This window comes from Acidovorax sp. DW039, from assembly GCF_037101375.1.
Classification (GTDB): Bacteria; Pseudomonadota; Gammaproteobacteria; order Burkholderiales; family Burkholderiaceae_C; genus Acidovorax.
In genome coordinates this window covers 3,403,342-3,461,012 of sequence record NZ_AP029019.1, presented here as the reverse complement: position 1 = coordinate 3,461,012, position 57,671 = coordinate 3,403,342, and the positions used below count along the sequence as shown (strand labels likewise).

The 57,671-nt window shown below is 59.7% G+C and carries 50 protein-coding genes, 2 tRNA genes and 1 riboswitch (1 of these 53 running past the window's edge); of the genes, 37 read left to right on the top strand and 15 right to left on the bottom strand.

Annotated features, from left to right (window positions below; translation table 11 throughout):
• Positions 1-337, bottom strand: the 5' portion of a protein-coding gene (locus AACH87_RS15505) for an EAL domain-containing protein (RefSeq protein WP_338795380.1). Its footprint begins 1,814 nt before the window's first position; 337 of the gene's 2,151 nt are visible here — the first part of the coding sequence; it begins with the start codon at positions 335-337; its stop codon lies beyond the left edge, outside the window.
• Positions 338-551: 214 nt separating this feature from the next.
• On the opposite strand from AACH87_RS15505, the gene aroC reads away from it, so the two are divergent.
• From aroC to AACH87_RS15490, 3 genes are read left to right on the top strand one after another with little or no spacing between them, the layout of a single operon-like run.
• Complete coding sequence (gene aroC / locus AACH87_RS15500) at positions 552-1,649, top strand: chorismate synthase (protein WP_338795379.1); 1,098 nt, start codon at positions 552-554, stop codon at positions 1,647-1,649.
• Positions 1,650-1,672: 23 nt separating this feature from the next.
• Positions 1,673-2,875 (top strand): MFS transporter, encoded by a 1,203-nt coding sequence (locus tag AACH87_RS15495; RefSeq protein ID WP_338795378.1) that lies wholly within the window; start codon positions 1,673-1,675, stop codon positions 2,873-2,875.
• 6 nt (positions 2,876-2,881) lie between these two features.
• Entirely contained in the window at positions 2,882-4,669 is a 1,788-nt protein-coding gene (locus AACH87_RS15490; RefSeq protein ID WP_338798982.1) for a bifunctional metallophosphatase/5'-nucleotidase, read from the top strand.
• 161 nt (positions 4,670-4,830) lie between these two features.
• Here AACH87_RS15490 and nrdR read toward each other — a convergent pair whose 3' ends face one another.
• From nrdR to AACH87_RS15470, 4 genes are all read right to left on the bottom strand, one after another.
• The gene (nrdR, locus tag AACH87_RS15485) at positions 4,831-5,280 is read right to left on the bottom strand and encodes a transcriptional regulator NrdR (protein ID WP_338795377.1); all 450 of its coding nucleotides are present in this window, start codon (positions 5,278-5,280) and stop codon (positions 4,831-4,833) included.
• Positions 5,281-5,294: 14 nt separating this feature from the next.
• Positions 5,295-6,539 carry a serine hydroxymethyltransferase gene (gene glyA, locus AACH87_RS15480; protein WP_338795376.1) on the bottom strand — a complete coding sequence of 415 codons (1,245 nt, stop codon included), beginning with the start codon at positions 6,537-6,539 and terminating at the stop codon, positions 5,295-5,297.
• Between the two features lie 37 nt (positions 6,540-6,576).
• Positions 6,577-6,726, bottom strand: a riboswitch (ZMP/ZTP riboswitch).
• Positions 6,727-6,815: 89 nt separating this feature from the next.
• Positions 6,816-7,673, bottom strand: coding sequence for a lytic transglycosylase domain-containing protein (locus AACH87_RS15475; RefSeq protein ID WP_338795374.1), 858 nt, complete (start codon positions 7,671-7,673; stop codon positions 6,816-6,818).
• A 258-nt stretch (positions 7,674-7,931) separates the two neighbouring features.
• Positions 7,932-8,156: a hypothetical protein gene (locus tag AACH87_RS15470; protein ID WP_338795373.1), complete on the bottom strand. Its 225-nt coding sequence runs from the start codon at positions 8,154-8,156 to the stop codon at positions 7,932-7,934.
• Positions 8,157-8,718: 562 nt separating this feature from the next.
• Between AACH87_RS15470 and AACH87_RS15465 the strand changes: the two genes are divergently transcribed.
• Both AACH87_RS15465 and AACH87_RS15460 read left to right on the top strand, forming a co-directional pair.
• A complete protein-coding gene (locus AACH87_RS15465) occupies positions 8,719-11,427 on the top strand; it encodes a DUF349 domain-containing protein (RefSeq protein WP_338795372.1) in 2,709 nt (902 codons plus the stop codon).
• A 4-nt stretch (positions 11,428-11,431) separates the two neighbouring features.
• Positions 11,432-11,875, top strand: coding sequence for a GNAT family acetyltransferase (locus tag AACH87_RS15460; protein ID WP_338795371.1), 444 nt, complete (start codon positions 11,432-11,434; stop codon positions 11,873-11,875).
• A 220-nt stretch (positions 11,876-12,095) separates the two neighbouring features.
• On the opposite strand, the gene AACH87_RS15455 is transcribed toward AACH87_RS15460, so the two are convergent.
• Positions 12,096-12,180: transfer RNA gene (locus tag AACH87_RS15455), tRNA-Leu, on the bottom strand.
• A 152-nt stretch (positions 12,181-12,332) separates the two neighbouring features.
• Positions 12,333-12,417: transfer RNA gene (locus AACH87_RS15450), tRNA-Leu, on the bottom strand.
• Positions 12,418-12,436: 19 nt separating this feature from the next.
• On the opposite strand from AACH87_RS15450, the gene rnr reads away from it, so the two are divergent.
• Positions 12,437-14,788, top strand: coding sequence for a ribonuclease R (gene rnr, locus AACH87_RS15445; RefSeq protein WP_338795370.1), 2,352 nt, complete (start codon positions 12,437-12,439; stop codon positions 14,786-14,788).
• Positions 14,789-14,793: 5 nt separating this feature from the next.
• Here rnr and AACH87_RS15440 read toward each other — a convergent pair whose 3' ends face one another.
• The 3 genes from AACH87_RS15440 to AACH87_RS15430 all read right to left on the bottom strand — a co-directional run bounded on the left by AACH87_RS15440 (position 14,794) and on the right by AACH87_RS15430 (position 19,158).
• Positions 14,794-16,338 carry an NAD(P)H-hydrate dehydratase gene (locus AACH87_RS15440; protein WP_338795369.1) on the bottom strand — a complete coding sequence of 515 codons (1,545 nt, stop codon included), beginning with the start codon at positions 16,336-16,338 and terminating at the stop codon, positions 14,794-14,796.
• 195 nt (positions 16,339-16,533) lie between these two features.
• On the bottom strand, positions 16,534-17,760 hold the full coding sequence (locus AACH87_RS15435) for an FAD-dependent oxidoreductase (RefSeq protein WP_338795368.1): 1,227 nt from the start codon (positions 17,758-17,760) through the stop codon (positions 16,534-16,536).
• Between the two features lie 57 nt (positions 17,761-17,817).
• Positions 17,818-19,158, bottom strand: coding sequence for an amidase (locus tag AACH87_RS15430; protein WP_338795367.1), 1,341 nt, complete (start codon positions 19,156-19,158; stop codon positions 17,818-17,820).
• Between the two features lie 182 nt (positions 19,159-19,340).
• Between AACH87_RS15430 and rpsB the strand changes: the two genes are divergently transcribed.
• From rpsB to AACH87_RS15325, 21 genes are all read left to right on the top strand, one after another.
• Positions 19,341-20,093: a 30S ribosomal protein S2 gene (gene rpsB / locus AACH87_RS15425; protein WP_338795366.1), complete on the top strand. Its 753-nt coding sequence runs from the start codon at positions 19,341-19,343 to the stop codon at positions 20,091-20,093.
• A gap of 109 nt (positions 20,094-20,202) precedes the next feature.
• A complete protein-coding gene (tsf, locus tag AACH87_RS15420) occupies positions 20,203-21,129 on the top strand; it encodes a translation elongation factor Ts (RefSeq protein ID WP_338795365.1) in 927 nt (308 codons plus the stop codon).
• A 56-nt stretch (positions 21,130-21,185) separates the two neighbouring features.
• The gene (pyrH, locus tag AACH87_RS15415) at positions 21,186-21,908 is read left to right on the top strand and encodes a UMP kinase (protein WP_338795364.1); all 723 of its coding nucleotides are present in this window, start codon (positions 21,186-21,188) and stop codon (positions 21,906-21,908) included.
• Positions 21,909-21,947: 39 nt separating this feature from the next.
• The gene (frr, locus tag AACH87_RS15410; protein WP_338795363.1) at positions 21,948-22,508 is read left to right on the top strand and encodes a ribosome recycling factor; all 561 of its coding nucleotides are present in this window, start codon (positions 21,948-21,950) and stop codon (positions 22,506-22,508) included.
• Positions 22,509-22,540: 32 nt separating this feature from the next.
• A complete protein-coding gene (gene uppS, locus AACH87_RS15405) occupies positions 22,541-23,272 on the top strand; it encodes a polyprenyl diphosphate synthase (protein ID WP_338795362.1) in 732 nt (243 codons plus the stop codon).
• A gap of 10 nt (positions 23,273-23,282) precedes the next feature.
• Positions 23,283-24,137 (top strand): phosphatidate cytidylyltransferase, encoded by an 855-nt coding sequence (locus AACH87_RS15400; RefSeq protein WP_338795361.1) that lies wholly within the window; start codon positions 23,283-23,285, stop codon positions 24,135-24,137.
• Complete coding sequence (ispC, locus tag AACH87_RS15395; protein ID WP_338795359.1) at positions 24,134-25,312, top strand: 1-deoxy-D-xylulose-5-phosphate reductoisomerase; 1,179 nt, start codon at positions 24,134-24,136, stop codon at positions 25,310-25,312. Before AACH87_RS15400 ends, ispC begins: the two co-directional genes overlap by 4 nt.
• A 24-nt stretch (positions 25,313-25,336) precedes the next feature.
• On the top strand, positions 25,337-26,719 hold the full coding sequence (gene rseP / locus AACH87_RS15390) for an RIP metalloprotease RseP (RefSeq protein ID WP_338795358.1): 1,383 nt from the start codon (positions 25,337-25,339) through the stop codon (positions 26,717-26,719).
• Between the two features lie 23 nt (positions 26,720-26,742).
• Positions 26,743-29,040, top strand: a complete 2,298-nt coding sequence (gene bamA / locus AACH87_RS15385; protein WP_338795357.1) for an outer membrane protein assembly factor BamA — start codon at positions 26,743-26,745, stop codon at positions 29,038-29,040.
• Positions 29,040-29,552 (top strand): OmpH family outer membrane protein, encoded by a 513-nt coding sequence (locus AACH87_RS15380; protein WP_338795356.1) that lies wholly within the window; start codon positions 29,040-29,042, stop codon positions 29,550-29,552. Before bamA ends, AACH87_RS15380 begins: the two co-directional genes overlap by 1 nt.
• Positions 29,553-29,576: 24 nt before the next feature.
• Positions 29,577-30,557, top strand: a complete 981-nt coding sequence (lpxD, locus tag AACH87_RS15375) for a UDP-3-O-(3-hydroxymyristoyl)glucosamine N-acyltransferase (protein ID WP_338795355.1) — start codon at positions 29,577-29,579, stop codon at positions 30,555-30,557.
• Between the two features lie 16 nt (positions 30,558-30,573).
• Positions 30,574-31,014 (top strand): 3-hydroxyacyl-ACP dehydratase FabZ, encoded by a 441-nt coding sequence (fabZ, locus tag AACH87_RS15370; RefSeq protein WP_338795354.1) that lies wholly within the window; start codon positions 30,574-30,576, stop codon positions 31,012-31,014.
• A 22-nt stretch (positions 31,015-31,036) separates the two neighbouring features.
• Positions 31,037-31,825 (top strand): acyl-ACP--UDP-N-acetylglucosamine O-acyltransferase, encoded by a 789-nt coding sequence (gene lpxA / locus AACH87_RS15365; RefSeq protein ID WP_338795353.1) that lies wholly within the window; start codon positions 31,037-31,039, stop codon positions 31,823-31,825.
• A gap of 10 nt (positions 31,826-31,835) precedes the next feature.
• Positions 31,836-32,993, top strand: coding sequence for a lipid-A-disaccharide synthase (gene lpxB, locus AACH87_RS15360; RefSeq protein ID WP_338795351.1), 1,158 nt, complete (start codon positions 31,836-31,838; stop codon positions 32,991-32,993).
• Positions 32,965-33,603 (top strand): ribonuclease HII, encoded by a 639-nt coding sequence (rnhB, locus tag AACH87_RS15355; protein WP_338795350.1) that lies wholly within the window; start codon positions 32,965-32,967, stop codon positions 33,601-33,603. The genes lpxB and rnhB overlap by 29 nt, the downstream gene beginning before the upstream one ends.
• Positions 33,600-34,373, top strand: coding sequence for an RNA methyltransferase (locus AACH87_RS15350; protein ID WP_338795349.1), 774 nt, complete (start codon positions 33,600-33,602; stop codon positions 34,371-34,373). Before rnhB ends, AACH87_RS15350 begins: the two co-directional genes overlap by 4 nt.
• A 250-nt stretch (positions 34,374-34,623) precedes the next feature.
• Positions 34,624-35,796, top strand: a complete 1,173-nt coding sequence (carA, locus tag AACH87_RS15345) for a glutamine-hydrolyzing carbamoyl-phosphate synthase small subunit (protein ID WP_338795348.1) — start codon at positions 34,624-34,626, stop codon at positions 35,794-35,796.
• Between the two features lie 27 nt (positions 35,797-35,823).
• Positions 35,824-36,237, top strand: a complete 414-nt coding sequence (locus AACH87_RS15340; RefSeq protein ID WP_338795347.1) for a hypothetical protein — start codon at positions 35,824-35,826, stop codon at positions 36,235-36,237.
• Between the two features lie 10 nt (positions 36,238-36,247).
• Positions 36,248-39,505, top strand: a complete 3,258-nt coding sequence (gene carB, locus AACH87_RS15335; RefSeq protein WP_338795346.1) for a carbamoyl-phosphate synthase large subunit — start codon at positions 36,248-36,250, stop codon at positions 39,503-39,505.
• A gap of 193 nt (positions 39,506-39,698) precedes the next feature.
• The gene (gene greA, locus AACH87_RS15330) at positions 39,699-40,175 is read left to right on the top strand and encodes a transcription elongation factor GreA (RefSeq protein ID WP_338795345.1); all 477 of its coding nucleotides are present in this window, start codon (positions 39,699-39,701) and stop codon (positions 40,173-40,175) included.
• 9 nt (positions 40,176-40,184) lie between these two features.
• Positions 40,185-40,646, top strand: coding sequence for a DUF4149 domain-containing protein (locus tag AACH87_RS15325; RefSeq protein WP_338795344.1), 462 nt, complete (start codon positions 40,185-40,187; stop codon positions 40,644-40,646).
• A 75-nt stretch (positions 40,647-40,721) separates the two neighbouring features.
• On the opposite strand, the gene AACH87_RS15320 is transcribed toward AACH87_RS15325, so the two are convergent.
• A complete protein-coding gene (locus AACH87_RS15320; RefSeq protein ID WP_338795342.1) occupies positions 40,722-41,471 on the bottom strand; it encodes a glycosyltransferase in 750 nt (249 codons plus the stop codon).
• 3 nt (positions 41,472-41,474) lie between these two features.
• Positions 41,475-41,948, bottom strand: a complete 474-nt coding sequence (locus AACH87_RS15315) for a YhbY family RNA-binding protein (protein WP_338795341.1) — start codon at positions 41,946-41,948, stop codon at positions 41,475-41,477.
• Positions 41,949-41,982: 34 nt separating this feature from the next.
• On the opposite strand from AACH87_RS15315, the gene AACH87_RS15310 reads away from it, so the two are divergent.
• The 9 genes from AACH87_RS15310 (at position 41,983) to AACH87_RS15270 (ending at position 52,763) form a co-directional block, all read left to right on the top strand.
• Positions 41,983-42,645: an RlmE family RNA methyltransferase gene (locus AACH87_RS15310; protein ID WP_338795340.1), complete on the top strand. Its 663-nt coding sequence runs from the start codon at positions 41,983-41,985 to the stop codon at positions 42,643-42,645.
• Between the two features lie 208 nt (positions 42,646-42,853).
• Positions 42,854-44,773 (top strand): ATP-dependent zinc metalloprotease FtsH, encoded by a 1,920-nt coding sequence (ftsH, locus tag AACH87_RS15305; protein ID WP_338795339.1) that lies wholly within the window; start codon positions 42,854-42,856, stop codon positions 44,771-44,773.
• A 96-nt stretch (positions 44,774-44,869) separates the two neighbouring features.
• Positions 44,870-45,715, top strand: coding sequence for a dihydropteroate synthase (gene folP / locus AACH87_RS15300; RefSeq protein WP_338795338.1), 846 nt, complete (start codon positions 44,870-44,872; stop codon positions 45,713-45,715).
• Between the two features lie 49 nt (positions 45,716-45,764).
• Entirely contained in the window at positions 45,765-47,099 is a 1,335-nt protein-coding gene (glmM, locus tag AACH87_RS15295; protein ID WP_338795337.1) for a phosphoglucosamine mutase, read from the top strand.
• A 189-nt stretch (positions 47,100-47,288) separates the two neighbouring features.
• Positions 47,289-48,119, top strand: a complete 831-nt coding sequence (locus AACH87_RS15290) for a GNAT family N-acyltransferase (RefSeq protein ID WP_338795336.1) — start codon at positions 47,289-47,291, stop codon at positions 48,117-48,119.
• A 68-nt stretch (positions 48,120-48,187) separates the two neighbouring features.
• Entirely contained in the window at positions 48,188-49,000 is an 813-nt protein-coding gene (locus AACH87_RS15285; RefSeq protein WP_338798981.1) for a UDP-2,3-diacylglucosamine diphosphatase, read from the top strand.
• Positions 48,997-50,082 (top strand): glycosyltransferase family 1 protein, encoded by a 1,086-nt coding sequence (locus AACH87_RS15280; RefSeq protein WP_338795335.1) that lies wholly within the window; start codon positions 48,997-48,999, stop codon positions 50,080-50,082. Before AACH87_RS15285 ends, AACH87_RS15280 begins: the two co-directional genes overlap by 4 nt.
• Before the next feature lie 159 nt (positions 50,083-50,241).
• Complete coding sequence (gene ppk1, locus AACH87_RS15275) at positions 50,242-52,281, top strand: polyphosphate kinase 1 (protein ID WP_338798980.1); 2,040 nt, start codon at positions 50,242-50,244, stop codon at positions 52,279-52,281.
• A 20-nt stretch (positions 52,282-52,301) separates the two neighbouring features.
• Complete coding sequence (locus AACH87_RS15270; RefSeq protein WP_338795334.1) at positions 52,302-52,763, top strand: histidine phosphatase family protein; 462 nt, start codon at positions 52,302-52,304, stop codon at positions 52,761-52,763.
• Between the two features lie 89 nt (positions 52,764-52,852).
• Here the strand turns inward: AACH87_RS15270 and AACH87_RS15265 are convergent, their stop codons facing one another.
• The 3 genes from AACH87_RS15265 to AACH87_RS15255 form a co-directional block, all read right to left on the bottom strand.
• Positions 52,853-53,398, bottom strand: coding sequence for a hypothetical protein (locus AACH87_RS15265; RefSeq protein ID WP_338795333.1), 546 nt, complete (start codon positions 53,396-53,398; stop codon positions 52,853-52,855).
• Positions 53,395-54,873 carry a Ppx/GppA phosphatase family protein gene (locus AACH87_RS15260; RefSeq protein WP_338795332.1) on the bottom strand — a complete coding sequence of 493 codons (1,479 nt, stop codon included), beginning with the start codon at positions 54,871-54,873 and terminating at the stop codon, positions 53,395-53,397. The genes AACH87_RS15265 and AACH87_RS15260 overlap by 4 nt, the downstream gene beginning before the upstream one ends.
• An 82-nt stretch (positions 54,874-54,955) precedes the next feature.
• A complete protein-coding gene (locus AACH87_RS15255; protein WP_338795330.1) occupies positions 54,956-56,161 on the bottom strand; it encodes an ABC transporter substrate-binding protein in 1,206 nt (401 codons plus the stop codon).
• A gap of 457 nt (positions 56,162-56,618) precedes the next feature.
• Between AACH87_RS15255 and pstS the strand changes: the two genes are divergently transcribed.
• Positions 56,619-57,659, top strand: a complete 1,041-nt coding sequence (gene pstS / locus AACH87_RS15250) for a phosphate ABC transporter substrate-binding protein PstS (RefSeq protein ID WP_338795329.1) — start codon at positions 56,619-56,621, stop codon at positions 57,657-57,659.
• Positions 57,660-57,671 lie beyond the last annotated feature (12 nt).

Sequence of the window (57,671 nt, the reverse complement as noted above, 5' to 3'; positions counted from 1 at the left end):
GCATCTTGGTCAGCGTGATATCGGTCAAGACCGTGATGGAGCCGCCGGGCCCGCCAGATGCCTCGTCAGCCACATTGACCACCATGGACACCCAGCGCGGCTGCCCGTCCCTGCTGTAGATGAGTGCGTCCCCGTGGTAGTGCCCGTGAACCCGTAAGCCGTAGCGTATGGCTTCTGGCAGGTCTTGCTGGGTATGCGGGCCGGGCAGCATGGTGCTCAGGTAGCGCCCACAGGCCTGCTCCATGGTGAAACCAAAAAGCCGGGTGAAGCCCTTGTTGACGTACACCACCTCGCGATGGCGGTTGGTGAGAACAATGGCGTTGTCGCTACAGTCCAAGGCTTTGCGTAGCGGCCCGTCAGCTATGGGGGCAAGCCCATGTTCTGCCGGCAAATGGCCATGCTTGGCTGGTTCCCCTGAGGGTAGAAATTTGGCTTGCATGGGCGTATCACGAGTGCTATCCCATGCTAGTCCCTGGCGCACGCTCTGCCAAGCGGTGAATGCGTGGTGAATGCGCCATTTCGGCAAGTTCGGCTCTGGGATAATCCCCGGCATGAGCGGCAATACCCTAGGCACCCTTTTCGCTGTCACCAACTTTGGTGAATCCCATGGCCCAGCCGTTGGCTGCGTGATTGATGGCTGCCCTCCGGGCATGCCGCTGACCGAGGCAGATATCCAGACCGACCTGGACCGCCGTCGGCCCGGCACCAGCCGACATGTGACCCAGCGCAATGAGCCGGATGCCGTTGAAATTCTCTCGGGCGTGTACGAAGGCAAAACCACCGGTACGCCGATTGCCTTGCTGATTCGCAACACCGACCAGCGCAGCAAGGACTACGGCAACATTGCCCAGAGCTTTCGCCCAGGACACGCTGACTACACCTACTGGCACAAGTACGGCATTCGTGACCCCCGTGGTGGCGGTCGGTCATCGGCGCGCCTGACAGCGCCCACGGTGGCCGCCGGTGCCGTGGCCAAGAAATGGCTGAACCTGAAGTACGGTGCCCAGTTCCGTGCCTGCATGACGCAGTTGGGCGAGCTGGAGATTCCGTTCGAGAGCTGGGACCATGTGCCCCACAACCCTTTCTTCGCCCCGGTGGCCGACGTGTCTCGCTACGAGGAATACATGGATGCATTGCGCAAGGCGGGTGATTCGTGTGGTGCCCGTATTCGCGTGCAGGCCACGGGCATTCCAGTCGGGCTGGGCGAGCCCTTGTACGACAAGCTGGATGCGGACATCGCATTCGTGATGATGGGGCTCAACGCCGTCAAGGGCGTTGAGATCGGTGCCGGTTTTGCCAGCGTGGCCCAGCGGGGCACTACCCACGGGGACTCCATGGCGCCCAACGGCTTCATGTCCAACAACGCGGGTGGTGTGCTGGGCGGTATCAGCACCGGGCAGGATCTGGAGGTGAGCATTGCCATCAAGCCCACCAGTTCCATCATCAGCCCACGGGACTCCATCGATATCCATGGCAACCCTACCGAAGTCATTACCAAAGGCCGTCACGACCCCTGCGTGGGTATCCGTGCCGCGCCGATTGCCGAGGCGTTGCTGGCCCTGGTGGTGATGGACCACGCCCTGCGTCACCGCGCCCAGTGCGGCGATGTGGTGCACGAGGTGCCTCCTATCAAGGCGTCTTTTCTGTGACCCCGGCTGCATGACCTTTTGACATGCAGCGTTTGCGCAGCCTGGGGGCTCGGCAGCCTCTGGTGCCTTTTGCCGCTTTGTCGGCCAGTTACTTTGCGCATATCGGGTTCTTCAATCCCTACCTGCCGCTGTGGCTCAAAAGCCTGGGGCTGCCTCTGGTCACCATCGGGGTACTCACCTCGCTGCAGTCGCTGACGCGGCTGTTTGCCCCCTACGGATGGGGCATGTTGAGTGACCACACCGGAGAGCGCATCCCATTGTTGCGCTGGTGCGCGACACTCGCGTTGGTGATCTCTGCAGGTTTGTGGGTGGATGCTGGGGTAGGGTGGCTGGCTGCGGTGCTGCTGCTCATGTTCACCCACACCAGCGCCATGATGCCGATGAGCGAGGCCGCCATGGCGCATCTGGTGAGTCAGCAGGGCAGCTTCGATGCCCGGCGCTATGGCCGCGTGCGGCTGTGGGGCTCGCTGGGCTTCTTGGTCACCGTGTTTGTAGCCGGTGCATGGTTTGAGCGATATGGCATGGCTGACTTTCCGGGATGGACGCTGGCGACTTTGCTGGCGCTGGTCGTCAGCACCTGGTTGTTGCCGCGTTTGGCTGAGGATGCATCAGCCGCAGCTGACGCAGGCAGTACACGACCCGCCATAGCCCCCGTGTTGCGTCTGCCGCAGGTGCGGTGGTTTTTTGCATCCGCCTGCTTCCATGTGCTGGCCCATATTGCGGTGTACGTGTTCTTTTCGCTGTATCTGGATGCCCTGGGGTACCGCAAATCCACCATCGGTGTGTTGTGGGCGGTGTCCGTGGTGGTGGAGATTGCGTGGTTCTTCACCCAGGGCCGGTGGCTACCGCGCTGGCCGTTGACCCGCTGGCTCCTGGTGTGTGCTGCGGCCATGGCCTTGCGCATGGGCATCACGGCAGCGGCAGGCCCGTGGTTGCTGGCGCTGGTGATTGCGCAGGTCCTGCACGCGCTGACTTTTGCTGCGCACCATACCGTGTGCATTGCACTGATCTCGCAGTTTTTCCCTGGCCGTCTGCGCGGGCGTGGACAGGCCCTGTACACCGTGCTGGCCTACGGGTTGCCTGGTGTGGTGGGCGCGCTGGCGGGTGGGGCGCTGGGCGCTGCCGCAGGCTTGGCCGCCGTGTATTGGGCGGCTATGGCTGCCAGCCTGCTAGCGCTTGGGTGTGCTTGGCGGGTAGAGCGCAGCGCCTTGAACGAACGGAGTTGAATGATGATGAAAAAATCAGCCCGCATGGGTATTGGATTGGCTTCCTCTTTGGCTTTAGCAGTGCTTGCCATAGCCGGATGCGCACACCGCCCCGATGTATCCCCCACGGCCGCCGAGTCTGGCTTGGTCGACATTGGCTTGATCGCATTCAATGACTTCCACGGCAATCTGGAGCCGCCGCGCATTGCCGTCCCGATCCGTGGAGCGGGTGGTGTGGAGCGTGTGCCCGCCGGCGGTGCCGCGTACATGGCCAGCGCCATAGCGCAGCTCAAGGCCAAGCACCCTCACCATGCGGTCATCACGGCGGGTGACATGGTGAGTGCTTCGCCGCTGGTGTCAGCCCTGTTTCTGGACGAGCCCACCATCGAAGCCGTGAACCACATGCAGATTGATTTTTCTGCCGTGGGCAATCACGAATTTGATCGGGGCTGGCAGGAGTTGCTGCGGTTGCAGCAGGGTGGGTGCGAGAAGTTCACCGTGCGTGAACCCTGTCAGATCAGCAAGCCGTTTGAAGGGGCGAAATTTAGGTTTCTGGCCGCCAACACGGTGCGCGAGGATGGTCAGCCCCTGTTGCCTGCCACGGGGCTCAAGCGCTTTACCCAGGGCAATACGACGGTGACGGTCGGCTTCATTGGCATGACGCTCAAGGCCACCCCTACCATGGTGAGCCCGGCGGGCGTCAAAGGCCTGCGCTTTGAGGATGAAGCAGCCACAGCCAATGCACTGGTGCCCCAGTTGCGCGCCCAAGGGGCCGATGTGATCGTGGTCGCCATCCACGAAGGGGGCTATACCGATGCCCAGGTGCTGGAGCAGCAGTGCTCCGGCATCAATGGCGATATCGTGCCTATCCTGGAGCGGCTGGACCCCTCGGTGGATGTGGTGGTGTCCGGCCATACCCACCAAGCGTATGTCTGCGACTATGGGCGCATCAACCCTGCACGCCCATTTTTGTTGACCAGCGCGGGCCAGTACGGCTCACTGCTCACCGAAGTTTCGCTGCGTGTGGACCCGGTGACCCGCAAGGTGGTGCGCAAGACGGCCCATAACCACATCGTTCAGGGTGAGGCTTTCACGGGTAGCCAAGGGGTGGTGCCCCTCAACCCGGCCATGCCGGTGTTCCCTGCCGATCCTTTTGTGCAGCAACTGGTGGTGCGTTACAAGGCTGCTGCGGAGCCGCTGGCCCAGCGGCCTGTCGGCAAGGCCAACGCGCCCCTGCTGCGTGTGCGTACGGCTTCGCAGGAAAGCACGCTGGGCAATCTGATTGCAGATGCACAGCTGGCAGCCACCCGCGCCCCAGAAGAGGGTGGGGCGCAGCTTTCGTTCATGAATCCCGGCGGCCTGCGGGCAGATCTGGTGCCCGATGCGCAGGGGCAGTTGCGGTACGGGCAGTTGTTCAGCGTTCAGCCTTTTGGCAACAACATCATGGTGCGCACCTATACCGGCGCGCAGATTCGCGCCGTGCTGGAGCAGCAATTTGCCAAGGGTGACAGCAGGCCCCAGTCTGCGCGTGTGCTCTCTGTGTCGGAGGGGTTTACTTATCGGTACGACCTGTCACAGCCTCCAGGGGCTCGTGTCAGCCAGGTGATGCTGATGGGCAAGCCGCTGGAGGACAGCGCCCAGGTGCGTGTCGCCATCAGCAGCTTCCTGGCCAGTGGCGGGGATGGATTCACGGTGTTCACCGAGGGACGGGACACCACTGGGGGCGATCTGGATTTGGACGTGCTGGAGGCCTATGTGAAGGCGCAGAGCCCGGTATCACCGCCTCCCACCAACCGCATCCAGCGAGTGCAGTAATTCGATGTGGGGGCTGCGCGCCCCCTGCCACGGGCGGGTCTATGCCGTTTGCTGAGATGCCATGGTTGGGCTTTGAAGAAAATGCCTGATCGCGCCCGTCAATCCAGCGCAAGGTGCTATTGAAACGATAGCGAGCGTGGTCGCCGGAGCTGCGGAAGGGATTACTTGCGCACTTCATCCACAAGTGCGCGGAACTCGTCGATGTCTTCAAAGCTGCGATAGACGCTGGCAAACCGGATGTAGGCCACCTTGTCGAGCTTCTTGAGCTCGCGCATGACCAACTCGCCAATCCTGCCGGAGTTGACTTCGCGCTGCCCCAGGTTGAGCAGCTTTTCTTCAATGCGCTCAATGGCGCTGTCGATCTGTTCGGTGCTGACCGGGCGCTTGCGCAACGCCAGGTTGAAAGAGGCGAGTAGCTTGCCGCGCTCGTATTCGATGCGGCGTCCGTCTTTCTTGACGATGGCCGGGAAATTCACTTCCGGCCGTTCGTAGGTGGTAAACCGTTTGTCGCAGGCACCGCACTGGCGGCGGCGCCGGATGAAAACCCCGTCTTCAGACACCCGCGTTTCAACGACTTGCGTTTCCAGGTGTCCGCAGAAGGGGCATTTCATGGGCGAGCAGGCGCTTAGCGATAGACAGGGAAACGCGCAGTCAGCGCATTGACCTTTTCACGCACCGCAGCGATGTTGGCTTCGTCGCGTGGGTTGTCCAGCACGTCGGCGATCAGGTTGGCCGTCATGCGCGCTTCTTCTTCCTTGAAGCCGCGTGTGGTCATGGCGGGGGTGCCAATGCGCACACCGCTGGTCACCATCGGCTTTTCAGGGTCGTTGGGGATGGCGTTTTTGTTGATGGTCATGTGGGCAGCGCCCAGCACGGCCTCGGCTTCCTTGCCGGTGATGCCCTTGGCACGCAGGTCCACCAGCATCACGTGGCTTTGCGTTCCACCGCTCACGATGCGCAGGCCACGTTGTGTCAGCGTCTCGGCCACCACCTTGGCGTTCTTGACCACCTGTTCCTGGTAGGCCTTGAACTCGGGTGTCAGCGCTTCCTTGAATGCCACGGCCTTGGCTGCAATCACGTGCATCAGCGGACCGCCTTGCAGGCCGGGGAAGATGGCGCTGTTGATGGCCTTTTCATGCTCGGCCTTCATCAGGATGATGCCGCCACGGGGGCCACGCAGGCTCTTGTGCGTGGTGGATGTGACCACGTCAGCGTGGGGCACGGGGTTGGGGTACACGCCCGCGGCGATCAGGCCTGCGTAGTGGGCCATGTCCACCATGAAGATCGCGCCAATTTCCTTGGCGATCTTGGCGAAACGAGCGAAGTCGATGTGCAGGCTGTAGGCAGAGGCGCCAGCCACGATCAGCTTGGGCTTGTGCTCACGGGCCTTGGCTTCCATCGCGTCGTAGTCAATGGCTTCGTTCTTGTCCAGACCGTAGCTGACCACGTTGAACCACTTGCCCGACATGTTCAGCGGCATGCCGTGGGTCAGGTGACCGCCTTCGGCCAGGCTCATGCCCATGATGGTGTCGCCGGGCTTGAGGAAGGCCAGGAACACGGCCTCATTGGCCGATGCGCCGCAGTGGGGCTGCACATTGGCAGCATCGGCGCCGAAGATCTTCTTGACGCGATCGATGGCCAGTTGCTCGGCCACGTCCACATGCTCACAGCCACCGTAGTAACGCTTGCCTGGATAGCCCTCTGCGTACTTGTTGGTGAGCTGGGTGCCCTGGGCCCACATCACTGCAGGGGAGGCGTAGTTTTCGCTGGCGATCAGCTCGATGTGATGCTCTTGCCGGGCGTTTTCAGCCTGGATGGCGGCAAAGAGTTCGGGGTCGGTTTGTTCGACAAGAATGTTGCGGTCGTACATGGTGTTGGCAGTCCTAAGAACTTGTGTCCCTTGAAACAAGGGCTGCCCAGGCGAACGGCGGAACACACAGGCTGAAAGCCCCTGCGGCACGCTCCCCAGTGGTTCGCAAGAAGCGGGTTCTTGCCGGTTTCCACGTCAGCGGCAGGATTTTGTAATCCTGCGCCTATCGCCAGTCGCGTACCCGGATAGTGTAGCTGAGGACTTCTGCGCGCGAGCTGTTGTCATCAGCCTGTAGTCGGGAAACCGGACAATTCCAAGGATGCCCAGTTCAAGACTTCAAAGCCCTGTAGAGAGGAGTGCCACCTTGCTGTCACCAGCTTCCTGGCTGCCAGCGTTGGTTCGTGATGCTGCGGGCGTACCTTGGGCCGCACCAGCGGGGGCCTGTGTGGACAGCATGACAGGGGCATTGACCGGCACGGCTCGGCCATTGGCGACTTGTCGCAAGCGTGCATGCTCTGCCATGACTTTGGCCGTGTAGCCACCGTCGTCGGCCATATTGGCAGCGCCAACGTAATAGCGCAGACCGCCCTCAATGGAGCCCGCCTTGGCAATGCATTCCTGCAGTACCTTGACGCCTACCCGCAGGTTGGTGACGGGATCGAAGGCTGCGAAGTGACCGCCAAAGTTCTGGTACTTGTCTGTGTGGACCGTGGTCATGACCTGCATCAGGCCCTGCGCGCCTACGGCGCTTTGAGCAAACGGATTGAAATTCGATTCAATCGCCATGATGGCGAGGATGAGAGTCGGGTCCAGTTTGGTACGGGTACCGATATCGTAGGCCTCGGCCACCAGCACACTCAGCGGCTCGGCGGCAACCTTGTATTTCTTGCTCAGCCAGAACGCAACCGCGGCCTGCTCTTTGGGCAGGTCTTTGGGATTGCTGGCAGTAGCACGCTCACTGGCTTCGGGCTCCACAGGCATGCCAAGTGCGGCAACCTGTCTGGCCTGCAGCCAGTTCATCAACTGTTCTTCTCCTGCTTGGCGCAGATCGGGCCGCGCCGTCAAAGTAATGACTACAAAGGCAACAGCCAACCCGATGAGGGCAAAACTGTTGTGGGTGATTTCAAGAAAACCGTTCGTCACGTCGGTCACGAAAGTTCGTACGCCGGAGACAATTTTTCCTGACGCTGTCATAGCTCTTCCTTTCTGAGGCGGGGGCGCAGTGACGAACACACACCATGGAGCGTTCTGTCTCGCGGTCATCCGCTTGGATTGGTACGCCATCAGTTCCTGCGTGGAATGACCATGATCGATGTCACGGTTGCAGAAACAGACTTAGCCGGGGTCGGCAGCGGTTGGGGTTTACCTGCCTTGCTGTTGAAGGCTGGCGGATTCTAGGAGGGTACTTAATTCATGGTCAATACTATCAAATTTAAATTAAAGATAAATAAGTTATAAAAATGCTGTATGCATGACCAGTCTTTGGGCGCACTCAACGAGAGTTAGATCGTTTTTACGAGGAAGTTTCCTTGTTGTGATGTTTTTTGCTATCAAATTTTTAATATGATTGAAAATATTGATTGATTGCGAGGAATCACTTTGATAACGTTCAGGGGCCTGCATTTGTGGGCAATGTCCTGCGACACCAAGCTCCCCGCCCCATGCATCCAGTGCCAAGGCGCAGTGAGCAAGGTTCCAAGGGCCCCTTCGGGAGCAATCCTTTGCTCCCCGCGACCGGGACGCTACTCTCCAGGTCGCGATTCGATGGCAAAGACCTTTGTGTCAGCCGTCAAGCCCGGTGACTGGTTGTGAAACTCGGTCATCGGGCTTTCCGTTTATGGGGCCGCGGTATAAGACTGCTTCCGATTGGTCTGTCCTTTCCCCAGTGTGTATGGGCAGGAGTGCTTATATATATGCACTCAGCCGATGGGGCTTCTGCACGAGTTAGGGGCGGATAGGGCTGTTGGGCGCAGGGGCTGCAAGCCCTCGATCAATCACTCTCTGGCCGCATGGACATGCGCCCCGCAGCAGGCTTGCCTAGTGCCCGACGTAGTGATCTGCTCATGGGCGCCTGACAGATGTCAGACCTGAGTGAAGTCTTGCTGTGTGAGGTTTGTCTTGTGTACGGGTGGGGTTGCCCCATCTGTGACAATAGATGCTTGGCCACGCCATCCCTTGATCGGGCGGCGAGTGGTCCTTGGTGGGCTTTGTGCCTCCATCCGAATAACTCATAGTTGTCATGTTTCCTTTTTTTTCTCGCAACAAAATGTCCGAAGCACCTGAAGTGAATCCGGCCCCGGCCAAAACCCAAGAGCCGCATCCACTGGATGCTTTGACCGGCGGAGCTTTCTCTGCCGCCACGTCAGGAGAGCGTGCTTCGCGCATCCGTGAATGGCTGGCCACCCAGCCCGCACCTGAGCAGCTCCAGGAGGTTTTCAAGGAGTTGAGCGGACGTGACAAGGGCGCAGCCCGTGCCATCCGCGAGCGTCTGGATGAGATCCGGCGTGCCAAGGGGCAGGAAGCCATTGCAGCGGAATGGGCGGAGAAGGCCCAGGCACTGCTCGCTGCTTCCAAGCTCAATATTGCGGATGCCTTGGCTTGGCAGCGTGACGCGGCCAAAGCGGGTGCTCCTCTTTCGCGTGAGCCTCTGTCGCTGCTCAAGGTGCAAATTGCAGAGCGCGTGAAGGTCATCGAAGATCTGCAGCACCGGGTTCAGGTGCAGCGCGAGGCGGCTGTGCTGCTGGCTCAGCGCATTGAAGTGCTGTCCACCAAGTCTTGGCGAGATGCGCAGGCGGCCTTGGAGTTGCTGCGTGCGGATGTCGGGCGCTGGCAAGAGCAGGCCCAGGAACTGACCAGCGATCCCAGCTGGGTCAGTGTGGAGGCGCGTTTTCCTTCCCTGCTCGACTCCTCACGTGCACAACTGCTGGTGGTCTGGGAGGCATTTCAGCCCGCGCTGGCCCAGGCGGTAGCAGCGGCCGAAGATGCTGCAGCTCCCTTGCCGCCTGTCCCTGTCTGGGCCGATGAGTTGCGGGTGGCGCGGGGTATTCCCCTGGAGACAGGTGCCGCTCAGAAGCCTGCTCGCGCTGCCAAACCCAAGGTGGCCCCCGAGGTGCGCGACAAGGCTGTGAGCGCTGTGAAGGAAGCTCTGGCCGTTCTGGAAAAGGAAACCTCAGAAGGTCATGGCAAGGCCAGCGCCGGGGCAGCATCGGCATTGCGTGCGGTGCTGAAGGTGCATGGCCGTCATATCGATGGTTCTCTGGAGCAGCAGGTTCACGCAGCACTGGTCGCTGCGGGTGAACTGGAAGGCTGGCAGCGCTGGAGCGCCGACCAGGTGCGCGAAGAGCTCGTTGCCAAGGCGGAGGCCCTGCTGCAGCGCCCCGACGGCCAGGCGCTGGGTGGTCGCAAGATGCAGGAAACCTTGCGCCAGTTGCGCGAGCAGTGGAAGCAGGCGGACCAAGGCGGCGCTGCCAACCATGCGCTGTGGAAGAAATTTGACGAAGCTTGCAACCAGGCCCACAAGGTAGTGGAGGCCTGGCTGGAAAAAGTGCGGGCAGAGGCTGCAGAGCACAAAGCCCAGCGTCTTGCACTGATTGAAGAGGTCAAGGCTTGGGCGCAGCAGCATGCTGCGTCTGGTGACTGGAAGGGTATTCAGCGCGCCTTGTACCAGTTTGGCGACCGCTGGCGTGAAAGCGGTCATGTGGGTGAAAAGCTGTTTGCTGAACTGCAACCGTTGTGGAAGCAGGCCATTGCTGCGGCTGCCGCTCCGCTGGAAGCCGCCCAGAAGGAGAGCCTTGCACGCCGTCATTCCATGATCGAAGAGGCCACGGCCTTGGGCGCTGCACCTATGCTGCGTATTGATGCCGTGAAGGCCTTGCAGCAGCGCTGGCAGGCCGAGGCCCAGGCAGTGCCCATGGATCGCAAGCAGGAGCAAAAACTCTGGGATGCTTTCCGTAAGCCGATTGACGAGGCATTTAACCGCAAGTCGGCAGATCGTGAGCGCGCCGCTACCGAACTGAGCGCGCGCGACCGCGTGGTACTGGAAGCTTCCAAGGCTTTGGAGGCTGCCAACGCGGCAGGAGATGCACAGCAGATACGCGCCGCCATGCAGGCACTGGAAGCTGCGCTGCGTGGCCAGGCGCAGGCAGCGCAGGCTGTGGCTGATGCCAATGCAAATGAGGAAAAAAATGCTCTAGCGCCCGCAGATTCAGCGCAGCAAGCTACAGAAAATGTAGCGCCTGCGGAGGCTCCCTCTGAGGCCCCGGCTGCACCTGCCAAGCCTGCTGCGAAGTCTGTGGTGGCCGTGCGGGGGGATGATCGCCCTGGAATGAAGAAAGAGGCACCCGCGGCAGGGGTGCGTGGTGTGCGCCCCGGTGATCGCAGGGATGGTCGTCCTGGTGATCGGGATGCCCAGCGTGGTGCGCGTGGCGAAGGTCGCTTTGGTGATCGCGGTGGCCGTTTTGGTGACAGGCCTGAACGTGAGGACCGTGGCCCGCGTCTGGGTGACGCTGCTTTCCGCGCGCAACGCGAGGCCATGGAGCATGCCCAGCAAGCCTTGAAGAAGCTGGCGGCACAGGCCCATGGCGAGGCCCTGACGCAGCTGCTGACTGCGTGGGAAAAGCGCGATGCAGCGCAGATTCCGCCCGCCCAGGAACTGGGGAGCCGGGTCACGGCGTCGGTTCGCTCTGCATGGTCGCAGGCGCTTTCTGCAGCTCCCAAGGCAGATGCTGCGCAAGCGCTGCTGCGCCTGGAAATGGCGGCGGAGGTCCCTACCCCGGCTGAGCACATTGCAGCCCGCCGCATGTTGCAACTGCAACTGCTCACGCGTCGTAACGATCCTGCGCCAGCCCAGACCTGGGCGGAAGACACGGCAGCGGTGCTTGCTGCTGCTAGCGATGCATCCAGCGCACGCCGACTGCAGAACGTTCTGAAAGTTTTGCTTCGCAAGTAAGTCCATGACTGCCCGTTGGCGCGTCCGGGTCTTTGAGCCTGCTGATGAGCAGGCTGTGGTGGCCTTGTGGCATGCCTGCGGGTTGGTGCGGCCTTGGAATGACCCGCACAAGGACATCGCGCGCAAGCGGGATTTCCAGCCCGAGCTATTTCTGGTGGGGGTGCTGGATATTGATGGTCGCGAGGTATTGGTGGCCACCGCCATGGCGGGCTACGATGGACATCGCGGTTCTGTCTATTACCTGGCCATCTCTCCGGAGCACCAGCGGGCTAGCTTGGGTCGCGCCTTGATGGATGAAATCGAGAGGCGGCTGTGCGCTCTTGGTTGTCCCAAGATCAACATCCTGGTGCGTACGGGCAACGCCCAGGTGCTTCACTTTTACGAAAAACTGGGATACACGCGGGATGACGCCTACTCCATTGGTAAGCGTTTGATATCTGATCTGTGACGAAGCTCTGAGCGCTTTTGGGGGGTGGAGCGCTGCTCGGCGATGCGATTTCTGAATGGAGCGTTTGGCCAATGGGGGCTTGCTGCGGCTGGGCCATGTCTACCGTCTCCCAATGTGCTCGGCAACCGCGTTTATTCCTTGCCCTGTTGTATTTGTAGAGGTTTGCAAAGCAAGCGCGCAAAACAAAAAAGCCGTTACTTTCGTAACGGCTTTTGATGTTTGGTGCCCAGGAGAGGACTCGAACCTCCACGATGTTACTCGCTAGTACCTGAAACTAGTGCGTCTACCAATTCCGCCACCTGGGCATTTCAGGAAAGATTTGAATTATAGAGCAGTTTTTTGCTGCTTTTCTAATTTCTGAAAATTTTTTGCTTACCGGTCTTGCCTGGAAATAAAAAAGCCACTGTGTCAGACAGTGGCTTTTCTTTCGAAAACCGTCATCGGTTGTCGTTAAACTTGGTGCCCAGGAGAGGACTCGAACCTCCACGATGTTACTCGCTAGTACCTGAAACTAGTGCGTCTACCAATTCCGCCACCTGGGCATTTCAGGAAAGAATTAGATTGTATATCAAAAAAAACTCAGCTAGCGCAGGCGTTGCGCACCTCTCGGACGAAATTGAAGGCAGTGTCCAGGGGCACCGGGATGGGCATGGATTTGTCATCCGTGATGACGGAGATGGAGACATCTACCTGCCCCCCAATGAAATGCGGGCGGTTTTGCACAAAGATAGGGTGCGTGTGCGCATCGTGCGCCAAGACCGCCGGGGCCGTCCAGAAGGTCGGGTGGTAGAGATCATTGAGCGTCCGCCTCAACCCATCATCGGCCGTTTGCTGCAGGAAAGCGGTGTCTGGCTGGTCGCGCCCGAGGACAAGCGTTACGGTCAGGATGTGCTGATTCCCAAGGGGGCCACGGGGGCTGCCAAACCAGGGCAGGTGGTTGTGGTGGAGTTGACGGAGCCGCCCGCGCTCTTTGGGCAACCGGTGGGGCGTATCACCGAAGTGCTGGGTGAGGTGGATGATCCGGGCATGGAAATTGAGATCGCCGTGCGCAAGTACGGGGTGCCTCACGAGTTTTCCGAAGACTGTCTGGCCCAGGCCAAGGCTTTGCCCGACAAGGTGCGGGCGCAGGACAAGAAGCGCCGGGTAGACCTGACCGATGTACCACTCGTCACCATCGACGGCGAAGATGCGCGTGACTTTGATGATGCTGTGTATTGCGAGCCTGCGAAGGTGGGGCGCAGCAAGGGCTGGCGCCTGCTGGTGGCCATTGCCGATGTGAGCCACTATGTGGAGACCGGTAGTGCCATCGACATCGATGCGTACGACCGGGCCACCAGCGTGTATTTCCCGCGTCGTGTGATTCCTATGCTGCCCGAAAAGCTGAGCAACGGGCTGTGCTCGCTGAACCCTGAAGTGGAACGGCTTTGCATGGTGTGCGACATGCTCGTGACCGCCAAGGGGGAGGTGCATGCCTACCAGTTCTACCCGGCGGTAATGTTCAGCCATGCCCGCTTCACGTACACCGAGGTCGCCGCCATTCTGGCCAACACCCGCGGACCGGAGGCTACCAAGCGCAAGGCGCGCGTCAAAGATCTGCTGAATCTCCACGATGTTTATCGCGCATTGCTGGGTGCAAGGCACGAGCGCGGTGCCGTGGACTTTGAAACCACCGAGACACAGATCATTTGTGACGAGAATGGTCGCATCGAAAAAATCGTTCCCCGCACCCGTAACGATGCACACCGGCTGATCGAAGAAGCCATGTTGGCGGCCAATGTCTGCAGTGCCGACTTCATCGCCCAAGGGGGGCAACCAGGGCTGTTCCGGGTGCATGAGGGGCCGACTCCTGAAAAGCAAGAGATTTTGCGCAGCTACCTCAAAGCGATGGGGGTAGGCATGTCGATCAGCGAGAACCCGAAGCCGTCAGAATTTCAGGCCATTGCAGAAGCCACCAAGGAGCGGCCTGATGCGCAGCAGATTCACACCATGCTGCTGCGCTCCATGCAGCAGGCCATCTACACACCGGTGAACAGTGGGCACTTTGGCTTGGCATTTGAGGCCTATACCCATTTCACCAGCCCGATTCGGCGCTATCCCGATTTGTTGGTGCACCGGGTCATCAAGGCCATTCTGAACAAAACCCAGTACAAGTTGCCCGCGTTGCCCACTCCTGGCGAGGCGCATGCCAAGCTGGCCAAGCGTCTGGCGTCCCGGGTGGCACCTCCGGGCACCAAGCCGCAGAAGGAAGCCAAACCCGCCAGTCGTGAAGTGCAGGCGTGGGAAGCCGCAGGCTTGCACTGCAGCGCCAACGAGCGCCGCGCCGATGAGGCCAGCCGTGACGTGGAAGCCTGGCTCAAGTGCAAATACATGCGTGAGCATCTGGGCGAGGAGTACAGCGGCGTGGTGAGTGCCGCCACAAGTTTCGGCATCTTCGTCACGCTGGATGCCATGTACGTGGAAGGTCTGGTGCACATCACCGAGCTGGGCGGCGAGTACTTCAAGTTCGATGAAGCGCGTCAGGAACTGCGCGGCGAGCGCACAGGTATTCGCTACGCCATTGGCACAAGGGTGCAGGTGCAGGTGAGTCGCGTGGATCTGGACGGGCGCAAGATCGACTTCCGTCTGGTGCGTGATACGGATGAGCTCGTGGGGCGTGCGCTCAAAGACAAGGGTGTCGCAGGCGAGGTGTCTCCGTCCACGTCGGGGCGCAAGGGGCGAAGCAGCACGCGCAACGCTTCTTCCTCCCCAAAAGCTCGCAAACCGTCAGAGCCCGTGATGGAGATGGATATGGCACCGCGAAATGTCCGGGGTAGGGCTGCACCCCCTGCGCGTGCTGTCAAAGGTGCTTCCAAGCCTGCGTCCAAAGGAAAAGCGACCAAGCAAAAGGGCGGTCGCAAAACCCGCAGGGGTTAAAACGCTCAGACGAGACTCTGGGCTAGAAGCCCAGCCGTGAGGGGGCTGCCCACAGGCCAGTTGTCTGCAGCTTCCCCGTGCGCGAAAACGGCTTGCACTGCAGCGTCTGCTGCAGGCAAACCAGAGGCGAGCTTGGCTCCGATGAGCCCGGCCAGCACATCACCTGTACCGGCCGTAGCCAGTCGGCCATTGCCGGTAGGGTTGATGAAGGTGGGGCCTTGAGGACTTGCGACCACCGTCCCGGAGCCCTTGAGAACGACGGTGCATTGAAATTTGCGCGCCAGTTCCTGCGCTGCCTTCAAACGATCTGCCTGGACGTGTGGCGTGTCGCTACCCAGCAGGCGTGCGGCTTCCAGAGGGTGTGGTGTCAGTACGGTGTTTTTGCCCTGTACGGATCGGAGGACCAGCAATCCTTGCAGTTCCGCATCACCGCTCAGTGCATTGAGTGCATCGGCATCCAGCACCAACTGCTCTGCGCGCTGCAGCACCGGTGCCAGCACCGAGCGAACGGCCTCGCCGCCGCCACATCCGCACACGACGTTCAAGCGCTCCAGTTCCAAGGCATCGAAGCGGCGCAGCATCAGCTCGGGTTGCATCCCGGTCGTGATCGGGGTGTCGTCCAGCAGGCTCAGAAGCACTCGACCAGAACCACCGTGCAGAGCTGCAGACGCGGCCAGCCACGCGGCGCCCGTCATGCCCATGCCTCGCCGGGTCAAGCCTTCCCCCCCGATGACTGCAGTGTCTCCGTAGCTGCCCTTGTGGCTGGTGTGTAGGCGAGGCGCTGCCTGAGGGCGAGTGGCTAGCCAAGCGCATGGCTCTGCAATGGTGTTGGGGTGAATGCCCAGGCTATCCCACCACACGGTTCCCGCAGCATCCCGGCCTTGCGCGGTGAAGAGCCCGGGTTTGAGCGTGAGCAGACTGAGTGTGTGTCTGCGCTCGCCGACGGGGGTGACGCGCTGCGCAGGCGGAGCTGTGTGCGAGTCAGGCGCAAAACCCGGCGCGTATTGCCCAGTATCTGCATCCAGGCCCGATGGAATGTCGATGGCAAGCACCTTAGCCTGCGTCTGATGCAGGTGCCGCAAGCACATGGTCATCCAGTCGTCACGATGGGATGATGGGGTTGCCTGGGGCTTGAGGGCGCGAACCCCTATGCCCAAAAGTGCGTCAATGCATAGGTCCTCCGGGCTCAAAGCCTCGGGCGGCAGCAGGCTCCAATCCATGCCTGCTGTGCTGCGTGCTTTTTCCCACGATGCCCTGGCATCCGGCGGTAATTGGTCGGGCACGCTCGCGCAGCTGATGACTACCCGCCTGCCTTGCCCTGTCAGGTGTGTGGCTGCTTCCAGGCCATCGCCACCGTTGTTGCCGGGGCCGCAGGCGATCCAGATGGTGCGAGCGTGGGGCGCAAGCGCTTGGGCAAGGCGCGCTACCGCTAGTCCTGCTCGCTGCATCAAGGTGTGCGGTGGCAGGCTGGATGCAGCGGTCTTCTCGATCAGCCGCGTAGCGGCGGTATCGAAGAGCGGGTGCCTTTGTTGGGTGGATATGCGTTGCATGGCTTGGGAGGCCTTGAGGGTGAGGGGTGGTCTGCTCATTGTGCTCCGCGCCTCAGGTCACCGCCAGAGCCATTGCCTGGGCTCAGAGCGGCTAACACAACCCCCTGGCGTCGTTGTCCCGTCTTGTCGTACCTGATGTACTGCCTGCGACGGAACGCCTAGCCAGGGCCGCTTCGCTGGGTCGTGTGAGCCTCTCTAAAAGCGCCCCACCTCAAAGCCCTGCAGGCTGATGTCCGGATTGCGCTGTGCGATGAGGTCTGCAGTGGCCCGGGCGCTGCCGCAGGCCAGAGCCCATCCCGCGGCACCATGCCCCGCATTGATCCAGAGGCCGGGTATGCCACTCGCTCCGACAATGGGTGCGGCGTCGGGGAGGGTGGGGCGGGCACCCCGCCAGATTTGCAGTTGGGATGAAAGCTGCGCCCCGCCGGGGAACCAGTCGTTGATGGTTTGATAAAGCTGCTGCAGGCTGGGGTGGTGATGCGGCGCATCATGGGCCCCAAGCTCGTAACCCCCGGTAATGCGAATGCGCTGGCCTTGCCGCGTAATGGTGATCTGGCGTTGCATGTCCACCGCGCTGGCCAATGGAGCGTGGGTGGCTTCGCGCAATGGGGCGCTGACCGAGTAGCCGTACACCGCTGCCATCGGAAGCTTGATGCCCAAAGGTTTGAGCAGTGCTGCAGTGGCGGAGCCCGTGCACAGCACCACGGCGTCAAATCTTCGGGGGATCGGTTCGCTGGCGATGTGGATTTCTGTGGGCTGGGTTGCCAGCCGGGTGATCTGGCTACCAAAGCAGAACTGCACCCCCGCAGTCTGCAGGCCCTGCCGCAGCAGCTGGGCGAACAGGCGGCAATTGCCTGCGCTGGCTCGTGGGAGCAGCACCGCGCTGTCCAGAGGGGCTTCGGGTGAGAGGCCGGGCTCCAGCTGGCGTGCCTTGTCGGGGGATATGTCTTCCAGCGGCGTACCTGCTTCGCGCAGCCAATCTATGGCGGGTTGGAAGTGCGTGCGTTCTTTTGCAGAGCGAAAAAGCAGCATTCGTCCCTGTGTCGCGTCGAAGTCCAGCTCATGGCGTGTCGCGATGTTTGCTGTGCGCTCGGCGCTGTAGCGGGCCATGCTCTCCAGGGTCTGGATCGGCGTGCGGCTGCCTGACCAGCGCCACCGCCAGACCAAACCTTGCAGGCCTGCCCCTTGGGCCAGCCGCAGGGATATTTTGGGGGACCAGTGCTCCAGCGCCCCTAGTCCGCCTTTTCGGGCAAAAGAGCCGGGAATGCTCAGGCATGGGCCCAGCAATCCTCCGTTGGCAAAGCTGGATTCTTCGGCGGCGGCGCTGCGCTGGTCCAGCACCGTGACCTCGTGGCCATCCTGGGCCAACTCATAGGCAGTGGTCACGCCAGCAATGCCGGCGCCCACAATGGCGATCTTCATGTAAGGTTTGGTGCAAAAAAAGTGCTCTTACGCTTGATTTTAAAGCGCAGGCAGCTATTATTTTTGTAGTATTTTTTCGATTTGAAGACTGACGTTGAGCACGGCGTCGTCATGCAGTGCTGCGTGCCACACCATCAGCCCCACAGGCAATTCACCCTGTTCATGGCATGGGAGCGAAAGTGCGCAGCCATCCAGCATGTTGACCACACTGGTGTTGCGTAGCAGCAGGGCATTTGCCTTGAAAAACGCTTCGTCGCGCACGTGCCCAGGTGCCACGTCGGCCAGCAGGGGGGCAAGAATGGGCACGGTGGGGGAGAGCAATGCATCGTAGGGAGCGATTGCTTTTTCCATCCGGGCGATCCATTGCCTGCGGGCCTGTAGCAGGCTGATGTAGTCTGCCGCGCTCATGCTGGCCCCTCGCTCGATGCGGCTGAGCACCCGTGGGTCGTACAGGTCTCTTGAACGCTCCAGCAGAGGGCGATGCCATGCGTAACTTTCTGCCGCAGACAGTGTGCCATTGGCCTGCATCGGGGCAAGCTCTGCTGACTGAGGCAAGTCGATGGTTTCGATGTGTGCGCCTGCTTGCTCCAGTTTGTCGAGGCTGCGCTGAAAAGCGTTCTGGACTTCGGGGGCAAGCCCTTCCAGAAACGTGGTGGTGGGCACGGCCAGCTTCCATTGGCTCAGAGGAGCGGCGCTTCGGGTGACGTGACGGGCAGCCAGAACCTCGTGTACCCATATCGCGTCACGTACGCTGCGGGTCATGGCGCAAGCTGTGTCCAGCGTAGTGGACAAAGGCACAGCTCCGTCTGTGGGCACCAGACGCGCAGTGCTCTTGAAGCCAACAATGCCATTGAAAGCTGCGGGGATACGGATGGACCCGCCTGTGTCGGACCCCAAAGCGGCGAAGCATGCGCCGCTCGCCACCGACACTGCGGCCCCCGAGGAGGAGCCTCCTGGAACGCGGGCGGGGCCCGCTATCGAGCCAAAACGGTAATCGTATGCAGCAGGTGTATCGAAATGCGGGTTGATGCCCACGCCGGAAAAAGCGAACTCCACCATGTGCGTGCGCCCCACAATGCTGGCTCCCGCGGCGCGCAGCCTTGCCACGGCGGGGGCGTCCGCAAGTGCGGGTGCAGATTGCAGGGCAGTGGACCCGGCGGCGGTGCTCTGCCCCTGAATGTCGAAAAGATCCTTGATCGATACGGGGAGCCCTGCCAATGGCAGATGATCCTGGATGGTATGGCTGAGTCGCTCCTGTTCCTGGTCGAACCAGGAGGAGACAAAGGCGTGCGCGCAGGCTTGGGTGCTGGCTGCATGCCCGCATTCAGCCATGACTTCAGCGGCGGTCAATTGGCCCTGCTGGATACGGGCGCGGGTGGCGATCAGGTCGGCTTGCATGGGTATGCTAGAATCTTTGGGTTTTGCTGTGCGCTGTGGCGAGAAGGCTGGGGGTAACCCGAGTATTCACGCGGCGGTTGCGGCAAAGCCAATCGCAAACCAGCCCCGTCAAGGTGTTGCGCTTCGTGTCGAAGCTGCAAGTAATGGAGCTGGATTTTAGACCCAACCTTTGGAGTATTTGTATGTCCGTTACCATGCGCGAAATGCTGGAAGCCGGTGTCCACTTCGGCCACCAAACCCGCTTCTGGAACCCCAAGATGGCCCCGTACATCTTCGGCCATCGCAACAAGATTCACATCATCAACCTGGAAAAGTCGCTGCCACTGTTCCAGGAAGCCCAAAAGTTCGCCAAGCAACTGGCTGCTAACCGCGGCACCATCCTGATGGTCGGCACCAAGCGTCAAGCCCGCGAAATCCTGGCCACTGAAGCGCAGCGCGCTGGCGTGCCTTTCGTGGATCAGCGCTGGCTGGGCGGCATGCTCACCAACTTCAAGACGGTGAAGACTTCCATCAAGCGCCTGAAGGACATGAAGGCCCAGATGGAAAGCGGCCTGGACAACCTGAGCAAGAAAGAGCAGCTGACTTTCAGCCGCGAAATCGCCAAGCTGGAAAAAGACATCGGCGGCATTCAGGACATGGCTGCTCTGCCAGACGCCATCTTCATCATCGACGTGGGCTTCCACAAGATCGCCGTGGCTGAAGCCAAGAAGCTGGGCATTCCTCTGATCGGCGTGGTCGATACCAACCACTCCCCAGAAGGCATCGACTACGTGATCCCCGGTAACGATGACTCCGCCAAGGCTGTCACTCTGTACGCCCGTGGTATCGCCGATGCGATCATCGAAGGCCGCGCCAATGCAGTGAACGAAGTGGTCAAGGCTGCTGCTTCGGAAAGCACGGACGAATTCGTGGAAGTGCAAGAGTCGGCTGCTTGAGCACCCGGCTGCGCGACCTTGGTCGCGAACGAAAGCGGGGCTCCTGGTTAGCCCCCTTTTTTTTAGCCCGAATCTTGAATAGTTTGAACTGAATACGGAAGGAACTCAGATGGCTGCAATTACCGCAAGCATGGTTGCTGAACTGCGTGGCAAGACCGACGCCCCCATGATGGAATGCAAGAAGGCTCTGACCGAGGCTGATGGCGATCTGGCGAAAGCTGAAGAGCTGCTGCGCGTCAAGCTGGGCACCAAGGCGGGCAAGGCTGCCTCGCGCGTGACTGCTGAAGGCGTGGTCGCCAGCTACATCGACGGCACGACCGGTGCTCTGGTTGAAGTCAACAGCGAAACCGATTTCGTTTCCAAGAACGACAGCTTCATCGCCATGGCCAACGCAGCTGCCAAGCTGGTGGCACTGCACAACCCTGCCTCCGTGGAAGCTCTGGGTGCATTGCCCTACGAGCAAGACGGTTTCGGCCCCACCTTGGAAGATGTGCGCAAGGGCCTGATCGGCAAGATCGGCGAAAACATGTCTTTCCGCCGCTTCAAGCAATTCAGCGGTACCAACCTGGCTGCTTACCTGCACGGTTCGCGCATTGGCGTGGTGGTTGAGTTTGAAGGTGACGCCGCCGCCGCCAAGGACGTTGCCATGCACGTGGCCGCCATGAAGCCCGTGGCCCTGACCAGCGCCGACGTACCTGCCGACCTGATCGCCAAGGAACGCTCGGTTGCCGAAGGCAAGGCTGACGAAGCCAACAAGGAACTCGTGGCTGCTGGCAAGCCCGCACAAAGCGCCGAAATCACGGCCAAGCGTATCGAAGGCGCTGTGCAGAAGTATCTGAAGGAAGTCTCCCTGGCTGACCAGGTCTTCGTGAAGGCTGCAGACGGCAAGCAAACCGTGGCACAGATGCTCAAGGCTGCCAACACCACCATCAAGGGTTTCACTCTGTACGTGGTGGGCGAAGGCATCGAAAAGAAGGTCGATGACTTTGCTGCTGAAGTTGCTGCCCAGGTGGCCGCAGCCAAGGCCGCAGCCTGATCATTGATCCAACCTATTCCTCTTCCTTTCACAGCAATCCATTGGAGAAATTGCCCATGACCACTGTCGCACCGGCCCACAAGCGCATTCTGCTCAAGTTGTCTGGTGAGGCGCTGATGGGGGATGACTCCTTTGGTATCAACCGTGCCACCATCGTGCGCATGGTGGAGGAGATTGCTGAAGTCACGCGCCTGGGTGTCCAGGTGGCTGTGGTGATCGGGGGGGGGAATATTTTCCGTGGCGTGGCGGGTGGTTCGGTCGGTATGGACCGGGCCACTGCCGACTACATGGGGATGCTGGCCACGGTCATGAATGCCCTGGCCTTGGCTGACGCCATGGACAAGCAGGGACTTACGGCCCGCGTGATGTCCGCCATTGCCATTGAGCAGGTGGTAGAGCCTTACGTTCGGCCGAAGGCGTTGCAGTATCTCGAAGAGGGCAAGGTCGTGGTGTTTGCTGCCGGGACCGGCAACCCCTTTTTCACTACCGATACTGCGGCTGCGCTGCGTGGCGCCGAGATTGGTGCGGAGGTGGTCTTGAAGGCGACCAAGGTGGACGGTGTCTACACGGCAGATCCGCACAAGGACCCATCGGCAACCCGCTATACCAAACTCAATTTTGACGAGGCGATGTCACGCAATCTGGGCATCATGGATGCGACTGCGTTCGCCTTGTGTCGTGATCAAAAATTGCCTGTGCGCGTTTTCTCCATCATCAAGCATGGGGCTCTCAAGCGTGTGGTGATGGGCGAGGACGAAGGAACATTGGTGTACGCCTGACGGGTGCATGGTGCTGCAGGCTGGTTCCGAGGAGAAAACATGACAATCGCCGATATCAAGAAAACTGCCGAAACCAAGATGGACCAGTCCATCGCGGCATTCAAGAACAATCTTCAGAAGATCCGTACCGGCCGCGCTAATCCCGCGCTGTTGGACAGCATCCAGGTGGAGTACTACGGCTCCATGGTGCCTCTGAGCCAGGTAGCCAATGTGGCCCTGCTGGACGCCCGCACCATCAGCGTGCAACCCTGGGAAAAGGGTATGGGGGCCAAGATTGAAAAGGCCATCCGCGAAAGCGACCTGGGTCTGAACCCCGCTTCCATGGGTGAGTTGATTCGTGTGCCCATGCCGCCCATGAGCGAGGAGCGCCGCAAGGAAATGACCAAGCTCGCCCGCAACGAGGGCGAGGGAGCCAAAGTGGCAGTGCGCAACCTGCGTCGCGATGCCAACGAATCCCTCAAGAAGCTCGTCAAGGACAAGCTCGCATCCGAAGATGAGCAAAAGCGCGCCGAAAACGACGTGCAGAAGTTCACCGACAAGCACATCGCCGAAATCGATGCGCTGGTGGCAGCCAAAGAACAAGAAATCATGGCGGTCTGAGACTCCGATTCACGGAGTCCATGGTTCGTCGGATGTCTGATTCACCGGTGGTGCCTCACCACATCGCCATCGTTATGGATGGCAACGGGCGCTGGGCCAAGCGGAGGTTCATACCCCGTCTAGCTGGGCACAAGCAAGGCGTAGATTCGTTAAAGCGCTGCGTGCGTGCCTGTGTCGAGCGTGGCATCGGCGTCCTCACCGTTTTTGCCTTTTCGTCCGAAAACTGGAATCGCCCCGCAGATGAGGTCTCGGGGCTGATGGAGCTCCTGGCCTTGGCTTTGGGGCGAGAAGTGCCGCAACTTAAAAAGGACGGTGTTCGTTTGCACTTTGTGGGTAGCCGCGAAGGGCTCTCATCCAAGGTGCGTGAAGGGTTGGATGCTGCAGAGGCTGTGACTGCCCACAACACCCGTCTGATTCTCAACGTCTGCTTCAACTACGGTGGCCGCTGGGACATTGCCCACGCTGCAGCCCAGCTTGCCTCGCGTGGCGAAGCTATCACCGAGGCCAGTCTGCATGCCGCCATGGGTATGTCGCATGTTCCCGACCCCGATCTCATCATTCGGACCGGAGGGGAAATGCGCATCAGCAACTTCCTGTTGTGGCAGGCTGCATACTCCGAGCTGTTTTTCAGCGAGTGCCTCTGGCCTGACTTTGACGAGGCGGCACTGGATGAAGCCCTTCAGGCCTACCGCTCGCGTGAACGCCGTTTCGGCAAAACCTCTGAACAAATAGCGCCCGTGCATTCCCAGTCGATGCCGGGCTGAAAGGGCTTCCATGCTTTTGCAGCGCGTCATCACCGCCCTGGCCGTGCTGGCCGTTTTGCTGCCAGCTCTTTTCTATCCTCACATTGCACCGTTTGCCCTGCTGATGTTGGTGTTCATGGCCGCTGCCGCCTGGGAGTGGGGGCGGTTGAATGGTTGCAACGGCTTGGCTTCCGCCGGGCTGGCGGCGGTTTGCAGTGTGCTGTGTGGCGCCACGTGGTGGGCTGGCTGGATTGATCTGCCGTTGACTGGCCTTTGGGCTGCTGGTGGCGTGCTGTGGGTTGTCTGCACTGTGTTGTTGCTGCGGGCAGGGGTGCCTGGCTGGCCCGCAGTGCCTGCTGCAGTGCGCATCGTGCTGGGTGTGCTGGCACTTTGGCTGGCCTGGCTGGCTGTGGTTCAGGCGCGCAGTCTGGGGATTAACTTCCTGCTCTCGGTGCTCACCCTGGTCTGGGTGGCGGATATAGGCGCCTACTTCTCGGGGCGTGCTTTTGGGCTTCGGTTCACGCGCAGCAAGCTGGCCCCTGCTATCAGCCCAGGCAAAAGCTGGGAGGGCGTGTGGGGTGGTTTGTTGGGCGTGCTGTGCCTTGCAGTAGCGTGGGTAATGGCCGACCGCTACTGGCAGGCTGACGTGCTCAGTTTCTATTCCCGGCTATCCGCTGCCGGGTTCTGGTTCCTCATCATTGCTGTGCTGTTCATGGTGGCCATGAGCGTTGCTGGCGATCTGGTGGAGTCGTTGATCAAGCGAAGCGCTGGAGTCAAGGACAGCAGCGGGTTGTTGCCGGGGCATGGTGGTGTGCTCGACCGAGTGGATGCCTTGTTGCCCACCTTGCCTCTGGCGATGATGCTTACCCGTTGGGTTTCCGTATGAAGCAAAGAATCACTGTATTGGGATCCACCGGATCCATTGGCAAAAGCACTCTGGACGTGATTTCAAGGCATCCAGAACGTTACGAGGTCTTTGCCCTCAGTGCAGCCACGCAGGTCGATCTGATCCTGGAGCAATGCGCACGGTTCAGGCCCCGTTTCGCTGTGATGGCCAGTGCCCAGCACGCTCAGGAGCTGGCTGATCGTCTGAAAGCAAATCAGATTCCAACGTCCGTCATTCAAGCGCAGGATGCTCTTGAATTGATAGCATCTCACCAAGATGTGGATGCTGTCATGGCAGCGATTGTCGGGGCCGCGGGGTTGTCTCCTTGTCTTGCAGCTGCTCGGGCGGGCAAGCGTCTCCTGCTGGCCAACAAAGAGGCCTTGGTGGTGGGGGGGGCTATGTTCATGCGCGCGGTGCGCGAGGGTGGCGCCACCCTGTTGCCCATCGATAGCGAGCATTCCGCCATCTTTCAATGTCTGCCTGAGGATCCTGCCACCTGGGCGCAAAGGGTGGACAGCATTCTCCTGACAGCTTCGGGCGGGCCCTTCAGGCAGCGGTCTCCTGAAACGCTTTCAGCCATCACGCCCGAGCAAGCCTGTGCCCACCCCAACTTTTCGATGGGGCGCAAGATCTCGGTGGATTCAGCCACCATGATGAACAAGGCGCTGGAAGTGATCGAGGCGCGCTGGCTGTTTGATCTGGCACCCGAGCAGATCAAAGTGGTGATTCATCCCCAGCAGATCATTCATTCGATGGTGCAGTTCAAGGACGCATCCATCCTGGCCCAATTGGGTACACCCGACATGCGGGTGCCCATCGCCTGCGGCCTGGCGTGGCCCGAGCGGATCGAAAGCGGTGCCAGTCGCCTTGACTTTGGCGCGCTGGCCGCACTGACGTTTGAAGATGCTGATGCGCGTCGCTTTCCCGGGTTGCATCTGTCCTGGCATGCATTGAATGCCGCAGAAGGCACCACAGCGGTTTTGAACGCAGCGAACGAAGTTGCCGTGGACGCGTTTTTGTCCAGGCGGCTGCGTTTTGACCAAATTCATGCAGTCAACCTTGCAACTTTGGAGGCTGTGCCTAGCTCCAAGCCGGACTCTCTGGAGTCTTTGCTGGACCTGGATGCGCAGGCTCGTCAAGCCGCTGCCAATGTGGCAGCCACTCTGGCAGCCTGAGCGCCTGCTTTAACGGAGCCTTGCATGCTAACGGTCGTTGCATTTTTTGTTGCCCTGGGACTGCTTGTTGCCGTGCATGAATACGGGCACTACCGCGTGGCCGTAGCCTGTGGCGTGAAGGTGCTGAGGTTCTCGGTTGGCTTTGGTAAACCGATTTTTTCCTGGCGCTCTCCCAAATCGGGGACCGAATTCGTGATCGGGCTGCTGCCTTTGGGGGGGTATGTGCGCATGCTCGACGAGCGTGAAGCTCCAGTAGAGCCGCATGAGCGCCATCTCGCGTTCAATACCCAGCCCCTGCGTTCACGCGCTGCAATTGTCGCGGCGGGGCCTGTCGCCAATCTGCTTTTGGCGGTGGTGCTCTATGCCACTGTGAATTGGAGCGGAGTGGAGGAGCCCAAGGCTGTGTTATCCAGCCCGGTGGCAGGCTCCGTCGCCCAGGCTGCAGGTCTGAAGGGGGGCGAACTGGTTCGGCGGGCGGCTCTGGATGATGACGAGTTGACGCCAGTCCGTTCCTTTGAAGAGTTGCGCTGGCTGTTGACCCAGGCCGCGCTGGATGGCATGCGCGTGCATCTGGAGGTGGAGTCCAAGCCAGGCTCTTCGGTCCGTGATGTGACGCTGGATCTTTCTGCGTTGCAGGTGCGTGATGCAGATGCACAGCTGTTTCGTCGCATCGGAATCGTGGCTCCCTGGACCAGCCCGGTCTTGGGAGATGTCATGCCGGGTGGTGCTGCAGAGCGATCTGGACTGCAGCGCGGAGATCTGGTCCACAGGGTGGGGCAGACGGATGTGGTGGACGGTCTGCAATTGCGGGAGCTGATCCGCAAATCCGTACTGGACGACAAGGATGTGGCGCAGACCTGGCTCGTTGAGCGCAGCGGGCAGATGATTTCTGTGGAGGTCATCCCGGATGTGGTGCGGGAAGAGTCTGGCGCGGTGGGCCGCATCAATGCCTACGTAGGGGGTGCGCCCGAAATGGTGGAGGTGCAGTACGGTGCGTTCGAAGGCCTTGCCAAGGGTTTTGAGCGTACCTGGGATGTGTCTGCACTCACGCTGCGCATGATGGGGCGCATGCTGATTGGCGAAGCTTCGCTGAAAAATCTGAGTGGGCCTTTGACCATTGCTGACTATGCAGGTCGGTCTGCAGAGATGGGATTGATCCAGTACCTGACCTACCTTGCTCTGATCAGCGTGAGCTTGGGGGTTCTGAACCTGCTGCCACTGCCTGTCTTGGATGGTGGGCACCTGATGTATTATCTTTGGGAGGGAGTCACAGGCAAAGGTGTCTCCGACACCTGGATGGAGTACCTCCAGCGTGGCGGGGTAGCAGTCCTGGCCTTGATGATGTCTGTCGCACTTTTTAACGATATCTCCCGATACCTCGCCAAACTTCTGGCCGTATTTGCATAGCCATATCGGCTCCAGTTTCATTCATGAAAAAACACATTACCCGCTTCGGTGTGCGTACCGCCTCCGCCGTTGCCGCCATGGCATTTGCTGCAAATGCAGCCTGGGCGCTGGAGCCCTTCAAGGTCCAGGATATCCGCGTAGAAGGCCTGCAGCGCGTGGAACCCGGAACCATCTTCGCATCCATGCCTTTGCGCGTGGGTGACGACTACAACGATGACAAGGGCGCTGCCGCGATCCGTGCGCTTTTTGCTCTGGGCCTGTTCAAGGATGTGCGTCTGGAAGCCTCTGGCAACGTGCTCGTCGTGGTGGTTGAAGAGCGGCCCACGATTGCCGATGTTGACTTTGCAGGCACCAAGGAGTTCGACAAGGAAGTGCTGAAGAAGGCCATGCGCGATGTGGGTCTGACGGAGGGGCGACCTTTCGACAAGGCCTTGGCCGATCGTGCAGAACAAGAGCTCAAGCGTCAGTACATCAACAAGAGTCTTTATGGCGCAGAAGTGGTCACCACCGTGACTCCCATCGAGCGCAACCGCGTGAACCTGACCTTCACCGTGGTGGAAGGTGAGCCAGCCCGCATCAAGGAGGTTCGCATCAATGGCAACAAGGCCTTCAGCGAATCCACGCTCAAGGGCCTGTTTGACCAGGACACGGGTGGCTGGTTGAGCTGGTACACCAAATCTGACCGTTATGCCCGCAGCAAGCTCAATGCAGATCTGGAAACGCTGCGTTCTTACTACCTCCAGCGTGGTTACCTGGAGTTCCGGGTGGACTCCACACAGGTAGCGATTTCTCCCAACAAGCAAGATATTTCGATCACGGTGAACATCACCGAAGGTGAGCGATTTGTCGTGTCGGGCGTCAAGCTGGAGGGCAATTACCTCGAGCGTGAAGATGAATTCAAGGCCCTGGTCGCCATTCGCCCCGGTGAGCCTTACAACGCGGACCAAGTGGCTGAGACCACGAAGGCGTTTTCAGAATACTTCGGGCGCTTTGGTTTCGCATTCTCGCGTGTCGAGGCGGTTCCAGAGATCGATCGGGAAAACAATCGCGTCACCTTGATTCTTCAGGCCGAGCCTTCCCGCCGCGCCTACGTGCGCAAGATCAATGTGAGCGGAAACAACCGTACACGCGATGAAGTGATTCGCCGCGAGTTCCGTCAGTACGAGGCCGCGTGGTACGACGGCGAGCGTATCCGTCTGTCGCGCGACCGTGTGGATCGTCTGGGCTTCTTTACCGAAGTGAATGTGGAGACTCAGGACGTGCCAGGTTCTCCTGACCAGGTGGACCTGGTTGTGAACGTGGTGGAAAAGCCCACGGGTTCGCTGCAGATGGGGGCAGGCTTCTCCAGTGCGGAAAAAGTTGCGCTGTCCTTCGGCATCAAGCAAGAGAACTTCTTCGGTTCGGGTAACTACCTCGGCATTGATGTCAACACCAGCAAATACCGTCGTACCCTGGTGTTCAGCACTACAAACCCCTACTTCACTCCCGAAGGCATCTCGCGCACGCTGGACCTTTACTACCGCACTGACAAGCCTTATCAGGATCAGGGTGGCAACTACGAATTAGTCACCACTGGTGCCTCCATGCGCTTTGGTGTGCCGTTCAGTGAAACCGACACCGTCTTCTTCGGTGGTGGCTTGGAGCAAACCCAGATCAAGGCGGGCACCAATATTCCTGCCACGTATCTGGCCTATGCCAATACGTACGGAGCCACCAGCAACTCCATTCCGTTGACGATTGGATGGTCACGTGACGACCGTGACAGTGCCTTGGCCCCTAACTCTGGGCGCTATCAGCGTTTGAATTCGGAATGGTCCGTCGCAGGTGATGCCCGCTACCTGCGTGGCAACTACCAGTACCAGCAATACGTCCCTCTCAACAAGCGCTTTACCTTGGCTTTCAATGGGGAACTGGGTTATGGCAAGGGGTTGAATGGGCGCCCATTCCCTGTGTTCAAGAACTTCTACTCGGGTGGGTTGGGATCGGTGCGCGGCTTTGACCAGGGTACTCTAGGCCCTCGTGATGTGACGGGCGCTTCCTTGGGGGGGCCGAAGAAGGTGACGCTGAATGCCGAGTTGATCGCGCCTTTCCCGGGTGCGGGTAATGACCGGACATTGCGCATGTTCACCTTCATTGATGCGGGCAACGTGTACGGAGAAAACCAGAAGGTGACCTTCAGTGAGATGCGTGCCTCGGCAGGCTTGGGTCTGAGCTGGATTTCCCCTCTCGGCCCCCTGCGTCTCGCTTTCGCTCAGCCAGTGCGTAAATTTGCTGGCGATAAAATCCAAAAACTGCAATTCCAGATTGGAACGTCTTTCTAATGAAATCCCTTTTCCGTCAGACATCTTTGGCCCTGTTGGTGGGCGCAGCTGCTTTTGCCTCGTCCGTGCAGGCCCAGGAATTCAAGGCAGGTTTCGTCAATACCGACCGTATCTTCCGTGAAGCCAACACAGCAAAGACTGCGCAGGCCAAGCTGGAGCAGGAATTCTCCCGTCGTGAAAAAGAGCTCGTAGACATTGGCAATGCGCTCAAGACTGCGACCGACAAGTTCGAGCGTGAAGCCCCCACTATGGCTGAAAGCCAGCGTGTGACCCGCCAACGTCAACTGGTTGACCAGGACCGTGACTTTCAGCGCAAGCGCCGTGAATTTCAGGAAGACCTGAGCGCTCGCAAGAACGAAGAGCTGGCTCAAGTTCTGGAACGCGCCAACAAGGTGGTGAAGGAAGTGGCTGAGAAAGAAAAGTACGACGTCATCCTCCAGGAAGCCGTCTACATCAACCCCAAGCACGACATCACCGACAAGGTGATCAAGGCCTTGAATGCGGCCAAGTAATTTGGCGCAATGGATGGTGGGTGCGTGAGCTTGCTTCTTGGCGACATCGTTGATGCGCTCGGTGGCTCGCTGGAAGGTGGAGGGCGCGACATCGCTATCCACCGCATCGCGCCACTGGAGGTTGCAGGCCCTGGTGACATCAGTTTTCTGAGTCATCCCCGCTACCAACAGCAACTGGCCGCCTCACAGGCGGCCTGTGTCATTGTGGCGCCTGCCATGCGCGATGCTGCGCTGGCGCGCGGCGCTTGCATCGTGACGGAGCACCCCTACGTCTACTTTGCACGTGCCACACAACTCTGGCGTGCTCGTCACTCTGCCGCCCGCTCTCCAGGCATCCACCCCAGTGCTGTGGTGGATCCTTCCGCGAAGGTGCATCCTTCGGCCTCAGTGGGGCCTTTGTGTGTGGTGGAGCGAGGAGCAGAAATTGGAGAGCACACCGTACTGACATCCCGCGTCACGGTAGGTGAGAACTGCATTGTGGGTGCCCGCTGCATTCTTCACTCAGGTGTGGTGCTCGGAGCGGACGGTTTCGGCTTTGCTCCACATCAGGGGGAGTGGGTCAAGATCGAACAGCTGGGGGCTGTCCGCATCGGAAACGATGTGGAAATTGGCGCCAACACCTGCATCGATCGTGGTGCCTTGCAGGACACGGTGATTGAAGACGGTGTGAAGCTCGACAACCTGATCCAGATTGGGCACAACGTGCGCATCGGCCGACATTCGGCCATGGCTGGGTGTGTCGGCGTGGCTGGCAGCGCCACCATCGGTGCCCATTGCACCGTGGGCGGCGGGGCTATCGTGCTGGGGCATCTGGAGCTGGCTGACAATGTCCACGTTTCCGCGGCAACCGTAGTGACGCGTTCGCTCTCTCGCCCCGGGCAATACACCGGCATGTTTCCCATCGACGACAATGCGAAATGGGAAAAAAACGCTGCAACCTTGAAACAACTGCATACCCTGCGAGAGCGCATCAAGGCGCTGGAGCAGGCTCTCAAAGCAGCATGAACGGAAGAACAATTCGATGATGGATATTCACGCAATTCTCAAGCAACTGCCCCACCGCTATCCGTTCCTTCTGGTGGACCGCGTGCTTGAGCTCGAGCGCAACCAGCGCATTCTGGCCATCAAGAATGTGACTTTCAACGAGCCTTATTTCATGGGCCACTTCCCTGGCCGTCCAGTCATGCCCGGTGTCTTGATTCTCGAGGCATTGGCGCAGGCAGCAGGTTTGCTGGCTTTTGATGCCATGGGTCAGGTGCCCGATGAAAACAATATCTACTACTTTGTAGGCATTGATGGTGCCCGCTTCAAGCGCCCTGTGGAGCCTGGTGACCAACTGCATCTGGAAATCACGATCGACCGTGTGCGTGCGGGCATCTGGAAGTTCAAGGGCGTTGCGCGCGTGGGTGAAGAAGTGGCTTGTGAGGCCGAGCTGATGTGCACCATGCGCGCCGTAGGCTGAGCTGGATTGATACCGTCTGATCGTGAGCAATATCCACGCAACAGCCATTGTTGACCCTGCAGCCCGCATAGACCCGACTGCGACCATCGGTCCCTACGCGGTCATCGGCCCGGATGTGACCATTGGCGCTCGTACTTCCGTGGGCCCCCACTGCGTGATCGAGGGGCGCACCACCATTGGTGAAGACAACCGCATTTTCCAGTTTGCATCGCTGGGTGCGCAGCCTCAGGACAAGAAGTACGCCGGAGAGCCCACCGAGCTCATCATTGGCAATCGCAACACCATCCGTGAGTTCTGCACCTTCAATACCGGCACAGTGCAGGACCGCGCAGTGACGCGGGTGGGCGATGACAACTGGATCATGGCCTATGTTCATATCGCCCATGATTGCTACGTTGGCAACCAGACCACCTTGGCCAACAACACCACGCTGGCAGGCCATGTCGACGTGGGCGATTGGGCCACTGTGGGCGGGCTGACGGGTGTTTTGCAGCGCATGCGTATTGGTGCGCATACCATGGTGGGTTTTGCCAGCCATGTGGGCAAAGACGTGCCGCCGTTCATGGTGGTGGATGGCAATCCACTGACGGTGCGTGGCGTGAATCTGGTGGGCTTGCGTAGGCGCAATTTTTCAGATGAACGCATTGCAGCCATCCGAGAGATGCATAAGCTGATTTACCGCCAAGGGCTCACGCTGGAGCAGGCACGCGTGGCGATACTGGCTCTGCCACAGCAGTTCCCCGGGGCCCAGGACGACGTGGCCCTGATGGATGCATTTGTTGCCAAATCGGTCGCTGGCATCGCGCGCTGAGGGGGTGGGTATGGTGTCTGATCCCCGCATCGCCATGGTCGCGGGCGAGGCGTCCGGAGATTTGCTTGCAGGTCTCATGCTGGACGGCTTGCAGCAGAAATGGCCCGCATTGCAGGCGCTGGGCATCGGTGGTCCGCAGATGCAGCGCCGCGGCTTTCAATGCCTGTGGCCGAGCGACAAGCTGGCCGTGCACGGCTACAGCATGGAGGTCTTGCGCCGTCTGCGCGAGCTGCTCTCAATCCGCAAGACCTTGCGCAACCAGTTGCTCGAAGACAAGCCTGCAGTCTTCATTGGTGTGGATGCGCCCGATTTCAATCTGGGACTGGAGGCTGACTTGCGCGCTGCCGGCGTCAAGACCGTGCATTTTGTGTGCCCCTCCATCTGGGCCTGGCGCGCCAACCGGGTCGAAAAGATTCGCCGCAGTGCAGACCATGTGCTGTGCATTTTTCCTTTTGAGCCTGAGCTTCTGGCTCGCCACGGTATCGCTGCAACGTACGTCGGCCATCCGCTGGCCAGCGTGATTCCACGGGTTCCTGACCGTTCCGCAGCCCGCCAGCAGCTGGGGTTGAGTGACCGCGACGAGGTGCTGGCCATTCTGCCAGGTAGTCGGTCTGCGGAGATCCAGTACATCGCGCCTCCATTCTTTAAGGCTGCAGCGCTTATCCATCAAGCGCGGCCAGCTACTAAATTGATAGTGCCCGCGGTTCCTTCGCTCAAGGCCCGCATTGAGGAGCAGGTCCTCGCCGCCGGTTTGCAGGGGGTGGTGCAGGTGGTGCATGGCCAGTCGCATGCGGTACTGGCTGCATGTGACACCACACTGATCGCCAGTGGAACTGCCACCTTGGAGGCCGCCCTGTTCAAGCGCCCCATGGTCATCGCATACCACATGCATCCGCTGAGCTGGTGGCTGATGCGGCGCAAGCAGCTGCAACCGTGGGTGGGCTTGCCCAATATCTTGTGCGGGGAGTTTGTGGTGCCTGAATTGATTCAGGATGCTGCCACGCCAGAGGCCCTTTGTGCTGCCACCCTCCAGTGGCTGCTGGCGCGTGAAGACGCCCCCGAAAAAATCCGTGCGCTGGAGCAGCGCTTTGATGTGCTGCACGAAAGCCTGCAGCGCGACACCTCTCAACTGGCTGCCGATGCGATCGAAAAAGTTATCGCTTCCTGAGCAGGCCAGTCTGCCCTGGCACCCGCCCGGTCTGGTGGCGGGCGTGGACGAGGCTGGGCGTGGACCGTTGGCCGGGCCGGTGGTTGCAGCCGCAGTCATTCTGGATGACCTGCGGCCGATTGAAGGCTTGGCAGACTCCAAGAAGCTGACTGCTGCGCGGCGTGAAAAGCTGTTTGATGAAATCCGCGCCAAGGCCTTGTGCTGCAGCATTGCCGAGGCTTCGGTGGAAGAGATCGATCAGCTCAACATCCTGCAAGCCACCATGCTCGCCATGCGTCGCGCGATCATGGGTCTGCGGCTCAAGCCGGTGCGCGTGATGGTGGATGGCAATCGCATCCCCCAGCTCGACATTCCCGCCGAGGCCATCGTCAAAGGGGATGCGCTGATCCAGTCCATCTCGGCAGCATCCATCCTGGCCAAGGTGCACCGTGATCGCTGGTGCCGCGAGGTGGACGCGCAGTTTCCCCATTACGGATTTGCGGGCCACAAGGGCTATGGCACGGCGGTGCACATGGCTGCCCTGCAAGCCCACGGTGCCTGTGTGCACCATCGCCGCTCTTTCGCTCCGGTGGCCCAGGCACTGGTCGCCTCCAACCAAGTGCTTTCATGACCTCTGCGGCCGTTACCTTCATCCACTCGCGCGACAACAGCCTGGTCAAAGACCTGCGCAAGCTGGCGCAAGATTCCACCGCCTACCGCAAGCAAGGACGGGTGTGGCTGGAGGGGGACCATCTCTGCCGTGCGGCGCTTGAGCGCTCGGTGCGTCCCTCCTTGGCGGTGTTTGCAGAGTCTTATTGGCCGCAATGGCAAGCCCATCAAGCGCTGGCAGCTATGAAAATAGTAGTAACCCCAGACGCTTTGTTTCGTGACATCAGCGGGCTAGAGTCCCCCGCAGGCATGGCCTTTGTGTGGGATATGCCCGCGGCACCCGCTGTGAATGGTGGTGCTTCCACGGTGGTGCTGGACCGTGTTCAGGATGCGGGCAATGTCGGCTCTATTTTGCGCAGTGCCTCTGCCTTTGGCTTTCGGCAGGTGGTCGCCCTCAAGGGTAGTGCCGCTTTGTGGTCTGGCAAGGTGCTGCGTGCGGGCATGGGTGCCCACTTCGCTTTGAACCTGATTGAAGGGGCGGGTGAAGAGGTGCTGGACGCGTTGGACGTGCCTTTGCTGGTGACCAGCTCGCACGCAGGTGGGTATCTTCACCAGATGGAACTGCCCTGGCCCTGTGCTTGGGTCATGGGGCACGAAGGGCAGGGCGTTGCTGCTTCCATCGAAGCCCGGGCAGCCCAGCGTGTTCGCATTGCCCAGCCGGGGGGCGAAGAGTCGCTGAACGTGGCGGCAGCCGCCGCCATCTGCCTGCACGCCAGCGGCGCGGTGCGCTGAGGTTTCGCTGTGATTGCGGGGCGTTGCCCCTCTGGCACATACCGTGAAACATGGGCTTTCATGTTGCGGTGCGTCATTTTGCAGTCCGGTTTGTGTGGCTGCGGGTATAATCAGGGGCTTTTCTCGCAACAGCGTCGCCCGATCGCACCCAAAGCAACAACCCATCTGAGAGCAGCCATCCCCACTTGAGTGCGCAACGCGTGCGAGTGGACTGCAGGCGCCGGGCGACCGTAACCATCCGGAGAACCCAGTGCTTTTGTCTCTCAAGGGAAACTTCCCCCCCGCCATCCTGGCGCTTGCAGACGGCACGGTCTTTATCGGCAATTCGATCGGTGCCACCGGCACCACCGTTGGTGAAGTGGTGTTCAACACCGCTATCACTGGCTACCAGGAAATCCTCACTGACCCCAGCTACTGCCAGCAGATCGTCACGCTGACGTATCCGCACATCGGCAACTACGGGGTGAACGCCGAGGATATCGAAGCCGACAAGGTCCATGCTGCAGGCCTTATCATCAAGGACCTGCCCCTGCTGGCCAGCAATTTCCGCCTCTCCGAAACCCTCTCGCAGTACCTCGTGCGCGAGAAGACGGTGGCCATTGCCAACATCGACACCCGCAAACTCACCCGCCTGCTGCGCACCCATGGCGCGCAAAACGGTGCCATTGTCGGCTTGGCGGCAGGCGAGGAAGTGACCCAGGCCCGCATTGACGAGGCACTGGCTGCCGCCAAGGCTGCCCCCAGCATGAAGGGGCTGGACTTGGCTCAGGTCGTCACCACGACCCAGTCTTATGAGTGGACGCAGACGGAATGGAAGCTGGGCAGCGGCTATGGCACACAGACCGCGCCTGAATTCCATGTGGTCGCCTACGACTACGGCGTGAAGAAGAATATCTTGCGCATGCTGGCAGAGCGCGGCTGCAAACTCACCGTGGTGCCTGCTAAGACCTCTGCAGCCGAGGTGCTGGCCCTGAATCCGGACGGTGTCTTCCTGTCCAACGGCCCTGGCGACCCGGCTCCTTGCGATTACGCCATTGCGGCGGCGCGCGAAATCATCGACAGCGGCGTTCCCACCTTCGGCATTTGCCTGGGACACCAGATCATGGCCCTGGCTTCAGGTGCCAAGACCTTCAAGATGGACAACAGCCACCATGGCGCCAACCATCCGGTGAAGGATCTGGACACGGGCCGGGTCAGCATTACCAGTCAGAACCACGGTTTCGCTGTGGAAATGGATTCGCTCCCCGCAAACCTGCGTCCTACGCACATCAGCCTGTTCGACGGTACCTTGCAAGGGCTGGAACGCACCGACAAGCCAGCCTTCTGCTTCCAGGGCCACCCTGAGGCGTCCCCCGGTCCGCACGATATTGCCTACCTGTTTGACCGCTTCACCAGCGCGATGCGGGCAGCCAAAACCGCTTGAGCGATTCGCGTCGAGAAGGTCTGTCCCATGAAACTGTTCAGTTTTCCCCTCGCGTCGCTGGAAAAGGCGATTCACAAGCGTGTGCTCACCTTGCCGTCTCCCCACAAGGAGTGGTTTACCGAGCGCTGGCAGCAAAAGCCCTACAAGAAAGCGTTCATCGAGAACAAGGCCATGCCTTTGGTGACGCTGGTGGCCAAGGGCAAGACCTGGGATGACGCCACCTTTGCAGAAGCCATGAACGACTGGGATGTCACCTTTTACGAGGCCGAAGCCGAAGTGCTGCGTCCCCTCATTCAGGGGGATGGTCTCTTGCAGCTCATGCAAAAGAACGTGCCGCCCGAGCGTGTGCAAGCCCTTCTCGACAAGCTGACATTGCGGCGTGACGCCAGCGCCGCAGCTTCATCCAACAGCCCCCAGGCAGCCGAACCCACGATCGACTGATCGAAGCACCATGCCAAAACGTACAGACATAAAAAGCATCCTCATCATCGGCGCTGGCCCGATCATCATCGGCCAGGCCTGCGAGTTCGACTACTCCGGCGTGCAGGCCTGCAAGGCCCTGCGTGAAGAGGGCTACAAGGTCATCCTGATCAACAGCAACCCTGCGACGATCATGACCGACCCGGCCACCGCCGACGTCACCTACATCGAACCCATCACCTGGCAAACGGTCGAGAAGATCATTGCCAAGGAGCGTCCCGATGCCATCCTGCCTACCATGGGCGGTCAGACCGCGCTGAACTGCGCGCTGGACCTGTGGCGCAACGGCGTGCTCGACAAGTACAAGGTCGAGCTGATTGGCGCAACCCCTGAAGCCATCGACAAGGCCGAAGACCGCCTCAAGTTCAAGGACGCCATGACCAAGATCGGTCTGGGTTCTGCGCGCTCGGGCATTGCCCACAGCATGGATGAGGCATGGGCCGTCCAGAAAACCGTGGGCTTCCCCACCGTGATCCGCCCCAGCTTCACACTGGGCGGTACGGGCGGCGGTATCGCCTACAACGCCGAAGAGTTTGAAACCATCTGCAAGCGCGGCCTGGAAGCCTCGCCCACCAACGAGCTGCTCATTGAAGAGTCGCTGCTGGGCTGGAAAGAGTACGAGATGGAAGTGGTGCGCGACAAGGCGGACAACTGCATCATCATCTGCTCCATCGAGAACCTGGACCCCATGGGTGTGCACACCGGTGACTCGATCACCGTGGCACCCGCGCAGACGCTGACGGACAAGGAATACCAGATCATGCGCAACGCCTCGCTGGCGGTGCTGCGTGAGATTGGTGTGGACACGGGCGGCTCCAACGTGCAGTTCTCGGTGAATCCGAAGGACGGCCGCATGATCGTCATCGAGATGAACCCTCGCGTGTCGCGTTCGTCGGCGCTGGCTTCCAAGGCCACAGGCTTCCCCATCGCCAAGGTGGCTGCCAAGCTCGCCGTGGGCTATACGCTCGATGAGCTGAAGAACGAAATCACCGGTGGTGCAACCCCCGCATCGTTCGAGCCCTCGATTGACTACGTGGTCACCAAGATCCCCCGTTTTGCGTTCGAGAAGTTCCCCACGGCCGATAGCCGCCTGACCACGCAGATGAAGTCCGTGGGCGAGGTGATGGCCATGGGTCGTACTTTCCAGGAGTCCTTCCAGAAAGCACTGCGCGGTCTGGAAGTGGGCGTGGATGGCATGAACGAAAAGACCCAGGACCGCGAGACGCTGGAAAAGGAGCTGGGCGAGCCCGGCCCCGAGCGCATCTGGTATGTGGGCGACGCGTTTGCCATGGGCCTGTCGGTGGATGAGGTGTATGACCTTACCAAGATCGACAAGTGGTTCCTGGTGCAGATCGAAGAGATCGTGAAGATCGAGCTGGAGCTGGACCAGCTCACGGCAGAAAAGGGCGATGCCGCCTTGGCTTCTCTGGACGCTGATACGCTGCGTGCGCTCAAGAAGAAGGGTTTCTCAGATCGCCGCCTGGCCAAGTTGCTGAAAGCGACCGAGAAGTCCGTGCGCGAGGCACGCCGTGCCTTGAATGTGCGCCCCGTGTACAAGCGCGTGGACACCTGCGCCGCTGAGTTCGCCACCAACACCGCCTACATGTATTCCACGTACGAGGAAGAGTGTGAGGCTGCGCCGACGGACAAGAAGAAGATCATGGTTCTGGGTGGCGGTCCCAACCGCATTGGCCAGGGTATCGAGTTTGACTATTGCTGCGTGCACGCGGCCCTGGCCATGCGCGAAGATGGTTATGAAACCATTATGGTCAACTGCAATCCTGAGACCGTATCGACCGATTACGACACCTCGGACCGCTTGTACTTCGAGCCTCTCACGCTGGAAGACGTGCTCGAAATTGTGGACAAGGAAAAGCCTGCGGGCGTGATCGTGCAGTACGGCGGCCAGACGCCGCTGAAGCTGGCACTGGGCCTTGAAGCGGAAGGCGTTCCGATCATCGGTACCAGCCCCGACATGATCGACGCTGCGGAAGACCGCGAGCGCTTCCAGAAGCTGCTGCATGACCTGGGCCTGCGCCAGCCGCCCAACGCCACAGCCCGCACCGAGGCAGAAGCCCTGGAAAAGGCCGCTGCCCTGGGTTATCCGCTGGTGGTGCGTCCCAGCTATGTGCTGGGTGGCCGTGCCATGGAAATCGTGCACGAGCAGCGTGACCTAGAGCGCTACATGCGCGAGGCCGTGAAGGTGAGCAATGACTCCCCTGTACTGCTGGACCGCTTCCTGAACGATGCCATCGAGTGCGATGTGGACTGCCTGCGTGACCCCGAAGGTAAGGTCTTCATCGGCGGTGTGATGGAGCACATTGAGCAGGCGGGCGTTCACTCGGGCGATTCCGCCTGCTCGCTGCCCCCGTACTATCTGGCCAAGGCCACGGTGGATGAACTCAAGCGCCAGACGGCTGCCATGGCCGAAGGCCTGAACGTGGTCGGCCTGATGAACGTGCAGTTCGCCATCCAGGAAGTGGAAGAGAACGGTGCCAAGCGTGACGTGATCTACGTGCTGGAAGTGAACCCCCGCGCATCGCGCACGGTGCCTTTCGTGTCCAAGGCCACGGGCATCCAGTTGGCCAAGGTGGCGGCACGCTGCATGGCGGGCCAGAGTCTGGCGAGCCAGGGCATCACGGAAGAGGTGACGCCGCCTTACTTCAGCGTGAAGGAGGCTGTGTTCCCCTTCGTGAAATTCCCTGGCGTAGACACCATCCTCGGACCAGAGATGAAGTCCACCGGTGAAGTCATGGGCGTGGGCAAGACCTTCGGCGAAGCTTTCGTGAAGAGCCAGCTGGGCGCTGGTACCAAGCTGCCCCGTTCGGGCAAGGTGTTCCTCACCGTGAAGAACAGCGACAAGCCCCGCGCCGTAGCCATCGCCCGCGAGCTGGCTGGCATGGGCTTTGAACTGGTGGCCACCAAGGGCACTGCAGCCGCCATCGAGGCTGCAGGCGTGCCCGTCAAGGTCGTGAACAAGGTCACGGAAGGCCGTCCACACATCGTGGACATGATCAAGAACGAAGAGATCGTCATGGTCATCAACACGGTGGAAGAGCGGCGCAACGCGATTGCCGACTCGCGTGCCATCCGCACCAGCTCGCTGCTAGCTCGGGTGACCACCTTCACCACCATTTTTGGTGCCGAGGCGGCTGTGGAAGGTATGAAGTACCTCGACAAGCTGGATGTGTATTCCGTGCAGGAGTTGCATGCACAACTGGCTGCCTGATTGCCCGCGTGACAGGGCTGGTTGAAGGCCCTGCAAACACGGCATAATTAAAGCCTTAACAGACACCGCCGCGCGGCAACGTGCGGCGGTTTCCTTTTGTAGGGTCCGAATCCCACGTTGAAGTTTTCAGCGCTCAGGGCCCGGCGGCTACCCCCTTGGTTGGGGGCGCACTGACTTATGGAGAGCGAAAAGAATGGCAACCATTCCGATTACCAAGCGCGGAGCTGAAATGCTCAAGGAAGAGCTGCACCGCCTCAAGACCGTCGAGCGTCCTGCTGTGATCGCAGCCATTGCGGAGGCGCGTGCACAGGGCGATTTGAGCGAAAACGCTGACTATGACGCAGCCAAGGACCGCCAGGGCTTCATTGAAGGGCGTATCCAGGAAATCGAAGGCAAGCTGTCGGTGGCGCAGGTCATTGACCCCAGCCAGGTGGACGGTGGTGGCAAGGTGGTTTTCGGTGCCACCGTGGAGCTGGAAGATGAAGAGTCCGGCGACACCGTGAAATACCAGATCGTGGGCGAGGACGAGGCTGACCTCAAGCAGGGCCTCATCAACATCTCCAGCCCCATTGCCCGCGCCTTGATTGGCAAGGAAGAGGGCGATACGGCCGAAGTGCAGGCACCAGGCGGTATTCGTCGCTACGAAGTGGTGGCGGTCAGCTACGTTTGAAGCCGCGCAATGCGACAACGCCTGCCTCTGCTGGCCGCTGCCCTGTGGTGGGGTAGTTTGAGTACCGTGGGTTTCCTGGTGGTGCCCATGCTGTTTGCGCACCTTGCCACCCCCGCTGTTGCTGGTGCCATGGCGGCCAAGCTGTTTGCCGCGCAGACCTGGGTTTCGGTCTGCTGTGCATTGGTATTGCTCTTGATCTCAAGGCCTAAAGGGGCTGTAGCGCAATACGCATGGGCGCAGGCAGCTATGGTTTTTATAGTGGGTGGCATGTTGCTTGCACTGGTGTCGCAGTATGGCGTGGCCCCTCGCATCGTTGCGCGGCAAGACCTGCGGTTGTGGCACTCAGTGGGCATGGTGCTCTATGCGCTGCAGTGGGTGTGTGCGTTGCTGGTGCTGCTGCGTATTCAGCGTGAAGGCAATGGAGCGAGCGCGACCTTTGTCAGCCACCCATCCGACCGCGATGCTGGATGAGTGCAGGCGTCGTGCTAGCGTCAAGCAGAATAAAAAAACCGCCCATGAGGCGGTTTTTTTGATGGTTTTGAGGTCTTACTCTTTCCAGTGCTCAGCCACCCAGGTCGCCGGGCGGATGTAGCGAAAGCGACGGTTGCGTCTTCCCGCAAGGGCATCAGGCGGGTTGCATTCGCCGTGAAATATCACGATGCGTGCGTCTGGAGGTACAAACGGAGCTTTCCAGTAATTGGTAGGCCATGCGGGAATGCCGTGGTACTTGAAGCTGGGGCACCAGCTTGCGGGCCAGTATTGGAGCTTGCCCTGCTTGTGCAAAAAATCGGAAAGGTAGGCTTGCTCATTGCGAAACTTCTGCCTGATCTCTTCAAAGTGACCGCGGAAGTAGTCGAGTACATCGGGGTGCGCCCCCAGTTCAAACCGGTAAACCGATGAGTTGCCAGTAATGCGCCAGGGACGCTTGTAATCGTGAATGATGAGGAATTCACCCGGTTGGGTGAAGAAGTCATCCAGGCTGCCTGTGATCACCACATCCACATCCAGGAACAGGGCAGTGCCCTTGAGCCCGTGCAGGTCAGCGCTGAAGGTCACCAGCTTGGTCCAGCCCCGTTCGGGGATACCCGGCGGCAGATCCAGCGGAGGAATCGGCAGGCACTGCACTTCGCTGCGAATGCCTTTGTCGTCATCCGTCAGGCACACAAAGTTGAACGGACCACTCAGATGCCGCCGCACCATGGCGTAAAGCCGGTTGACGTATTCAGGGCCGTACTTGGTGCCCCATTTCATGCAAATGACGTGGCGCACGCGCGTGGTGTCGGCGGGTCCAGCCATGGATCAGTCAGCCTGGCGCTTCTTGATGGATTTCTGCTTGGGCTTGGCACGCTTGATCTGGCCGCCCGAGGTGAGTCGCTGGTTTCCAAGCACACGCAATTGCTTGATCTCGGGCCGCTGCCCGCCGCGCTTGCTGAACTTGAGCACCTTCACATCGCGTGGCCCAGGCATCCGGTCTTCGTCCAGGCTGCGTTGCTTGGGGGGCATGGGGCGCCAGAAAACCAGCAGCTTGCCGATGTGCTGGATGGGGGCGGCGTTGAGTTCTGCGGCGAGTTCCTGATACATCAGTTCTCGGGCGGCACGGTCATCGCCAAACACACGCACTTTGATCAGTCCGTGAGCGTTCAGCGCGGCGTCGATTTCTTTTTTGACCGCTGGGGTCAGGCCATCACCACCCACAAGGACAACAGGGTCCAGATGGTGGGCGTTGGCGCGGTGTTCCCGGCGCTCTGCGGGAGTCAATTGAATTTGGGGCATGGGCCGTATTATCGAGGCAGGAAGAAAAAACGAAATGAAAGTAAAAACCCAAAGCAAGAAGGTCAACAAGGCGTGGCTCAACGACCACGTCAACGACACCTACGTCAAATTGGCCCAGAAGGAGGGTTATCGCGCCCGCGCTGCCTACAAACTCAAGGAAATCGATGAACAACTGGGGTTGATCAAGCCGGGAGATACCGTGGTGGATTTGGGCTCCACGCCCGGTGCGTGGAGCCAGTATGTGCGAAGGCGCCTGTCCCCATCGGGGGCGGCTGTCGGGCAGCTGAATGGCTGCATCATTTCACTCGATATCCTGCCCATGGAGCCTATCGAGGGCGTGACTTTTATTCATGGAGATTTTCGCGAGGAAGAGGTTCTGGCGCGTTTGGAGGCCACTCTGGCTGGCCGAGTGATCGACGTGGTGGTGTCTGACATGGCTCCCAATCTCTCTGGGATTGAGTCTGCCGATGCAGCCCGCATTGCCCACTTGGTGGAACTGGCCGTGGACTTTGCGTGCAACCACCTCAAGCCCGATGGCGCCTTGGTGGTTAAGCTGTTCCACGGCAGTGGCTACAGTGACCTGGTGAATCTTTTCAAACAGACCTTCAAAGTCGTCAAACCGTTGAAACCCAAAGCTTCGCGGGACCGGTCTTCCGAGACATTCCTGGTCGGTATGGGGCTCAAGGCAAAAGCTTGAGTTCTGACTGTTTGGCTGGGCTGGGGTTTCACTGCGGCTGTTTTCTTGTCGCAAGTCAATTTGTGCAGATGCAAACCCCCTTTGATTCGTGAGCCCATGGGCACAAGGGGGAATAAAGCTACCTCTTTCGCTTGAAAGGCCTAAAATCGCCCAAAGCTGTGGCCATGAAAGGCGCATAGCCTCATTTTTCCCGTAACCGGAGTTCCGCTTGAACAATCAGTGGTTTTCGAAATTTGCCGTGTGGCTGGTCATCGCCATGGTGTTGTTCACGGTGTTCAAACAGTTTGACACCCGTGGTACCGGTGGCGCTACAGCCGTCAGCTATTCTGAGTTTCTGGATGAGGTCCGCAACAACCGCATCAAGAGCGCTGTCATCCCTGAAGGTCTCAGCGGAGGCGAAATCATCGCCACAACCAACGATGACCGAAAGATCCGCACCAACGCTTCCGTTTTGGACCGTGGGTTGGTGGGTGATCTGATCGAACACAAGGTCAAATTTGACGTCAAGCCTCGCGAAGAGGGCTCTCTGCTCATGACCCTTCTGGTCAGCTGGGGCCCCATGCTCTTGTTGATTGGTGTGTGGATCTATTTCATGCGCCAGATGCAGGGTGGGGGCAAGGGCGGTGCATTCAGCTTTGGCAAAAGCAAGGCCCGTATGCTGGACGAGAACACCAACCAAGTCACTTTTGCTGACGTGGCGGGATGCGACGAAGCCAAGGAAGAGGTCAAGGAGGTCGTGGACTTCCTCAAGGATCCTCAGAAGTTCCAGAAGCTCGGTGGTCGCATTCCTCGTGGCCTGCTTTTGGTGGGCCCTCCTGGTACCGGTAAAACTTTGCTGGCAAAGTCGATTGCAGGTGAAGCGAAGGTTCCTTTCTTCAGCATCTCCGGCTCAGACTTTGTGGAAATGTTTGTGGGTGTGGGCGCTGCCCGCGTCCGCGACATGTTCGAGAATGCAAAGAAGAATGCCCCCTGCATCATCTTCATCGATGAAATCGACGCGGTGGGCCGTCAGCGTGGTGCCGGTTTGGGCGGTGGTAACGACGAGCGCGAGCAAACGCTGAACCAGATGCTGGTGGAGATGGATGGCTTTGAGACCAACCTCGGCGTGATCGTGGTAGCTGCCACCAACCGCCCCGACATTCTCGATGCTGCCTTGTTGCGTCCCGGTCGTTTCGACCGTCAGGTGTACGTGACGCTGCCCGACATTCGGGGGCGCGAGCAAATCCTGAATGTGCACATGCGCAAGATTCCTGTGGGCCAGGACGTGGCTCCTGCCATCATTGCTCGTGGTACTCCGGGTATGAGTGGTGCTGATCTTGCCAATCTCTGCAATGAGGCTGCTCTTATGGCTGCCCGTCGCAATGCCCGTACGGTCGAGATGCAGGACTTCGAGAAGGCCAAGGACAAAATCCTCATGGGCCCTGAGCGCAAGAGCATGGTGATGCCTGAAGAGGAGCGTCGCAACACGGCGTATCACGAAGCTGGCCATGCGTTGATTGGCAAACTCCTGCCCAAGTGCGATCCGGTGCACAAGGTTACGATCATCCCTCGTGGGCGAGCTTTGGGCGTGACGATGAGTCTGCCCGCGCAAGACCGGTACAGCTATGACCGCGAGTACATGCTCAACCAGATCAGCATGTTGTTCGGTGGACGTATTGCCGAAGAGGTCTTCATGAACCAGATGACCACTGGCGCTAGCAACGACTTTGAACGTGCCACCCATATTGCCCGCGACATGGTGACCCGCTATGGCATGACGGAGGCTTTGGGCCCCATGGTGTATGCGGAGAACGAAGGCGAAGTGTTCCTGGGCCGATCTGTGACCAAGACCACCAGCATGAGTGAGCAGACCATGGAGAAGGTCGACAGCGAGGTGCGTCGCATCATCGACGAGCAATACAACTTGGCCCGTCGCCTGATTGAAGAGCACAGCGACAAGATGCACGCCATGGCCAAGGCGCTGCTGGATTGGGAAACCATTGACAGCGAGCAGCTCGATGACATCATGGCAGGCCGCGAACCCCGTCCACCCAAGGACTGGACGCCCCGGACACCATCCTCAGGTGGTGATGGTTCCGGCGGAGGTACGCCTGCAGTGGCAACAGATACTGCACCCTCTGCGGCTTGATTGATCAGTAGATCGAAAACGATAACGGGGCTTCGGCCCCGTTTGCCGTTCTGACGGCCCCCTCATTTTCAGGCCCCCTATGAGCCTCTTCCTTCCATGCATTGGCAGACTACGCGCTTCTCGATTCCTTTGAACAAACCCTTGGTGATGGGCATTGTCAATACGACGCCTGACTCTTTCTCGGACGGCGGTCGGTACTCGCAGGTGTCGTCTGCGTTGCGCCACTGCGAACGATTGATCAGTGATGGGGTGGACATCCTGGATATTGGAGGTGAGTCCACGCGCCCCGGCAGTCCAGCGGTGGGGCTGGAGGAGGAATTGAACCGCGTTCTTCCGGTGGTCAAAGAGGCCGTGGGTTTTGGTATCCCAATCTCTGTAGATACCTACAAGCCTGAGGTTATGCGTGAGGTGCTGGACCTTGGTGCAGATATCGTCAACGACATCTGGGCTTTGCGGCAGCCAGGGGCTCTTGATGTCGTTGCCCAGCATCCATCCTGTGGCGTGTGCCTGATGCATATGCACCGCGATCCTCAGACCATGCAGGTGTCACCCATGTCGGGAGACATTCTTCCGCAAGTCCGCAGTTTTCTGGAGGATGCAGCCAGTGCGTTGCTCGGGGTAGGTGTTTACCGTTCACGCATCGTGTTGGACCCCGGAATCGGTTTTGGCAAGACTGTGGAGCAGAATTTTTCGTTGCTCGCACGGCAACAGGAGCTGCTGACCTGCGGTTTTCCCTTGCTTGCCGGTTGGTCCCGCAAATCGTCGCTGGGAGCGGTGACTGGTTTGGATGTGGATGCCCGCCTGGTACCCAGCGTGGCGGCTGCTCTGCTCAGTGTCGAGCGCGGAGCCCACATCGTGCGCGTTCACGATGTCAAAGAAACCGTATCTGCACTGGCCGTGTGGAAGGCCGCTCGAGTCTCGGCGGGCACCGGTTCCTTATAAACATAAACAAGGTTTTTGCCTTTTTGATGAGAGTGGAGAGGAGAAGCTGATGACACGCAAATACTTCGGCACGGATGGCATTCGGGGCACTGTGGGTCATTACCCCATCACACCTGACTTCGTGCTTCGTCTGGCACATGCGGTGGGGCGTGTGCTTCGGCGCACCGAGGCCCGTCCTACCGTTTTGATCGGGAAAGACACCCGTATCTCTGGTTACATGCTGGAGAGCGCCCTAGAGTCCGGTTTCAACTCGGCGGGGGTGGATGTAGTGCTGCTCGGCCCGCTGCCCACTCCGGGCGTGGCTTATCTGACCCGCGCCCAGCGCGCAAGTCTGGGCGTGGTCATCAGCGCGAGCCACAACGCCTATCCCGACAACGGCATCAAATTCTTCAGTGCCCAAGGTACGAAGCTGCCGGATGCATGGGAGCTTGCTGTTGAGGCTGCGCTGGATGAAGCACCGGTCTGGGCTGACTCAGCAAGTCTCGGAAAAGCGCGCCGCCTCGAGGATGCGGCAGGGCGGTACATAGAGTTCTGCAAAAGCACGTTCCCGCAAGACCTCACCCTGAAGGGCCTCAAGATTGTGGTGGACGCAGCGCATGGTGCTGCATACCAGGTGGCCCCCAAGGTTTTCCATGAGCTGGGCGCAGATGTGTTGTCCATTGGATGCGCGCCTGACGGGCAAAACATCAACCATGAGGTCGGTGCCACCCATCCCGAGGCTCTGGTGCGTGCTGTCAGGGCCAACCATGCAGATTTTGGTGTGGCGCTGGATGGCGACGCTGACCGCCTGCAAATGGTGGACGCCGCGGGCCGCCTGTACAACGGCGACGAGTTGCTTTACCTGATGGCGATTGACCGTATGGGGCGCGATGAGCATGTGCCCGGCGTAGTAGGTACGCTCATGACCAACATGGCGGTGGAGCAGGCCCTGAAGCAGCGAGGCGTGCGCATGGAGCGGGCCAAGGTGGGTGATCGCTACGTGTTGGAGGCGCTGGCCAAGCATGGCTGGATCCTTGGCGGCGAGGGGTCTGGGCATCTCCTGGCACTCGACAAGCAGACCACAGGCGATGGATTGGTAAGTGCGCTGCAGGTGCTTCAATCCTGCGTACGCAACGCGGCCAGTCTACCTGGTTTGCTCAAGGAGCTTGTGTTGTATCCGCAGGTTCTCCTCAACGTTCGTCTGGCGCCGGGGCAGGACTGGAAAAACAATGCTCTCTTGCAGAGCACTATCCAGGCCGTGGAACAAGAGTTGGGGGACACGGGGCGTGTGCTGATCAGAGCCAGTGGAACCGAGCCGTTGCTGCGTGTGATGGTGGAGGCGCGAGAGGCTGAGCAGGCCAATCGCTGCGCCCAGCGATTGGTGGACGCTGCAAGGGCGGGTTGAAGCCTCACCCCAAGATTTTTCCGGATCTTTTGCTGCCTCAAGCGCAGCAGTTGACTCTTTGTTTGTCATGAATTCGTCGTGACAGCGCCATGCCGCTGTCACGATGCTCTTTCACACTCCTGAACCAATCAGCCGGGTCGGCGGGCCGACAGCGACTGGGATTCTTGGATTGAACGAAGGAGCCTATTCATGCACGAGCCTATCCTCGCTGGCCTGCCCCCTGTCGTAGAAAGCGTCAGCAGCCCTGTTCAGGGCGTTTCTGCCGCAGGGTGGGGTGGTCAGCCCAAGGCTGTTGCAGGCATTCAGGTGACGTGGGCAAGGCATCTGGACGAGGTGCGGCAAGCACAGCGTCTGCGGTTTGAGGTCTTTGGCCTGGAAATGGGGGCTCGCCTGTCTACTGCGGTGCCTGGGCACGATGTGGATCTGTTCGACGATTTCTGTGAACACCTGATCGTTCGTGATGAGCCGACTCAGACAGTCATTGGCACCTACCGAGTGCTTACGCCTGCTCAGGCTCAGCGTGTAGGCAGCACTTACAGCGACACCGAATTCGACCTCACCCGACTGCGCAGCTTGCGCTCACGCATGGTGGAGCTGGGTCGCAGCTGCGTTCACCCCGACCACCGTCATGGTGGAGTCATCATGGCGCTGTGGGGGGCGCTTGCCGACTTCATGGTGCGCAACCAGCTCGACACGATGATTGGATGTGCCAGCATTCCCATGCTGCACAACGGTGTGATCAGTGGCGATGTGGCTGCAAGTATCTGGCACCAGTTGCGTCAGACACACCTGGCGCCTATCGAATACCACGTTCGCCCGCGCCTGCCCCTGCCTGTGGAGCAACTGGACTGTTCCGTGGTGACAGAGCCTCCAGCGCTGATCAAGGGATACCTGAGGCTGGGGGCGCGTGTGCTGGGGGCGCCCGCGTGGGATCCCGATTTCAACACTGCAGACCTGCCCATGATGATGCGGCTTGCTGATTTGCACCCCCGCTATCGCAAGCATTTTCTGGGGGCCTGATGCGTGCCGCTTTTGACGCCCATCGCCATTGGGTCGCTGGTGGGGCTTCTTGCGGCGAAACTCCTCACGTGCCAGAGCACGCCAGTGTGGATGCTGACCCACCGGCGGCCTATCGCGCTATCTTCATTTCTGATCTGCATCTTGGAACGCCAGGGTTCCAGGCTGCGGCCTTGCTGGACTTTCTGAGACATCACTCCAGTGACACGCTCTACCTTGTGGGCGATATCGTGGATGGATGGCAGCTGCGCCGTCGCTGGTTCTGGCCCCAGCTGCACAACGATGTGGTGCAAAAACTGCTGCGGCGGGCCCGCAAGGGCGGTCGCATTGTTTTTGTTCCGGGCAACCACGACGAATTTGCGCGAGCCTTTGCCGGTCATTCTTTTGGCGGGATTGAAGTCATGACCGAGGCCGTTCACACAACTGCCACTGGCATGACGCTCTGGGTCGTACACGGCGATTACTTTGATGGCGTGATTCAGTGCGCGAAGTGGCTGGCGTATGTGGGCGACAACCTGTACGAGTTCACCCTTAAGTTGAACCGGTATCTCAACAGCTTGCGTGCTCGTCTGGGGTTGCCTTACTGGTCGCTTTCTGCCTACCTCAAAGGCAAGGTAAAAAAGGCATTGAACTATGTGACTGACTTCGAAAGAGCCGTAGCCGCTGAAGCACGTCGCAGGGGGCATCAAGGTGTCGTTTGCGGTCACATCCATCGCGCTGAGTTGCGAGACATTGATGGCATTCTCTATTGCAACGATGGGGACTGGGTCGAGAGCTGCACGGCATTGGTAGAGCATCGCGATGGCAGGCTGGAACTGGTGCACTGGTTGGGTAACGCGGCCCCGATCATCGCGGGCAAAGCGCCAGAGGAGGTAGCTGCATGAAAATCGCCCTCGTAACCGATGCGTGGCAACCTCAAGTGAACGGGGTAGTCACTACGCTGGTTGAACTGGTGTTGCATCTGCAGCAGGCAGGGCACGAAGTTCTGGTCATTCATCCGGCACTTTTCAAAACACGGCCTTGTCCCGGTTACCCTGGAGTCGACTTGGCAGTTCGCCCCTTCAAAGCATTGAGTCAGCTATTGAAGAACTGGTCACCTCAAGCCATACACCTGGCGACAGAAGGCCCACTGGGGTGGGCTGCCAGAAAATACTGCTTGCGTGAAGGCAAGGCCTTCACTACAGCATTTCATACCCGATTTCCAGAGATTCTCAAGGCAGCATTGCATATCCCTTTGGGGTGGGGATACGCTCTTTTCAAGCATTTCCATCGACCATCCTCAGGCGTCATGGTTCCTACAGAGGGCGTCAAAGCGATGCTGGCCCAGCGTGGTTTTCAGCGTTTGCGCAGCTGGACTCATGGCGTGGACACCCAGCTTTTCCAGTTCGAGGCCGCCACCAAATCCTGCGATCTCACCGGCTCCATGGCACACCCGGTGTGCCTTTACGTGGGGCGTGTCTCCTACGAAAAAAATATTGAAGCATTTCTGCAGTTGGAGATGCCGGGTACCAAGGTCGTCTGTGGTGTGGGGCCACTGGAGGGTTCGCTCAAGGCGCGCTATCCCCATGTTCGATGGCTTGGCATTCTCGACCGCAACGCACTGGCTGATGTGTACGCGAGCGCTGACGTATTTGTATTCCCCAGCCGTTCAGAAACCTTCGGTTTGGTCATGCTGGAGGCCATGTCGTGCGGTACGCCTGTTGCGGCCTTCCCTGTGGACGGCCCTCTGGAGGTTTTGGGGGCCTTTCAAGGTGGGGTGGCGCGGGGGGGCGTATTGAGCGAAGACCTGATGGAAGCTTGCCAGCAAGCGCTGCGCATTCCCCGGCACGAAGCGCGCAGGCGAGCCCTGGACTTCACCTGGGCTGCTGCCGCAGAGCAATTTCTTTTGAATCTGGTGCATGTAGACCGAAATATGACATTGCCGCATTCGGTCATGAAAACTGTCATTTCTTTGTCATCTAAGTAACCAATACTGGAGCAATCCCGAACAAACAAGATTGCGTAAGTCATGCTGCCCATGTCATCAGACAAGTCCCCTGGCGTTACGCCGGATGTTGAGCTGGATGATCTCGGCGCCAAGAAGCACTTTCTCCTCAAAGATTCACCCTCCGGGGCGACGTTCCCCTTGCTGGACCGGGACCGTAGCATCCTTGCGTTCAATGAACGGGTGCTCGATTGGGCGACACGCGCTGACGTTCCTTTGCTTGAGAGGCTCCGATACCTCTGCATCGTTTCCTCCAACCTGGATGAGTTTTTCGAGGTACGAGCTGCCCCGCACATGGCAGCACTCAAGAGCGGTGAGCAAAGGGGGCTCTACAGTGCCTCTGGCAGGTCAAGCCTCGCCGCGGTGGTGCACGATTTGGTTGCACGTCAATATGTGTTGTACAACGATGCGCTGATGCCCGCATTTGCCGCAAATGGCATCCGTATCCTGTCGTACGGCGAGCGGAGTGCCGAACAGCACCAGTGGGTACAGGATTACTTCAACAGGGAAGTGCGTCCCCTCCTCATTCCTGTGGGGCTGGACCCCGCCCATCCATTCCCTCAGGTTGCCAACAAGTCCCTCAATTTCATCGTGCGGTTGAGAGGCCCTGATGCATTTGGGCGGGAAAATGAAGTCGCCATTGTCAAGGTACCGCGCGCCTTGCCCAGGTTGGTGCGTATGCCTGCCAAATTGGCCCCGCACGATATGCTGTTTGTCAGCCTCTCCAGCATCATCAGAGCCCACTTGCATGATCTCTTCCCCGGGCGGGAGGTGACTGAGTTTTCCCAATTCAGGGTCACCCGGCACTCTGATATGGCGCTGGACGAAGAGGACGTGAGAAACCTCCGTACTGCTCTGCGGCAGGGCCTGCAACAGCGGCATTACGGGCAGGCGGTCCGCCTGGAGGTTTCTGCAGGCTGTTCTGCTTTTCTCGCCAATTTTCTGCTCGGGCAGTTTGCACTACCGCCTGCCGCCCTCTACCGGGTTGCAGGCCCCGTCAATCTTGTGCGCTTGACCCAACTGGTGGACTTGGTCAATGACCCGGCACTGTTGTTCCCGCCCTGGCGCGCCTCTTGGCCCCGGCAGTTGCAGCCTGATGTTTCCATCATGGAGCAGCTGCGCGACAAAGATGTTGTCATACACCAGCCGTTCGAAAGCTTTGACGGCGTTCTGAGCTTTCTTCGTGAGGCGGTGAATGACCCGCAGGTCCTCGTCATCAAGCAGACCATCTACCGCACGGGTGCTGACTCGGAAATGATGGAACTCTTGGCAGAGGCCGTACGCCGCGGCAAAGAAGTGATGGCGGTTGTAGAACTGAAAGCCCGGTTTGATGAAGAAGCCAACATCAGTTGGGCGGAAGCCCTGGAGTCCCTGGGGGCGCAGGTGGTGTATGGCGTCGTCGGCCTCAAAACCCACGCCAAGATGCTGCTGGTCACCCGCCGCGAAGGTGGGCGTTTGCGTCGCTATGGACATCTTTCCACGGGCAATTACAACGTCAGGACTGCACGGCTTTACACCGACATCAGCTACCTCACTTCAGACGAAGAAACCACCTCTGACATGGATGGTGTGTTCAGCCACCTCGCGAGTCAGAATCGCCCTCCACGTTTGCGCAAGCTGATCCTTGCACCTTTTCATCTGCAGCGTCGAATGCTGGACAAGATTGAACAGGTGCGTGCGGCTGCCAGCAAAGGGCTGGACGCTCGTATTGTGCTCAAGATGAATGCGCTGACTGACGAAGCGCTGATTCGTGCCTTGGTGCAAGCGGGTAAGGCGGGGGCGCGTATTGACCTGATCGTGCGAGGTGCCTGCATGCTGGCCGCGCAACAGCCTCAAATGACGGAGAACATCCGTGTGCGATCCATCATTGGTCGTTTTCTGGAGCACACCCGTGTGTTTTATTTCCGGTGTGGCGAGAGCGAGGATCTGTATCTCTCCAGCGCAGACTGGATGAACCGCAACATGATGCGCCGTGTGGAGCTGGCTTGGCCTGTCACTGACCCTGCGTTGCGTCAGCAAATCGTTGACGAGTGCCTGGTGGCCTATCTCCACGACGACCGTGATGCCTGGACGCTGGAAGCCGATGGTACGTATCGGCGGCCCTCCAATCCGCAGCATGGGCACGGGGCGCAGGTGGCGCTGATGAATCGCTACGGCACTGCAAGCGCGCTTGTCGCCTGACAATCTGCAGGAAGAATCCCATGGATCTGATTCTTTGGCGCCACGCAGAAGCTGAGGAGGCTGGCGATGGTGTAGATGACCTTGCGCGAGCCCTGACGCCCAGAGGGGAAAAGCAGGCCGCTCGGATGGCGGCCTGGTTAGATCGTCAGCTACCAGAGGGCTTGCGTGTGCTGGCCAGCCCCGCTCGCCGCACCGAGCAGACGGCCGCAGTATTGGGGCGCAAATTCAAATTGCGAGCAGAGCTTCTACCGGGAGGCACAGCCCAGGACCTTCTCGAATTGGTCCACTGGCCGCATGGTCGCGGCTCTTTCCTCGTGGTAGGCCATCAACCCATGCTCGGTCAGGTCATCGCCCAACTCATCGGCCTGCAGGCCCAGGATTGTGCGGTGCGCAAAGGCGCTGTGTGGTGGCTTCGTCAACGCCAGCGCATGGATCAAAGCCAGACCGTGGTGATGGCAGTGCAGTCTCCCGATTACTTTTGAGCGCAAGAATGCAGGTGCAGCGGTGCGTGAACAAACGCGCTCTCTGTACTTCATTCATCCCTGCGCCGAGAGAATGGGGAACTCAGCGCTTATTTGGCTGAGCGCGTCTTTCCTGAAGGCTTGGTTTTTGGTGCTGGCGCTACCTGATTCGCAACCGGTTCTTTGTTGGGACGTCCCGTCTTGATGGATGGAACTGCTTTCAGCGCAGCGTGCAGTGCCGAATCCGAAAGGCCCACCAATAGCTTCAAGCCTGCGCGCAGCAATTCACTTTTCTTGACGGGGTGCGCCAGACCGACTGCGCGTTGCTTCAGGCTCTCAATGACCGCGTACTCGTCTTTGGGGATGGTGAAGCTGTCACGCACCAGCTTGGGCTTCTTGGCCTTGACCTCTTTGGGGCTGCTTGCCTTGGGGGCTTTGACTGGCTTGGCGGACTTGTCTGCTGTGCTGGCCTTGGCTGCCTTTGCCTTGGGGGCGTCAGACTTGGCTGCAGCAGCAACGACCTTTTTCGTGCTGGCGGCAGATGTTGTCTGTGGCTGTTCTTTGGCGGCAGCGGCGGGCTTTGATTCTGTGAGTGTGCTCATGATATGCTCCTTAAACGATATAAACAGTTTATACCGTTTATTCTGGGGCTTCAATCAGCTTGCCACACCAGTTCCCACGGTGTCTTCTGCCATGCGCTGACTTCCTCCTGCAACAGGTGTGCAGACTGGGGGAATGTTTTGGCCCAATCCGTGGGCGTATTCAGCCTGAAAGTGCGCTGGTCCCTGCGCAGATGCATGGCCGAAATGTCGGGCGAACGCCTTGCGTGGCAGAGGGCCACTGCCAGCCTCAGGCATAGCAGTTGCAGGGCAAAGGTGGCGTCAGAAAGATCTGCTTCCAGCTTGCGTACCTTGCCTCGTTGGCCGAGGACCAGAATGCTCAGGCGGTGCAACTCCGGCAATGCAAATCCGGCGGCATCTGTGTTGTCCAGAATGTAGGCGCCATGGCGGTGGTAATCACTGTGCGATATGCGACATCCCACTTCATGCAATTTTGCGGCCCACTCCAGCTTGCGCGCAGCTCTCTCACTGTCTGGGCCTGCTGCCTGATGGAACAGGGTGCATGCGGTGTGTGATACACGCTCTGCATGAGCAGAATCCACCGCGAAGCGCTGCATCAGTGCATGCACCGTGCTGGTACGCAAGTCGGTTTCAGGCTGCTCCCGGTCCAGCAAATCGTAGAGTGCCCCTTGTCTCAGTGCCCCCTGTGCCACGTGCATCTCGTCAATTTCCAAGAGATCGAACACCGCACGTAACACGCTGATGCCCCCCCCTATGACGGCCCGTCGGTCTTCCTTGAGGCCCTCCATGCGAATGCGGTCGGCGCTTTGTGCCCGTAGCAACTTGTCTTTCAGGGCTTCCAGACCCGAACGGGTGATCAATCCTTTGGTGCCTCCAAGGGCGTGAAGCACGTCGCCCACCGCTCCTGCTGTGCCTGATGAGCCATAGGCAATTTCCCATGCATCGCGGCGGAATACGGTCAGCGCCTCGTCCAGTACTGCTTTGGCTGCGATTTCTGCCGCCAAAAATGCCTGAGGTGTGAATGCCCCGTCCGGGAAATAGCGGCTGGACCAAGCCACGCTGCCGACCCGGAATGAAGCGACCGACTGCGGCGCAAACTGCTGGCCCAATATCAGTTCGGTGGAGCGTCCTCCTATATCCACCACCAGTCGCCGCTCGTCCGATTGTGGAAGAAGCCGTGCCACGCCCTGATAAATCAGGCGTGCTTCCTCCACGCCGGAGACCACGTCGATCGGGTATCCCAGAACTTCACTGCCGCGGCGCAAAAATTCCTCACGGTTGCGCGCCTCGCGCAGTGTCTGGGTGGCGACCGCGCGAACGTGCTCTTTGGGGAACCCTGCCAGTCGTTCCCCAAAACGTGCCAGACAAGCCCAGCCCCGCTCCATGGCTTCAGGTGTCAGATTGCGGTTTTCGTCCAGGCCATTGCCTTGGCGAACCGTTTCCTTCAGGTATTCCACCCGGTGGATGTGGCCGTGTTCGAAGCGGCCAATTTCGAGACGAAAGCTGTTGGATCCAAGGTCCACAGCTGCCAGTAGTGTTCCGTTTTGCATGGGGGCGGTGTGCGCTCAGTCTCTTATTTTGGATGCCGGGCAGCATAGCACTGCCACCTATTCGGAGTGAGGCTTTGAAGGGTCAACCCACAATGCGTCCGTCCGGCGACAGCATGCTTTGTGTGACGAACGCTGCCAAGCGTTTTTTGTCTTGATAGCTCACATTCCATCCTCCCAAGTTGACCGACCGTCGCTGTTGCAAGGACGACAGCACCGCGCTGCGTTGGAGTGCACCGCTGGTTTGCTGCAGCACTTCGGCGGTGTAACGTGCCGCAATAAAGCCTGCGAGCCCTTGAGGGGAGGGGGGCTCGTCATAAAGCCTGGCCAAGGTCTCGCGATACGAGCGGACGATGGCTATGCTGGAGGTCACCAACGGTACCGTTTGCGTGGCAATGACAGATATCCGAGGTGGAAGCCCGCCCATCTGGGCCAAAACCTGAAGATTGACGTCCGCCAGGGCGATCACATAGCACTGCCTGCCAGCGGGTAGCTTGAGCTTTCCGAGGAACGCGTGTAACTCTGGGGTACCCCCGATGAAGAGGACGATGGGTTGGGCTAAAGATGACCCATTTCCCACGGGTCGTACCTTGACGTTTTGCTCTTGCGCCGCCTGGCTGACTGACTGCTGGGCTTGGGTGGTGTCTTGCCCGGCTGAATAAGCGACACCCAGTTCTGTGACGCCCATGGATGCCAGCGACTTGAGCGCGTGCGTAATCTGTGCTCGCTGATCAGCGAAGACATCAAACACGGTATCTGTCGTGCTGGACGCCAGCGTTTGATGGAGCCATGGCGCAATCAATGGCAAGGGGTTGGTGGCATCCGTGCTGCTTTGGTGTCTCGCCAGCAATGAAGCTACCTGATGCCCCACGCAACCGGCCAGAGCCACGCATTGGCTCATGCGGTATGCGGTTTGCCATGCCGACTGCACCTGTGCCGCAGTTCCGTCCGTTTCCAGTACCACGTGCTGGACGGGTCTGCCTTGGATGCCACCGCGCGCATTGATGTCTTGCCATGCGGCGCGTGACCCGGTCAGAAAGTCCCGACTGACGTCCTGTTGTCCAGGCGACATGTCCACCACCTGCGCAATGACCGGGTTACGGGTGTTCTCGCCTTGCGCTAGTGCCCCGCCAGCCTTCCACAGCCCGGTCGCCAACAATCCCTTCATCCATGTACGTCGCTGCAGGCGCGTATCTGCACCCCAACTTTGCTCTTGGACGTTGGTGCTGAAGGTCAGGATTTCCTGCTGGGCTATGCCAAAAGCGGGCTTGGGGGCATGCAAAGGGCACATGGTTTGTCTCTGTTATCGATCGGATGAGTGCGACCGCTCATGACTGTCGGCTGAGCCGAGGGCGCTGGAAAGTTCTGGCTGAAGCTTCGTCTCGCAAGGGGCCACTGGTTCCATCAGAGGTGGATCGGCTTCGTGTTTCCTGTGCTGACGTGGGAGACGCGAGTGCAAAGCCCGCCCTGAGGTGTGCCACACGATGGAGTGGAAGCAGGAGCGTAAGAGCCATGTATGTCAGTCTCATGACATCACTGGGGAACCCGCGCTAATGGGTTGACAGCGCTCAACGGTTTGTGGGAACTCGTCCTTCAACGAGGCTGGGCTCGGAGGTGCGAATGCCAGTGCATGGCGGCCTGAAGGTGGGTTTGACGGTTGTGACATATGGCTTTGTGTGTCACATCACTGTCATACAGCCGTCCTAGAGTACCGGTCATCCCAACTTATTCACTCTAGAGGTTCTTCCATGAAACTGTCTGCGATTCGAGTTCTGGTTGCCGGCTTGGTGGCTGCAGGTGCTTTTTCCAACGCCATGGCCCAGCAAGAAGCAACGGGCGCAGGTGCCAGCTTTCCCGCACCTCTGTACTCCAAGTGGGCGGCCGACTACAACAAGGCCACTGGCGTGAAGATCAACTATCAGTCGGTGGGTTCGGGTGCCGGTCTGCGCCAGATCGAAGCCAAGACCGTGGATTTTGGCGCCTCTGATGCGCCACTGAAGGACGATGAACTCAGCAAGAAGGGCCTGGTCCAGTTCCCTACCGTGATTGGCGGCGTGGTGCCTGTGGTCAACATCAAGGGCATCAACCCCGGTCAGATCAAGCTCAGCGGCCAGGTGTTGGGCGATATCTATCTGGGCAAGATCAACAACTGGAGCGATCCAGCGATCAAGGCGCTGAATCCTGGTGTTGCACTGCCTGATGCTGCCATTGCACCTGTGCGCCGCGCCGATGGCTCTGGCACCAGCTTCATCTTTACCAACTACCTGAGCAAGGTCAATGCTGAGTGGAAGTCCAAGGTCGGCGAAGGCACTGCAGTCAACTGGCCTACCGGTGCAGGTGGCAAGGGCAACGAAGGCGTTGCCGCTTTTGTGGGGCGTCTGCCCAACTCCATCGGTTACGTTGAATACGCGTACGTCAAACAGAACAAGATGACCTACGTGCAGATGCAAAACGCCGATGGCAACTTCGTGGCCCCTGATGACACGGCCTTCAAGGCGGCCGCTGCGGGTGCAGACTGGGCCAAGAGCTTCTATCAGATCCTGACCAACCAGCCCGGCAAGGAATCCTGGCCTATCACTGGTGCCACCTTCATCCTGATGCACAAGGCGCAGGACAAGCCCGTTCAGGCAGCGACTTCGTTGAAATTCTTTGAATGGGCTTACAAGTCGGGTGACAAGACTGCGACAGACCTTGACTATGTGCCCATGCCTGACAGCGTGAAGGAAACCATCCTCAAGTCTTGGGCTGGTATCCAGGACGCCTCTGGCAAGGCTATTTCGTACAAGTAATGCCTGCAGGGC

Coding starts and splice junctions, on each gene's coding strand:
- AACH87_RS15290 (WP_338795336.1), top strand. CDS start 47,289: ATGCACGAGCCTATCCTCGCTGGCCTGCCCCCTGTCGTAGAAAGCGTC.
- tsf (WP_338795365.1), top strand. CDS start 20,203: ATGGCTGCAATTACCGCAAGCATGGTTGCTGAACTGCGTGGCAAGACC.
- rseP (WP_338795358.1), top strand. CDS start 25,337: ATGCTAACGGTCGTTGCATTTTTTGTTGCCCTGGGACTGCTTGTTGCC.
- AACH87_RS15490 (WP_338798982.1), top strand. CDS start 2,882: ATGAAAAAATCAGCCCGCATGGGTATTGGATTGGCTTCCTCTTTGGCT.
- lpxB (WP_338795351.1), top strand. CDS start 31,836: ATGGTGTCTGATCCCCGCATCGCCATGGTCGCGGGCGAGGCGTCCGGA.
- AACH87_RS15320 (WP_338795342.1), bottom strand. CDS start 41,471: ATGGCTGGACCCGCCGACACCACGCGCGTGCGCCACGTCATTTGCATG.
- greA (WP_338795345.1), top strand. CDS start 39,699: ATGGCAACCATTCCGATTACCAAGCGCGGAGCTGAAATGCTCAAGGAA.
- ispC (WP_338795359.1), top strand. CDS start 24,134: ATGAAGCAAAGAATCACTGTATTGGGATCCACCGGATCCATTGGCAAA.
- carB (WP_338795346.1), top strand. CDS start 36,248: ATGCCAAAACGTACAGACATAAAAAGCATCCTCATCATCGGCGCTGGC.
- folP (WP_338795338.1), top strand. CDS start 44,870: ATGCATTGGCAGACTACGCGCTTCTCGATTCCTTTGAACAAACCCTTG.
- fabZ (WP_338795354.1), top strand. CDS start 30,574: ATGATGGATATTCACGCAATTCTCAAGCAACTGCCCCACCGCTATCCG.
- AACH87_RS15465 (WP_338795372.1), top strand. CDS start 8,719: ATGTTTCCTTTTTTTTCTCGCAACAAAATGTCCGAAGCACCTGAAGTG.
- AACH87_RS15400 (WP_338795361.1), top strand. CDS start 23,283: ATGCTTTTGCAGCGCGTCATCACCGCCCTGGCCGTGCTGGCCGTTTTG.
- AACH87_RS15430 (WP_338795367.1), bottom strand. CDS start 19,158: ATGCAAGCCGACCTGATCGCCACCCGCGCCCGTATCCAGCAGGGCCAA.
- AACH87_RS15495 (WP_338795378.1), top strand. CDS start 1,673: ATGCAGCGTTTGCGCAGCCTGGGGGCTCGGCAGCCTCTGGTGCCTTTT.
- AACH87_RS15280 (WP_338795335.1), top strand. CDS start 48,997: ATGAAAATCGCCCTCGTAACCGATGCGTGGCAACCTCAAGTGAACGGG.
- aroC (WP_338795379.1), top strand. CDS start 552: ATGAGCGGCAATACCCTAGGCACCCTTTTCGCTGTCACCAACTTTGGT.
- AACH87_RS15340 (WP_338795347.1), top strand. CDS start 35,824: ATGAAACTGTTCAGTTTTCCCCTCGCGTCGCTGGAAAAGGCGATTCAC.
- AACH87_RS15315 (WP_338795341.1), bottom strand. CDS start 41,948: ATGCCCCAAATTCAATTGACTCCCGCAGAGCGCCGGGAACACCGCGCC.
- glyA (WP_338795376.1), bottom strand. CDS start 6,539: ATGTACGACCGCAACATTCTTGTCGAACAAACCGACCCCGAACTCTTT.
- pyrH (WP_338795364.1), top strand. CDS start 21,186: ATGACCACTGTCGCACCGGCCCACAAGCGCATTCTGCTCAAGTTGTCT.
- AACH87_RS15270 (WP_338795334.1), top strand. CDS start 52,302: ATGGATCTGATTCTTTGGCGCCACGCAGAAGCTGAGGAGGCTGGCGAT.
- rpsB (WP_338795366.1), top strand. CDS start 19,341: ATGTCCGTTACCATGCGCGAAATGCTGGAAGCCGGTGTCCACTTCGGC.
- AACH87_RS15255 (WP_338795330.1), bottom strand. CDS start 56,161: ATGTGCCCTTTGCATGCCCCCAAGCCCGCTTTTGGCATAGCCCAGCAG.
- glmM (WP_338795337.1), top strand. CDS start 45,765: ATGACACGCAAATACTTCGGCACGGATGGCATTCGGGGCACTGTGGGT.
- AACH87_RS15440 (WP_338795369.1), bottom strand. CDS start 16,338: ATGCAACGCATATCCACCCAACAAAGGCACCCGCTCTTCGATACCGCC.
- AACH87_RS15380 (WP_338795356.1), top strand. CDS start 29,040: ATGAAATCCCTTTTCCGTCAGACATCTTTGGCCCTGTTGGTGGGCGCA.
- AACH87_RS15325 (WP_338795344.1), top strand. CDS start 40,185: ATGCGACAACGCCTGCCTCTGCTGGCCGCTGCCCTGTGGTGGGGTAGT.
- pstS (WP_338795329.1), top strand. CDS start 56,619: ATGAAACTGTCTGCGATTCGAGTTCTGGTTGCCGGCTTGGTGGCTGCA.
- frr (WP_338795363.1), top strand. CDS start 21,948: ATGACAATCGCCGATATCAAGAAAACTGCCGAAACCAAGATGGACCAG.
- AACH87_RS15260 (WP_338795332.1), bottom strand. CDS start 54,873: ATGCAAAACGGAACACTACTGGCAGCTGTGGACCTTGGATCCAACAGC.
- AACH87_RS15310 (WP_338795340.1), top strand. CDS start 41,983: ATGAAAGTAAAAACCCAAAGCAAGAAGGTCAACAAGGCGTGGCTCAAC.
- rnhB (WP_338795350.1), top strand. CDS start 32,965: ATGCGATCGAAAAAGTTATCGCTTCCTGAGCAGGCCAGTCTGCCCTGG.
- bamA (WP_338795357.1), top strand. CDS start 26,743: ATGAAAAAACACATTACCCGCTTCGGTGTGCGTACCGCCTCCGCCGTT.
- nrdR (WP_338795377.1), bottom strand. CDS start 5,280: ATGAAATGCCCCTTCTGCGGACACCTGGAAACGCAAGTCGTTGAAACG.
- AACH87_RS15435 (WP_338795368.1), bottom strand. CDS start 17,760: ATGAAGATCGCCATTGTGGGCGCCGGCATTGCTGGCGTGACCACTGCC.
- AACH87_RS15460 (WP_338795371.1), top strand. CDS start 11,432: ATGACTGCCCGTTGGCGCGTCCGGGTCTTTGAGCCTGCTGATGAGCAG.
- AACH87_RS15475 (WP_338795374.1), bottom strand. CDS start 7,673: ATGACAGCGTCAGGAAAAATTGTCTCCGGCGTACGAACTTTCGTGACC.
- AACH87_RS15350 (WP_338795349.1), top strand. CDS start 33,600: ATGACCTCTGCGGCCGTTACCTTCATCCACTCGCGCGACAACAGCCTG.
- uppS (WP_338795362.1), top strand. CDS start 22,541: ATGTCTGATTCACCGGTGGTGCCTCACCACATCGCCATCGTTATGGAT.